General features: G+C 41.1%; 54 protein-coding genes. 27 read left to right on the plus strand and 27 right to left on the minus strand.

Features of this window, described 5'->3' with window-relative positions:
• Window positions 1–270 precede the first annotated feature (270 nt).
• Together selD and IQ230_RS14860 are read right to left on the minus strand one after the other, a co-directional pair.
• The gene (selD, locus tag IQ230_RS14855) at window positions 271–2,565 is read right to left on the minus strand and encodes a selenide, water dikinase SelD (protein WP_193932738.1); all 2,295 of its coding nucleotides are present in this window, start codon (window positions 2,563–2,565) and stop codon (window positions 271–273) included.
• 21 nt (window positions 2,566–2,586) lie between these two features.
• Window positions 2,587–3,564 (minus strand): NAD(P)-dependent oxidoreductase, encoded by a 978-nt coding sequence (locus IQ230_RS14860; protein WP_193932739.1) that lies wholly within the window; start codon window positions 3,562–3,564, stop codon window positions 2,587–2,589.
• A gap of 30 nt (window positions 3,565–3,594) precedes the next feature.
• On the opposite strand from IQ230_RS14860, the gene IQ230_RS14865 reads away from it, so the two are divergent.
• A complete protein-coding gene (locus tag IQ230_RS14865) occupies window positions 3,595–4,197 on the plus strand; it encodes a glutathione binding-like protein (RefSeq protein ID WP_193932740.1) in 603 nt (200 codons plus the stop codon).
• A 142-nt stretch (window positions 4,198–4,339) separates the two neighbouring features.
• Here the strand turns inward: IQ230_RS14865 and IQ230_RS14870 are convergent, their stop codons facing one another.
• Genes IQ230_RS14870 through IQ230_RS14885 form a run of 5 tightly spaced genes read right to left on the minus strand, consistent with a single transcriptional unit; the run spans window position 4,340 to window position 8,934 of the window.
• Window positions 4,340–5,551, minus strand: coding sequence for a M20 metallopeptidase family protein (locus tag IQ230_RS14870; protein ID WP_193932741.1), 1,212 nt, complete (start codon window positions 5,549–5,551; stop codon window positions 4,340–4,342).
• A gap of 48 nt (window positions 5,552–5,599) precedes the next feature.
• Window positions 5,600–5,857, minus strand: coding sequence for a PDDEXK family nuclease (locus IQ230_RS27695; protein WP_322742421.1), 258 nt, complete (start codon window positions 5,855–5,857; stop codon window positions 5,600–5,602).
• Between the two features lie 44 nt (window positions 5,858–5,901).
• On the minus strand, window positions 5,902–6,291 hold the full coding sequence (locus IQ230_RS27700; RefSeq protein ID WP_322742420.1) for a Uma2 family endonuclease: 390 nt from the start codon (window positions 6,289–6,291) through the stop codon (window positions 5,902–5,904).
• A 38-nt stretch (window positions 6,292–6,329) separates the two neighbouring features.
• Window positions 6,330–6,995 (minus strand): dethiobiotin synthase, encoded by a 666-nt coding sequence (gene bioD / locus IQ230_RS14880; protein ID WP_193932742.1) that lies wholly within the window; start codon window positions 6,993–6,995, stop codon window positions 6,330–6,332.
• Window positions 6,996–7,020: 25 nt separating this feature from the next.
• Window positions 7,021–8,934 (minus strand): serine/threonine-protein kinase, encoded by a 1,914-nt coding sequence (locus tag IQ230_RS14885; protein WP_193932743.1) that lies wholly within the window; start codon window positions 8,932–8,934, stop codon window positions 7,021–7,023.
• A 318-nt stretch (window positions 8,935–9,252) separates the two neighbouring features.
• On the opposite strand from IQ230_RS14885, the gene IQ230_RS14890 reads away from it, so the two are divergent.
• The 3 genes from IQ230_RS14890 to IQ230_RS27940 all read left to right on the plus strand — a co-directional run bounded on the left by IQ230_RS14890 (window position 9,253) and on the right by IQ230_RS27940 (window position 10,718).
• Entirely contained in the window at window positions 9,253–10,269 is a 1,017-nt protein-coding gene (locus IQ230_RS14890; protein WP_099700899.1) for a ribose-phosphate pyrophosphokinase, read from the plus strand.
• A 137-nt stretch (window positions 10,270–10,406) separates the two neighbouring features.
• Window positions 10,407–10,526: a DUF6888 family protein gene (locus IQ230_RS27935; protein ID WP_407646663.1), complete on the plus strand. Its 120-nt coding sequence runs from the start codon at window positions 10,407–10,409 to the stop codon at window positions 10,524–10,526.
• 12 nt (window positions 10,527–10,538) lie between these two features.
• Window positions 10,539–10,718, plus strand: coding sequence for a DUF6887 family protein (locus tag IQ230_RS27940; RefSeq protein ID WP_407646664.1), 180 nt, complete (start codon window positions 10,539–10,541; stop codon window positions 10,716–10,718).
• Here IQ230_RS27940 and IQ230_RS14895 read toward each other — a convergent pair.
• The 3 genes from IQ230_RS14895 to IQ230_RS14905 form a co-directional block, all read right to left on the minus strand.
• A complete protein-coding gene (locus tag IQ230_RS14895; protein WP_193932744.1) occupies window positions 10,709–11,137 on the minus strand; it encodes an NUDIX hydrolase in 429 nt (142 codons plus the stop codon). The two genes, IQ230_RS27940 and IQ230_RS14895, sit on opposite strands and share 10 nt — an antisense overlap.
• Window position 11,138: 1 nt before the next feature.
• Window positions 11,139–11,597: a DUF3531 family protein gene (locus IQ230_RS14900; protein WP_193932745.1), complete on the minus strand. Its 459-nt coding sequence runs from the start codon at window positions 11,595–11,597 to the stop codon at window positions 11,139–11,141.
• A gap of 99 nt (window positions 11,598–11,696) precedes the next feature.
• On the minus strand, window positions 11,697–12,617 hold the full coding sequence (locus IQ230_RS14905) for a Sll0314/Alr1548 family TPR repeat-containing protein (RefSeq protein ID WP_193932746.1): 921 nt from the start codon (window positions 12,615–12,617) through the stop codon (window positions 11,697–11,699).
• Between the two features lie 204 nt (window positions 12,618–12,821).
• Between IQ230_RS14905 and IQ230_RS14910 the strand changes: the two genes are divergently transcribed.
• The gene (locus IQ230_RS14910; protein WP_193932747.1) at window positions 12,822–13,541 is read left to right on the plus strand and encodes an ABC transporter ATP-binding protein; all 720 of its coding nucleotides are present in this window, start codon (window positions 12,822–12,824) and stop codon (window positions 13,539–13,541) included.
• Between the two features lie 31 nt (window positions 13,542–13,572).
• A complete protein-coding gene (rsmG, locus tag IQ230_RS14915; protein ID WP_193932748.1) occupies window positions 13,573–14,247 on the plus strand; it encodes a 16S rRNA (guanine(527)-N(7))-methyltransferase RsmG in 675 nt (224 codons plus the stop codon).
• Between the two features lie 33 nt (window positions 14,248–14,280).
• Here the strand turns inward: rsmG and IQ230_RS14920 are convergent, their stop codons facing one another.
• The 7 genes from IQ230_RS14920 to IQ230_RS14950 form a co-directional block, all read right to left on the minus strand.
• The gene (locus tag IQ230_RS14920; protein ID WP_193932749.1) at window positions 14,281–15,030 is read right to left on the minus strand and encodes a superoxide dismutase; all 750 of its coding nucleotides are present in this window, start codon (window positions 15,028–15,030) and stop codon (window positions 14,281–14,283) included.
• A 142-nt stretch (window positions 15,031–15,172) separates the two neighbouring features.
• Window positions 15,173–16,354 carry an aldo/keto reductase gene (locus tag IQ230_RS14925; RefSeq protein WP_193932750.1) on the minus strand — a complete coding sequence of 394 codons (1,182 nt, stop codon included), beginning with the start codon at window positions 16,352–16,354 and terminating at the stop codon, window positions 15,173–15,175.
• Between the two features lie 274 nt (window positions 16,355–16,628).
• Window positions 16,629–16,835, minus strand: coding sequence for a type II toxin-antitoxin system HicB family antitoxin (locus IQ230_RS14930; RefSeq protein ID WP_193932751.1), 207 nt, complete (start codon window positions 16,833–16,835; stop codon window positions 16,629–16,631).
• Between the two features lie 26 nt (window positions 16,836–16,861).
• Window positions 16,862–17,026 carry a type II toxin-antitoxin system HicA family toxin gene (locus tag IQ230_RS14935; protein ID WP_193932752.1) on the minus strand — a complete coding sequence of 55 codons (165 nt, stop codon included), beginning with the start codon at window positions 17,024–17,026 and terminating at the stop codon, window positions 16,862–16,864.
• 104 nt (window positions 17,027–17,130) lie between these two features.
• Entirely contained in the window at window positions 17,131–17,841 is a 711-nt protein-coding gene (rpiA, locus tag IQ230_RS14940) for a ribose-5-phosphate isomerase RpiA (RefSeq protein WP_193932753.1), read from the minus strand.
• 322 nt (window positions 17,842–18,163) lie between these two features.
• On the minus strand, window positions 18,164–18,499 hold the full coding sequence (locus IQ230_RS14945) for a four-helix bundle copper-binding protein (protein ID WP_193932754.1): 336 nt from the start codon (window positions 18,497–18,499) through the stop codon (window positions 18,164–18,166).
• Window positions 18,500–18,619: 120 nt separating this feature from the next.
• A complete protein-coding gene (locus tag IQ230_RS14950; protein WP_193932755.1) occupies window positions 18,620–20,041 on the minus strand; it encodes an NADP-dependent isocitrate dehydrogenase in 1,422 nt (473 codons plus the stop codon).
• 280 nt (window positions 20,042–20,321) lie between these two features.
• Here IQ230_RS14950 and IQ230_RS14955 point away from each other — a divergent pair, with 280 nt between their 5' ends.
• The 3 genes from IQ230_RS14955 to IQ230_RS14965 all read left to right on the plus strand — a co-directional run bounded on the left by IQ230_RS14955 (window position 20,322) and on the right by IQ230_RS14965 (window position 24,408).
• Entirely contained in the window at window positions 20,322–21,041 is a 720-nt protein-coding gene (locus IQ230_RS14955; protein ID WP_193932756.1) for a GUN4 domain-containing protein, read from the plus strand.
• A gap of 168 nt (window positions 21,042–21,209) precedes the next feature.
• The gene (locus tag IQ230_RS14960) at window positions 21,210–22,781 is read left to right on the plus strand and encodes a GAF domain-containing sensor histidine kinase (protein WP_193932757.1); all 1,572 of its coding nucleotides are present in this window, start codon (window positions 21,210–21,212) and stop codon (window positions 22,779–22,781) included.
• A 223-nt stretch (window positions 22,782–23,004) separates the two neighbouring features.
• Window positions 23,005–24,408, plus strand: a complete 1,404-nt coding sequence (locus IQ230_RS14965; RefSeq protein WP_193932758.1) for an IctB family putative bicarbonate transporter — start codon at window positions 23,005–23,007, stop codon at window positions 24,406–24,408.
• 165 nt (window positions 24,409–24,573) lie between these two features.
• On the opposite strand, the gene IQ230_RS14970 is transcribed toward IQ230_RS14965, so the two are convergent.
• Both IQ230_RS14970 and smpB read right to left on the minus strand, forming a co-directional pair.
• Window positions 24,574–24,873, minus strand: a complete 300-nt coding sequence (locus IQ230_RS14970) for a WGxxGxxG family protein (protein ID WP_193932759.1) — start codon at window positions 24,871–24,873, stop codon at window positions 24,574–24,576.
• A 162-nt stretch (window positions 24,874–25,035) separates the two neighbouring features.
• A complete protein-coding gene (smpB, locus tag IQ230_RS14975) occupies window positions 25,036–25,500 on the minus strand; it encodes an SsrA-binding protein SmpB (protein WP_099700913.1) in 465 nt (154 codons plus the stop codon).
• A 655-nt stretch (window positions 25,501–26,155) separates the two neighbouring features.
• Between smpB and IQ230_RS14980 the strand changes: the two genes are divergently transcribed.
• From IQ230_RS14980 to thiL, 4 genes are all read left to right on the plus strand, one after another.
• Entirely contained in the window at window positions 26,156–27,094 is a 939-nt protein-coding gene (locus IQ230_RS14980) for an AGE family epimerase/isomerase (protein ID WP_193932760.1), read from the plus strand.
• Window positions 27,081–27,617 (plus strand): hypothetical protein, encoded by a 537-nt coding sequence (locus tag IQ230_RS14985; protein ID WP_193932761.1) that lies wholly within the window; start codon window positions 27,081–27,083, stop codon window positions 27,615–27,617. Before IQ230_RS14980 ends, IQ230_RS14985 begins: the two co-directional genes overlap by 14 nt.
• 279 nt (window positions 27,618–27,896) lie before the next feature.
• Window positions 27,897–28,592, plus strand: a complete 696-nt coding sequence (ispD, locus tag IQ230_RS14990) for a 2-C-methyl-D-erythritol 4-phosphate cytidylyltransferase (RefSeq protein WP_193932762.1) — start codon at window positions 27,897–27,899, stop codon at window positions 28,590–28,592.
• Window positions 28,579–29,616 carry a thiamine-phosphate kinase gene (thiL, locus tag IQ230_RS14995; protein WP_193932763.1) on the plus strand — a complete coding sequence of 346 codons (1,038 nt, stop codon included), beginning with the start codon at window positions 28,579–28,581 and terminating at the stop codon, window positions 29,614–29,616. The genes ispD and thiL overlap by 14 nt, the downstream gene beginning before the upstream one ends.
• Before the next feature lie 71 nt (window positions 29,617–29,687).
• Here thiL and IQ230_RS15000 read toward each other — a convergent pair whose 3' ends face one another.
• Together IQ230_RS15000 and nadD are read right to left on the minus strand one after the other, a co-directional pair.
• Window positions 29,688–30,701 carry a type I glyceraldehyde-3-phosphate dehydrogenase gene (locus IQ230_RS15000; RefSeq protein WP_193932764.1) on the minus strand — a complete coding sequence of 338 codons (1,014 nt, stop codon included), beginning with the start codon at window positions 30,699–30,701 and terminating at the stop codon, window positions 29,688–29,690.
• Between the two features lie 127 nt (window positions 30,702–30,828).
• Window positions 30,829–31,479 carry a nicotinate (nicotinamide) nucleotide adenylyltransferase gene (gene nadD, locus IQ230_RS15005; RefSeq protein WP_193932765.1) on the minus strand — a complete coding sequence of 217 codons (651 nt, stop codon included), beginning with the start codon at window positions 31,477–31,479 and terminating at the stop codon, window positions 30,829–30,831.
• Between the two features lie 308 nt (window positions 31,480–31,787).
• Here nadD and murC point away from each other — a divergent pair, with 308 nt between their 5' ends.
• The 4 genes from murC to IQ230_RS15025 all read left to right on the plus strand — a co-directional run bounded on the left by murC (window position 31,788) and on the right by IQ230_RS15025 (window position 35,585).
• Window positions 31,788–33,305, plus strand: coding sequence for a UDP-N-acetylmuramate--L-alanine ligase (murC, locus tag IQ230_RS15010; RefSeq protein WP_193932766.1), 1,518 nt, complete (start codon window positions 31,788–31,790; stop codon window positions 33,303–33,305).
• Between the two features lie 88 nt (window positions 33,306–33,393).
• Complete coding sequence (gene murB / locus IQ230_RS15015; protein ID WP_193932767.1) at window positions 33,394–34,407, plus strand: UDP-N-acetylmuramate dehydrogenase; 1,014 nt, start codon at window positions 33,394–33,396, stop codon at window positions 34,405–34,407.
• 152 nt (window positions 34,408–34,559) lie between these two features.
• Complete coding sequence (locus IQ230_RS15020; RefSeq protein ID WP_193932768.1) at window positions 34,560–34,916, plus strand: YbaB/EbfC family nucleoid-associated protein; 357 nt, start codon at window positions 34,560–34,562, stop codon at window positions 34,914–34,916.
• A gap of 198 nt (window positions 34,917–35,114) precedes the next feature.
• Entirely contained in the window at window positions 35,115–35,585 is a 471-nt protein-coding gene (locus IQ230_RS15025) for a low molecular weight protein-tyrosine-phosphatase (protein WP_193932769.1), read from the plus strand.
• Window positions 35,586–35,605: 20 nt separating this feature from the next.
• Here the strand turns inward: IQ230_RS15025 and IQ230_RS15030 are convergent, their stop codons facing one another.
• The 4 genes from IQ230_RS15030 to IQ230_RS15045 all read right to left on the minus strand — a co-directional run bounded on the left by IQ230_RS15030 (window position 35,606) and on the right by IQ230_RS15045 (window position 38,331).
• Window positions 35,606–36,262: a response regulator transcription factor gene (locus tag IQ230_RS15030; protein ID WP_193932770.1), complete on the minus strand. Its 657-nt coding sequence runs from the start codon at window positions 36,260–36,262 to the stop codon at window positions 35,606–35,608.
• A gap of 298 nt (window positions 36,263–36,560) precedes the next feature.
• Window positions 36,561–36,872, minus strand: a complete 312-nt coding sequence (locus IQ230_RS15035) for an urease subunit beta (protein ID WP_193932771.1) — start codon at window positions 36,870–36,872, stop codon at window positions 36,561–36,563.
• A 284-nt stretch (window positions 36,873–37,156) separates the two neighbouring features.
• Complete coding sequence (gene ureA / locus IQ230_RS15040; RefSeq protein WP_105220493.1) at window positions 37,157–37,459, minus strand: urease subunit gamma; 303 nt, start codon at window positions 37,457–37,459, stop codon at window positions 37,157–37,159.
• A gap of 14 nt (window positions 37,460–37,473) precedes the next feature.
• The gene (locus tag IQ230_RS15045; protein ID WP_193932772.1) at window positions 37,474–38,331 is read right to left on the minus strand and encodes an urease accessory protein UreD; all 858 of its coding nucleotides are present in this window, start codon (window positions 38,329–38,331) and stop codon (window positions 37,474–37,476) included.
• 226 nt (window positions 38,332–38,557) lie between these two features.
• Between IQ230_RS15045 and IQ230_RS15050 the strand changes: the two genes are divergently transcribed.
• From IQ230_RS15050 to IQ230_RS15075, 6 genes are all read left to right on the plus strand, one after another.
• Window positions 38,558–39,709, plus strand: a complete 1,152-nt coding sequence (locus tag IQ230_RS15050) for a hypothetical protein (RefSeq protein ID WP_193932773.1) — start codon at window positions 38,558–38,560, stop codon at window positions 39,707–39,709.
• A 95-nt stretch (window positions 39,710–39,804) separates the two neighbouring features.
• Window positions 39,805–41,232: a DUF3131 domain-containing protein gene (locus tag IQ230_RS15055; protein WP_193932774.1), complete on the plus strand. Its 1,428-nt coding sequence runs from the start codon at window positions 39,805–39,807 to the stop codon at window positions 41,230–41,232.
• Window positions 41,233–41,356: 124 nt separating this feature from the next.
• Window positions 41,357–44,122: a DUF3131 domain-containing protein gene (locus IQ230_RS15060; RefSeq protein ID WP_193932775.1), complete on the plus strand. Its 2,766-nt coding sequence runs from the start codon at window positions 41,357–41,359 to the stop codon at window positions 44,120–44,122.
• 254 nt (window positions 44,123–44,376) lie between these two features.
• Entirely contained in the window at window positions 44,377–46,839 is a 2,463-nt protein-coding gene (locus IQ230_RS15065; RefSeq protein ID WP_193932776.1) for a dynamin family protein, read from the plus strand.
• Between the two features lie 65 nt (window positions 46,840–46,904).
• Window positions 46,905–47,762 (plus strand): hypothetical protein, encoded by an 858-nt coding sequence (locus IQ230_RS15070; RefSeq protein WP_193932777.1) that lies wholly within the window; start codon window positions 46,905–46,907, stop codon window positions 47,760–47,762.
• Between the two features lie 15 nt (window positions 47,763–47,777).
• Window positions 47,778–49,034 (plus strand): hypothetical protein, encoded by a 1,257-nt coding sequence (locus IQ230_RS15075; protein ID WP_193932778.1) that lies wholly within the window; start codon window positions 47,778–47,780, stop codon window positions 49,032–49,034.
• Window positions 49,035–49,214: 180 nt separating this feature from the next.
• On the opposite strand, the gene IQ230_RS15080 is transcribed toward IQ230_RS15075, so the two are convergent.
• Entirely contained in the window at window positions 49,215–50,303 is a 1,089-nt protein-coding gene (locus tag IQ230_RS15080; protein ID WP_193932779.1) for a glycoside hydrolase family 26 protein, read from the minus strand.
• Window positions 50,304–50,329: 26 nt separating this feature from the next.
• On the minus strand, window positions 50,330–51,349 hold the full coding sequence (locus IQ230_RS15085; protein WP_193932780.1) for a DUF3466 family protein: 1,020 nt from the start codon (window positions 51,347–51,349) through the stop codon (window positions 50,330–50,332).
• Between the two features lie 638 nt (window positions 51,350–51,987).
• On the opposite strand from IQ230_RS15085, the gene IQ230_RS15090 reads away from it, so the two are divergent.
• From IQ230_RS15090 to IQ230_RS15105, 4 genes are all read left to right on the plus strand, one after another.
• A complete protein-coding gene (locus IQ230_RS15090) occupies window positions 51,988–53,100 on the plus strand; it encodes a glycoside hydrolase family 26 protein (RefSeq protein ID WP_228054967.1) in 1,113 nt (370 codons plus the stop codon).
• Window positions 53,100–54,593 (plus strand): DUF3131 domain-containing protein, encoded by a 1,494-nt coding sequence (locus tag IQ230_RS15095; protein WP_193932781.1) that lies wholly within the window; start codon window positions 53,100–53,102, stop codon window positions 54,591–54,593. Before IQ230_RS15090 ends, IQ230_RS15095 begins: the two co-directional genes overlap by 1 nt.
• Window positions 54,594–54,610: 17 nt before the next feature.
• A complete protein-coding gene (locus IQ230_RS15100) occupies window positions 54,611–56,593 on the plus strand; it encodes a glycosyltransferase family 2 protein (protein ID WP_193932782.1) in 1,983 nt (660 codons plus the stop codon).
• Window positions 56,594–56,864: 271 nt separating this feature from the next.
• Window positions 56,865–57,191 carry an STAS domain-containing protein gene (locus IQ230_RS15105; protein ID WP_322742422.1) on the plus strand — a complete coding sequence of 109 codons (327 nt, stop codon included), beginning with the start codon at window positions 56,865–56,867 and terminating at the stop codon, window positions 57,189–57,191.
• Window positions 57,192–57,481 lie beyond the last annotated feature (290 nt).

A 57,481-nucleotide genomic window follows, 5' to 3' on the forward strand; every position in this document is an offset into this window, starting at 1 on the left:
CAGTAATTCCCATTGTTCATCTGTGAGATCGGTACGATATGATTGACCCATGACTCTCGTTCTCTGTCATTTTTTGCTATTGACAGGTTATTGTAACGAGAGCTTTTTTACTTTTCAGACCTCCTCTAAGTCGGGAATGTTCTTAGAACGCCTGGCGACTGAAGTCGCGGCTCAAAAACTAAGTCCACCTCCGTGGACTAATAAAAAAATCTATCTTTGTAGAAGCCTATGAAGATAGGTTTTGTCTGTGTAGCTGCGGTTTCAACCGAATCAGCTCTTTTCTTTCACTTCACCAATAATCTGACAGTCAGAATAACCTAATTTCCGAAGTGTTGCTAGACAATCATTTGCTTTCTGCTGCGGAAGTGCTGCTAAAAGACCACCTGATGTCTGTGGATCAAATAGTAAAGGATAATAGTGATGATTTTCTACCTTAGTCAGGTTAGAAATATAGCGCGAAACTCTCAAATTTTCTGAATGTAGCGAACTGACAATTCCTTGCTGTGTTGTTTCAATTGCACCATCCAAAACTGGAATCGCTGACATTTGTAATTCAACAGCAACATGGGAGGCTTGTATCATTTCTATTAAATGCCCTAGTAACCCAAAACCAGTAATATCAGTACAAGCAGTTGCTTCATGTTCTAAAAAACAAGTCGCAGCAGCAGCATTGGATAGTAGCATAGACTCCACCGCAGTATCGATCCATTTACCTTTTGCTTTCTGGCGCATCTGTGCGGCAAATAACGTTCCTGTTCCTAATGCTTTAGTAAGAATTAAGACTTGACTTGGTTGCATGCCACTTTTACGTAATAATCTATCAGGATGAACTAAACCGTTACATGATAGACCAAATGCAAGTTCTGCACCCTCGGTTGTGTGTCCGCCTACTAGCGGTGTATTCACATCAGCTAAAACTTTGATCGCACCTGATAAAAGCTGAAACAGCGTCTCTGCGACTTTTGCTTCTAACGCATAGGGTAATGTAGCGATCGCCAACGCACTTTGCGGTACCGCCCCCATTGCAAAAATATCACTCAAGCAGTGATTTGCACTAATTTGCCCAAACAGGTACGGATCGTTAATCAAAGCGCGAAAATAATCAATTGTATGCACCATTGCCAAGTTTGCGGGGACTTGTATCACCGCAGCATCATCCGGCGCATCTAAACCAATCAAAATATCTTGGCGATTTACCCTAGGTTGTTCGTGTTGAATTCGCGCTAAAACACGCGCTAAAACTGTACTTCCTATTTTAGAACCACAACCAGCACAGCGCATTGTAGAGGGGCGAGGAGTTAGGGGGAGCCAGTTGCGTGCGGAGGTGTCCTCCGTTGAGCAAACTGGCGTTGAGGGGTGAGGGGAAGAAATAAGTAGTGAGTTGTTTTGATTCCTGTCTCCTTGTTTTATCTCTGGTAAATTACTGAATCTTTCCATAAAGCGGCGATCAATCCAGTCTTTCCAGTGCCATAGTAGTTGAGAAGGACCAAAGCCGAAAGAACCTCTGGTGGCAATCGCTTTGCCATCACCTGTACCGATTAAACTCAAATATTGTTTTTGTGGCTTGTAAGGTTTTAGAGACTTCTGTTGTAAACTTCGCTGCAAGTTCTCAAAGAGTGGTTTCCCTTGACGAACAGCAAACACTCCCGCTTTCGGGCGGGGATGATGAATCATTGTGGCAATATCTCCAGCAGCGAAGACATCAGGATGCGAAATTGACTGTAAGTAGTCATTCACTTGTATAAATCCATCTGCATCCGTTGCTAGTCCTGATGCACGTAACCATGGGGGGGCGGATGCTTGCGTTACCCAAAAGATGCGATCGCACTCTACTTTTAATCCTGACTCGCAGACGACTTTGTGGAGTTGAACTTCTGAGACAGTTTCTTGTAGATGTAACTGAACTCCTCGCTGTTGCAAAATTTTGTGAAAATGACGCCTGACCCACGCGTTATAGGTGGACATGACTTCTGCATCGCGATGAAACAGATGAATTTCTAAATCCAAGCAATGCTGCTTGAGAATACTTTGTAAATGACTTTGAAGAGAAAGTGTTAATTCCACACCACCCGCGCCCCCACCAACAACACCGATGCGAATGGGTTGCCGAGGATTTTGCTTGACATTTTCAACAAACTGATCCCAGTGTGCGAGTAATTGCGAAATTGGCTTAGCAGGAATTGCGTATTCAGTTGCACCAGGTACAGTAATCGTCGCTGGAGTACTACCAATATCAATTGAGACGACATCAAACGCTACAGGTGGACGATGCGCGCAGATCACCTGCTTGTTTTCTAAGTCTAAACCGATTGCTTGGTCAATATATAGCTGTGCTTGGGAAAATTGCGCTAAGCGACGCAAATCAATATGGCATTCTTCTCGCGAGTAGAAACCGGCAACATGACCAGGTAACATTCCAGAATAAGGCGTATCCGATGCTTCGGTAATGAGTGTGATGCGGACTCCAGGAAGCGGGTTCATCCCAAACATTCTTAGGGCGATCGCATGGCTGTGTCCACCACCAATTAACACCAAGTCTTTGACAATCGGATGCGATGCTTGCATGAAAATCCTGATCTTATAAGATTATTCCCTTACTTCCACGTTAAAACAATTTCTAGGTGGTTGACCTTGCGCTACTCGTAGAATATTTGCCGCGACAGCCTTAGCAATTCCTGTTGTTGCAGTATCCGTGTGTCCTCCTAAATGCGGAGTTAGCATAATATTTAAGTCGGCTTGCAGTAGGGGAGAATCAGGTTGTAAAGGTTCTTGTTGAAAGACATCAAGTCCTGCACCTGCAATGACTTTATTTTGTAAGGCTTTTACTAATGCGATTTCATCTACCCATGTACCGCGAGTAACATTGATGAGATACGCTGTAGATTTCATCTGTTGAAAATCTGCTAATCCAAAAGGTTGCGTGACATTATCAGCCGAAGCCGCAATAACAACAAAATCAGACTGTTGCAGTAAGTGCGATCGCTCAGTTGGAGTCCCCAGCCATTTTAAACCCAATGTTGCAGCAAGATGAGGATTGGGATGCTGTTTAATTCCTAATAGCTGCACTTCAAAACCGCGCAGTCTCCGCGCCAATGCTTGACCAATCCCACCTAAACCATAAATTCCTACCGTTTTGCCCCACAAACTTTGTCCTGCGGGTTGATTCCAATTAAGTTCGCCACCTCGATATCGCGCTAAAGCTAACATATGTAATATCGCGAGTTCTGCCACTGATTCTGCATTACCCGTACCAGAGGAGGGAACATTAGCGACATAGATACCGCGTTGTGTTGCTGCTGGAATATCGACATTTTCTACCCCAACGCCTGAGCGTTGAATAAGTTTAAGTTGCGGTAAGCTATCCATGAGTGCCGCATCTACGAGTTGAATACCTGGAACTAAGGCAAACGTGTCAGGTGCATCGAGAACAATGCGATCGTGCGGTAAAGTGATGACAGTTTCTGGTGGAAATTGCTGCGCTACCTTTTGTGCTAAGTTGCCAGAAGCAGTAATGACGACTCGACCAGGAAGAGTAGGTATTTTAGACTGTTCCCGATTATTCATTGCTCACATTTGCGATCGCTAATTACTATCATGATTGACCTATATACCTTTACGACACCAAACGGACGCAAAGCTTCGATTATGTTAGAGGAAGTCGATCTTCCCTACAATGTCCATGTTATTGATATTACAAAAAACGATCAATTTACACCGGAATATGTAGCGATTAATCCCAATAGTAAAATTCCCGCAATTGTGGATCAAGACACAGGTACAACAGTTTTTGAATCAGGGGCAATCTTAATTTATTTAGCTGAAAAAACAGGGAAATTACTGCCCACAGATCAAAAACAACGCTTTCAAGTTTTAGAATGGCTCATGCTGCAAATGGGTAGTATCGGACCAATGTTTGGTCAACTTAATCATTTCAAAAAGTTCGCCCCAGAAAAAATTCAATATGCAATTGAACGCTACGAAAAAGAAACATTACGACTCTATGGCGTACTCGATAAACAGCTTGCCAATAATGAATTTATTTGTGGTGACTACTCGATTGCAGACATTGCAACATATCCCTGGGTAGCTATCTATGAATTTCAAGGCTTAACTTTAGACAATCATCCCAATCTCAAACGCTGGGTAGAAACAGTAGAACAGCGTCCAGCAGTAAAACATGGGATGTCCATACCCTAATCATGATGAATGAACCACAGTGAGATTTGAGAGTAGGTACTTCAGTACACTACCGAACACTGCTGTAAATTTACCTACCTTTGTGCCCTAGCATAGCCTTCGGCAACCCCTACGGGAAAGCTACGCCTATGTGGTTTATTCTCTAACCAAAATTTTCCACACAACGTACAAAAATTTCTACTCCCATTCCTAACGCGGTTTCATCAAAATCAAAGCGGGGGTGATGGTGGGGATATGCTAAATTTCGACTTAAATTTGCCGAACCTAAAAAGAAGTAGCATCCAGGGACTTCCTGCAAAAAGAATGACATATCTTCGCCACCCATTGTCTGACACTCTGGAACAATTCCTAGCGGTGTTTCAATCACTCTTACAGCCTGTGATCGCACAAATTCTGCCATCTCAGGATTGTTGATGACTGGAGGATAGAGGTGCGAGTAATTCAATTCATACGTCGCGCCATGACTTTGGCAAATTCCCGCAATAATTTGCTCGATGCGTTGAACAAAATAACCCTCCAACTTCGGGTTAAAATACCTCACTGTACCACTCAGGCGTGCAGTATCTGCAATAACGTTCAATGCCGTTCCAGCATGAAGTTCGCCTACAGTTACGACTGCTGATTCAATCGGATCGACGTTTCTCGCTACGATTGTTTGCAACGCATTGACAATTTGGGCAGCTACTACTATCGAATCAACAGTTTGATGCGGCATTGCACCGTGTCCGCCTTTACCCAAAATTGTGCAGCGAAAAGTTTCTACAGCTGCCATCAACGCCCCACTGCGGACGCCTACCGTACCCAAAGGTAGATTGTTCCACAGATGTAAACCAATAATTGCATCAACATCAGGATTTTTGAGTACTCCCGCCTCAATCATTGGCTTAGCACCTCCTGGTCCTTCTTCTGCAGGCTGGAAGATAATTTTTACAGTACCGCTGAATGTACCAGGGTGTTGGGAAAGATAATAAGCCGTACCGAGGGCGATCGCAGTATGCCCATCGTGTCCGCAAGCGTGCATCACTCCATTGTGTTGCGAACGGTAGGGTACATCATTTTCTTCCTGAATTGGTAACGCATCTATATCCGCCCGAATTGCCAACACAGTTTTTTCTTCTCTGTGACCTCTAATAACAGCAACGATTCCCGTCTTCGCAATACCCTTATAATGCTCGATACCCCATTCTTGCAACTTTTGAGCAACAAATTCAGCAGTTAAGTGTTCTTGAAAACCGAGTTCTGGGCGTTGATGTAACTTGCGCCGCCACTCAACTAATTGCGGCTGTAACGCTTGAATATCTGACCGAATGCGAGATAGATCGACATTTAGAGGTTTTGAGGAAGTAGAAACCATTACTTAATTCACTGAATAACAATGTGCAAAGCATATAATCGATGCTGCTTACTCTATCTGTAGCCTAACCCATTCACGGAAGGCACGTCGCATTGCTTTTTTCCCTGCGGCTCGATGTTGCTGAATAAATGGAATAATTTGCTGTACTTGAATCAGAGGAAAAGCAAGACTTATGTCTGTTTCAGCATATGTCTCACCCTGAAGCTGATAGATCTTAATTTGTCCTTTGTCGTAACGCCAAATCTCAAGAACTCCCAATCGGGCATAAATAGGCATTCGATCAAGTGATTTACTTGTAATGTCAATTTCTAAGACTAAATCGGGTGGTGGATCTTGGGTAAGGTCAAAATTTAATTACCGCGAATTTCTAACTCATGCTGAAAGTAAAAACAGTTATCAGGTTCTACTCCTGCTAGCAAATCTGGGCGTTTCCAAGTTGTCGAACCAAGTGTTTCGTAATCAACATCGAGGACATCTGCAAGATCTTTAACTAAATCTCCAACTGCTTGTTTGTAGTATTCATGTTCTGGTAAAGGAGCCATAATTTCTAGAGTTCCTCGGTCGTACGCAAGTCGAGCAGCACGACGATCGCCCAATTGAGTTAGTATTTTTTCAAATGTCTGCCAATCAACATTTTCTAATAAGACACTTTTTCCTACAGGTATGCTTAGTAGAATGTCGGTGTCGGCAGTTACAGTTGCTGTATCTGAAGTGACTAAGTGTTTCAAGGCAAGCTGCATAATAAGATCTCCTTTGAATAGAAGCTAATCGCTAATCGTCACAACTTGAGATTTAAGTCTAAAGCCGCAGCAGCTTGAGATAATTTATCTAAATCGGTAGGGTCAGTAAAATGAGGCAAGCAACCTAGAACAGGGACATTTGTAAGCGATTGAATTAATTCAGGAGGGGCGAAATCTGCAATTTCTTGTGGCGATCGCGCTTGAACGCAATTGAGTATAATTCCTTTAAGTGAAACGCGAGCTTGTCGTGCTAAAGCTACATTTGCTACTGCTTGGGCGATCGCGCCTAAACGTACTGGAACAACTAGTACAGTGGGTAAGCGCCATTCTGCAGCTAAATCAGCAACAGTAAACTCTGCTGTTACAGGCGAACCCAATCCTCCTAAAGCTTCTATTAGTACAAAATCTCGCGACGCCCTTAAATTTTGCAACGTTTGCCATACGAGTGCCAAATCGATATTACGATTTTCCTTAGCTGCAGCGATTGGTGGTGCTAGCGGGGCTTCAAAGTAAAGTGGTGTGATTTCTGTTATCGATTGATTCAGCGATAGCTGCGAGTATAATTCGCGATCGCCTGTTCCCGATTGAATCGGCTTCATAATACCCAAATTGCGAAAATGATTTCGCCAGTAAGCAAGCAATGCTGTCGTTAAAACAGTTTTTCCCGCATCAGTATCAGTTCCCGCAATTAGTAACGCATTCACATCAATTCACTCAGGTATTACTACCCTATTGTAAATTTTCGATACCGATATTTACAGTAAACTCGATGTCCTCGTTTGCTGTCGGAATCATGTCAATTTGATAATCACCGCTACGCGATACTTGCGATTGCCAGTTCAACAAATTGGTAGCGCCTTCAATTAATTGACCATCCGGATCGCGAATATCTAAAGTCACTGCACCTTGGGCTACTGCCACCGATAAAACTTGCCCTTCTTGTACGTTAACTAAGTAGCGTGTTATTTGCTGTGGTCCTGTGATCCCTGATGGTGTGACTACTTCTCCAGGATTGACACTGATTCGTTCGGGGACGACTGTGGGGATAACTGTTGATGGTGGCGTTTCTGTAGGCGTTGGTGTCGGTAAAACTGGATTTTCAAGTAAAACGTCAAGCTGATAGTTGCTTTCCTCAATTCCTTGCACAGGGCTTAATTGAATCGTATATTCTCCAGTAAATGGCAATGTGCCTTGATAGCGCGTAACTCTTCGAGCTAATTCTTCAATGGGTGCTTGATTTGGTCCTAACACAGTCAACAGAACGCCTTCTTGTGCAAGAGCCGTACTAAGTTGTTGTCCTTGTTCGCCATTAAAGGTGTAGTTAGCTGTTCCGTTAGCTTGTAGTGTACCGGAAACACTTGCTGTTGCACCAGGTACAAGATCCAATTGTTGACTAAAAGTTGTCGGTTCAGGAGAAGGTGTTTCAGTCACCGTTGGAGTTGGTGTCGGGCTTTCAGGAACTATAGGAGAGGGAAATGATTGTGGTTCTGGAGTACGGTTGCTCAAAAAGTAACTGACTAAAAACAATGACCCAAAGCCAGCCACTATAGCGACACAAAGCCCAATTCCAATCACAGCCCAAGGATTTTCCCAAATTTCGCGTTTTCGCGTTACAGGAATTACTGGATCGGACTGTCTGGATTGATGAGAACTTGAACCAATTAAATTAGGACGACGATTTACAGCAATTGTTTGAATTTGCGATACTTCTGGCGTAACAGGTTCGGAAGGACTTGATGATTCTTCAGTATTGGCGATCGCCTTGCGGTGCAGATTGGGGAGTTGCGGATTTGTCGCGTTGAGACGATCAACTGAAGATAAAGCTTTTGCAACTTCTACCACTGATTGGTAGCGATCGCCTGGTCGTACACTCAACATCCGATTCAAAACTGCTGCAAATTCGGGAGTGATAGTCACCCATTGTTGCCAGTTCCACGTCAGTTCGGTATCGTCAAATAACTCTTGAGGCTCTTTTCCTGTCAGTAAGACAATAGCAGTTACAGCTAAAGCATAAAGATCGCTATTAGGGTAAGCTTTTCCTGTTTGCAGTTGTTCGCTTGGTGCATAACCTAATTTACCTACAGTTGTAGGTTGTGGTGAATTATTGGCTGATTGAAATTGCGTTGCTAATTCTTTGACAACACCAAAATCAATCAATACTGGTTTATTATCACTTTCGCGCAAAATAATATTGTCTGGTGAAATATCGCGGTGAATAATGCCACGAGTGTGTAAATGTGCTAGTACAGGCAATAATTGTCGAATTAACTGTAATACAGCCACCTCTGAAAAAGTTTGTCCCTGGGCTTTGCGTTCTTCCAACAACTCGTGGTAGGTTTTTCCTTCAACATAATCCTGCACCAGAAACAAACGTTGATCCTCTTCAAAATTGGCACGAAATTGTGGTACTTGAGGATGCTGTATCTGGTACAAAGTCGCTGCTTCGCGTTGAAATAGCTCTTTTGATTTTTCAAGATGAAAATCGTCGTTTTGATTAGGTATTAATTCTTTTAATGCACATAGTTCATTGAAGCGTCCTTGATCTTGCGCTAAATAAGTACGACCAAATCCTCCCTGACCCAAAACTTGAATTATTCGGTAGCGGTTTTGTAGTACACTTTCCAGTGGAATAGGTGGTTGCATCGTTTTTGCTAAATCTTAAGCTATTCTGTAAAAGTTCAACGGTTCACTAACAATTAAGACCAAGTAATTTTACCTAAAAGTTTCTCGGTCAACTGACAACTTCGCGATTAGATTCTTTGTTACTCGCTGAATTCAAGGAGTGGCAATTATTCAACATAGTTCCTACCACAGTTTGTGCTCCAAATCTGCCGACAAGTCAATCAAATAAAATCCAAAAAAATAGTTTAACTTGCTATTACTAAAAACTTTATACAAGCTTATAATTAAAATTCCCCGTTATTTCCAAGAAGTCACTAAAGCAGTGATGATAAGATTTTCATGAAGGTGCTCCGAGGGTCTGCCGTGCTCAGTTCTGCAACTTTGACACTTCAGTCAGCTCCTACTGCGGTTGCTGATAATAACCGTCTGCGTCTATTTTCTGGCTCTGCTAATGTACCGTTCTCCCAAGAAGTTGCTCGCTATTTGGGCATGGAACTGGGACCGATGATTAGAAAGCGCTTCGCAGATGGTGAACTTTACATTCAAATTCAAGAATCAATTCGCGGTTGCGATGTTTATCTTATTCAGCCGACTTGCCATCCCGTTAATGATAATCTGATGGAATTGCTGATTATGATCGATGCCTGTCGTCGGGCTTCGGCGCGGCAGATTACAGCAGTGATTCCCTACTATGGTTACGCGAGGGCTGATCGCAAAACGGCAGGGCGCGAGTCGATTACAGCTAAGTTGGTGGCTAACTTGATTACTCAAGCAGGCGCTAATCGCATTGTAGCGATGGATTTGCACTCCGCGCAAATTCAAGGTTACTTTGATATTCCCTTTGACCATGTTTATGGTTCTCCAGTTCTGATTAATTACTTAGCTAGTAAGCAACTTGCTGACTTGGTGGTCGTTTCGCCTGATGTCGGAGGTGTTGCTAGAGCAAGAGCATTTGCGAAAAAGCTAGATGATGCACCACTCGCAATTATCGATAAACGGCGTCAAGCACACAATGTTGCAGAAGTCCTCAATGTAATTGGTGACGTTGAAGGTAAAACTGCTGTGCTGGTAGACGATATGATTGATACTGGCGGTACGATTACAGAAGGCGCCAAGTTATTACGCGAACAGGGAGCACGTCAGGTTTATGCTTGTGCGACGCATGCCGTGTTTTCACCACCAGCAGTGGAACGTTTATCGAGTGGGATATTTGAGGAAGTGATTGTCACTAATACAATTCCTGTCCCTGAAGATTATCGTTTTGCACAATTAACAGTACTCTCAGTGGCAAATCTCATCGGTGAAACCATCTGGCGCGTTCACGAAGATAGTTCAGTTAGTAGTATGTTTCGCTAATTAAAAAAGTATCTAAGGGGCAACAAATGCCCCTTTGCTTACATTTGTGTCACAATTGAGGAACCAAAGATTTTTCCTACAAACGAACAGGCTCAAGTTTGTTTGCGAGCTTGTCAGATTCCAACTTTTATTAAGACATTCGCTTATTCCAGTTCGATGATAAAACTGGAGATGTTTATCTTTTAGCAGGCGATGACTTGCAAATCATAGTTCCTCCTAACAAACCTTGGAGGTTTTTGGATGAAACAGAATTTTGAAGAAATGAGTGTATTAGAGCATATGTTTTAAAGCATCGAGACGATCTTGAGGCTATTCTCACTCTTTTTCATCATCCTCATCTGAAGGAAAATATTAAAGTAGCAGAAGCAACTCTGAAGCAAAGAATAGAGCATGAAAACTTATATAAAGAATTTACTCAACTATTGTCTACTGCTCTCATTTACAAATAATTTAAAAACTGCTCTGGTACTAGTTTGAGTTCTCCAGTTTTAAAACGATCGCACTCTACCCAAAGTGCAGTCTTTTTCCGTTTACCTTCTTTAAAATCAAGCGTATCTATTTGATAAAATTTGGGGTCTACAAAATCGCATTCATAGACAAAAAGAATTTCGTGACCTGGTTTATCGTTGTAAGTAAACAAACTTTCGTTACAGTCAAGGTAGCGAATATTGGTAATTTCCGCTTGAATTTCTTCGTAGAACTCCCGTTGTAAGGCTTCACGGCTAGTTTCTCCAAAATCAACACCGCCGCCCATGGCGCGATAAAAAGTTTGTTGCTTTCCAGGATCGTAGCCTTGAGAAAGAAAAACGCGTTCGCCATTTTTAACTATTCCCAAGGCTAATACCCGAATTTCACCAGGTTTGTGCATTTTAGTTGTTACTACCGTCGTAGATAAAACCAGAACGATCGCTATCTTCTACTGTCCAATCCTCGTTTTCACCACCAATAAATAACGTAGCAATACTGACATATTCCTTGCTCAGCTGCTTTAAGGCATTGATCAGAATATCAAGAGCGATCGCATCACTCGTCCCTATGTCAAACCAGCAACGTCCCCATGTTCCTTCATATTCAAATTCTCCCATGTTGTGCATGAGTGCCATCAAACTGTTATCAGCCGTCTGCTCGTCGTAATGCATATAGCTGAGATCGAGTCCTTGTTCTTGCACTTGCAGATTTTCTGCGTTGAATGCTCCAAGTTTACCTAAATAGAACCAAGAGTTAAACACTTCTTCGACATATCGTTTCTCCATTTCTGAAGGAACGGTAGCAAACTCTAACCAAATCCATACATCAAAAGGATCGAACTCACGGAACTGTACCTGCATTGTGTTTTGAGGTTAATGATTAACGGACATGGACAATACACCAATCTTAATTCAATTATCAGATGCAGTTGTTTTTAGTAATCGGCGATTAGCTTTTAATTAACTAGCACTACTGACACGCTGAAAAGTTCTACTTCGTTCGCGTTCAATTTGTTTGACCAAGCTAGATGGCAGTTGGTCTTTTTTGGCAAGCGATCGATCAAAATTCTCCACTGCGGCTTTTAATGCGGAGGGATTATTTTGCTTGTTGCCCTGTTCGGCAAGAATTTGAGCTTTGAGATAGTACAATTCAGGGTTATCAGGAGTTGCTTGTAAAGCCCGCTCTACATAAGTTAAAGCTTGCGCGTACTGATCCAAATCGCGATAGCCAATTGCCAAACCGCGATCTGCTAAATACCTTGGACCAGCAAATTTTACTAATCGATCAATGGCGTCCTGTGGGCTAGAAAATGGCAGATTAACTGCTAGCATCAAATCCATATAGCCGCGCAGAAGATTCAGTTCTGGATCGTTAGGCGCAACGGCTTCTGCTTGATCTAAATAGGAGTAGACTTGTCTTAGCTCTGATAACGCTCGTGGCGTACCGCGAACAGTTCCCTCTCGAACTAAAGCGGCTGCACCTTGTAAAAAATGACCGACAGCAGCATATAAATTACCTCGCAGAGGATCTTGATTGATTAACTGTCTGCCAGTATCTAAGGTTCGCCTGCCATAGTTACTAAATGCGTTAATATCATCGTTCAATGTATATGCTAGTGAAGCTCTCATCGCATAAGCTAGAGGTTCATTGGGTTCGCTAGCCTCAGCTTGATTAAGATAATTTGCAGCTGCTTGATAATTACCCTGCTCGAATATGGCTCTAAATGCTGCTTCTGTGTTGTCGCCAATTTGACGTGGGTTAGTAGCACGGAACGGATCTTGAGCTAGAGTTGGATTAAACCCTAAGCTAAGTGTGACTAATGTTGTGCTAGCCAAAGCAGCAAACGTGTGTTGTACAGCAGAAAACCATTTTTTACGCATAATCAACCTCTCGATTGTTCTCTGACTAATGCCTCAGCCTCAAATCGAGGACAGCAATGCCAAAATAAAAGCATCATGACAAATTACGTTTGCCAAAATTACAGTACAAGAACTCATGAACTTTAAACCATTAGTAGTGTTCCCTATAAAAAGTTGAAAGCTCATATTTAGAAATTGGTCTGAATTCTTTGGTACTCTTAACGGATGCTCTACCTCAAAAATCTTATCTATCATCCTCCAGCAAGTCCAACTGCTATTCTCAAGTCAATTAATCTACAGTTAGCGCCCCAAACCTTAGGATTGATTATTGGGCGGAGTGGTTCGGGTAAAAGTACGCTATTAGAAATTTTATCTGGACTTGTTGAAGCAACGACAGGTCAAATCTCTTGGCGAGATCAAGAACTTACTGCCGATTACCTACAACAACTAGCGGGCTTGGTTTTTCAATTTCCCGAACGTCATTTTTGTGGTGGTACGATTTTGGAGGAATTGCGCTTAGGACATCCTGAAATAGGCTCAGAACGAGTACGACAAGCTTTACAAGAAGTTGGATTAGAGCATTTATCTTTACACGCTGCACCTCATGCTTTAAGTGGCGGACAGCAACGTCGTTTAGCATTGGCTGTACAACTGATTCGTCAACCACACTTACTTTTATTAGATGAGCCAACCGCTGGTTTAGACTGGTCAATGCGGCGACAGCTAGTTAATTTGTTAGCAAAACTGAAACAACACTGGACGTTGTTAGTCGTGACTCACGATGCTAGCGATCTATTAAGCATCTCTGATAGTTGTTGGACGCTGAATCATGGAGTTTTGGAATCTATCCCCGATCCTGCTTTACTTAAAGCAAAAGCGCAAGGTGCGATCGCAATCAATAAAATCTCAGTTGACAAAATTGAGGAAGCTTCAGAAGCAGGGTAGAGTTAGTAATGAATGACGAGCTAATTGAGGTATGGTAACAACACCCCTGCTGCCGCAAATGTTGGACGTATGGCAGCAAATGAATTGGCAACCGACAGCAGCACAACAAAAGAAGTTTCAACGCCTTTACGAATTGATTTTGGCAGGTAATCGTCAACTGAATTTAACGCGAATTACAGAACCAATCGAGTTTTGGGAAAAGCATTTGTGGGATTCACTGCGCGGAATTGTCCCCTTACTATCTACTCAAGACACTGATATTAAGGTCATTGATATTGGTACAGGTGCAGGTTTTCCAGGAATTCCTGTGGCGATCGCCCTTCCCAATCACGTTACCCTCCTCGACTCAACACGCAAGAAAATAACTTTTCTCGATAACCTCTTAGCAGAACTGAGCATTCAAAATGCGACTACTTTAGTGGGTAGAGCAGAAACTATTAATAAACTGCCTCAACATCACCAAAGCTACGATGTTGCGCTCATTCGGGCTGTGGGTTCGCCATTGCTTTGCGCTGGGTATACCTTGCCATTCTTAAAACCAAATGGTTTAGCAATTCTCTATCGCGGACAGTGGACAGGTGATGAAACTGAAGCTTTGCAAACTAAGGTTAAGCAGTTGAGTGGTGTAGTTGAAAACATTGAAAAATTTACCACACCTCTAAGTCATAGTGTCCGCCATTGCGTATATCTACGTAAAATTTCATAGAGGTTTAGCAACGCCAAACCCCCAATAACATCCTTATGTTGTCTTTGTAACTTGTGCTAATCGCTGATTAATTTCATTCCAATTAACCACATTCCACCAAGCATTGAGATAATCTGCACGGCGATTTTGATACTTAAGGTAATAAGCGTGTTCCCACACATCATTACCCATAACCGGATAGTTGCCTTCCATAAAAGGACTATCTTGGTTTGCAGTACTGGTAATTTGGTAGTTGCCATCACGAGTACGGATTAACCAAGCCCAACCACTACCAAAACGCCCCTCACCAGCGGAATTGAATTGTTTTTTAAATTCTGCAAAGCTACCAAAATTTTGATTAATGACTGTAGCAATTTGTCCTGTTGGTTCACCACCACCATCTGGACTCATAATTTGCCAAAACATTGTATGGTTGACGTGACCACCGCCATTATTGCGGATGGAAGTGCGAATATCTTCTGGAACGCGATCGAGATTGAATAAGAGTTGTTCTACAGTTCTACCTTTAAGTTCAGGATGCTTTTCTAGTGCGGCATTTAAGTTTTTGACATAAGTTGCATGGTGGCGATCGTGATGAAATCGCATTGTTGCAGCATCAATATGTGGTTCGAGTGCATTGTAGTCATAAGGTAAAGGTGGTAACTCGAAACTTCCACTGCTACTAGGAGGAGTTTCCGCAGCTAAAGCAGTCTTGAGTAAACTGTGCGGACGCAATGTATCAATTGCAACTGCACCAGCACTTGCTCCTAGTATAAATAGGAAATTTCGCCGATTAAGAGTCATAAGTTATAGATGCTACTCAACTAATCAGATATCTTCTCAGTTCATACGAATAATACATCTATCGTTTACATGATTCTTTAAATTATGAAAGAGAGGTCGGAGGTTAGAGTGAGAGGAAAGACTAAACTCAAATAAAGATCAACTACTCTTGTGACAGTCGCTTGATAGCAGCACCACTTAATAATTGGTGTGCTTCTTGCAGAATAGTAGGAATATCTGCTGCATGGGGACTATTATTGAGACAATTTTGTAAATTGAGTTGATTGATTTTGGCAGCATTCGCACCTGGAAACCAGCTACCACCATTGCCTAAGAGGTTGTAGCGCATTTTTGCATATTCAATCATATCGTAGGCGATCGCTAAATTTCGCAACCATAAAATCACAGGAATATTCACATCGCCTGGTGTTTCACTGTGTTTAGGTAAACCAACGTGCCAGGTTTTTGCCCAGCTTTCTCCTAATGATGCGATCGCAGCTTGTTCTAATCGTGCCAAAATGGGTGGTAACGTTTCATCAGCACTACCTAGTAGAGCGAAAGTTTTCAAGTGTTCGTCAAAATCTTGCGGACGTGCTGCACCCACACTCAGCGTATGTACTTGGGAATGACTCAGACAGAATAGATTATTAAAAACAATAGGACTTAAAGGGGCGCATAAATCTACGAGTTTTTGTGGTGGTTTATAAAGCATTCCGCCTTTATCTGACGGACTAATAATAAACACGCCCATGTCGTGACGATTCGCTGCTTCAATTGCCACCCAGTTGTTTTGATTAATGTAGTACCAGTGTAGGTTAACGTAGTCAAATAAATTAGTTGCGATCGCATCCACAATAATATCTGTAGGTCCATGTGTAGAAAAACCAAGAAACCTTACTTTCCCTTGGGCTTGTAGCTTTTGTAAGACTTCCACACAACCACCAAAGCGGACACTTTGCTGCAATGATTCAGGATCGTTGATGCCGTGAATTGCGAGTAAATCTACATAGTCTAACCGTAGATTTTTAAGTGACTGCTCAAATTTTTGCTGAAATTCTCTGGTGTTGTCAGTCGGATTAATCTTAGTTTGAACAATGATTTGTTCGCGGGGAAGGGTCGGCAAAATTTTTCCTAGCTGATACTCTGAAGTACCATAACCACGAGCAGTTTCGATGTGATTAATGCCAACTTCTACTGCTTTACGAATCGTTGCTTCCAGATTCTTTTGATTATTCCTGGGAATTTGCCATGCTGGGACATCTTGCCATTTAAATTGATAGCGCATTCCACCACAGGAAAACACCGGCATTTGGATATTTGTGCGCCCAAATCGTCTGTATTGCATTACCAAATTTTGGATTTTTAGATTGAACTCCTATCTAGAATCTAAAAGTTATAAATTCTGCTGACAACTAAACCGAATATTTTGGAATTTACAAACATTTTAGAGTCTTAATCCTGACATTTGAGTGGCAACAGTTCGGAGTCAATTTGTTTAGTTCCAAAGTACCAACTATGAGCCATGTTTCTGAGTTAAGATTGCTAGTTACTTCTCGGCATCTACCACACGGTGCAAATAAGCAATATTCGCTCCCATTTGGTTGAAGCTCAACGTTAGTTTAAGCTTCTTTTGTCATTAACTCGTTTGGCATTGGTGCAGGGATTGAGTTTTCTTCTTGCAGCATCTCTAAGTGAAACTGAATGGCTTCTTTGATCAGGAATTCAACTTCCTCTCTGGTTTCAGCAACTGCTACACAGCCTGGTAGATCTGGAACGTATGCTCCGTAGCTAGTTTCTCCTTTTTCGATAACAACTTTATAACTCATTGCTCCTCTTCAAGTTGAGCCTGTCGCTAGATAATTTTTAGTGTACCAATAGGTACGTCAATACTCGGCCTACCTGCAACAGTGACAATGCCAGGTTTGCTTGGATGTTTGAAATGGCGGTGGCTACCATTAATGCGAGCGAGATACCAGCCGTCTTGCTGTAGTCGCTTAATGACTTCACGCACTTTCATAGATAGATGCCCCTTGTGAAGTACCTGATGCTAAATCTCTTCAAGATTACAGGGTAAACTTCCTGTTTCATCTGCCACTGTGTTAGGTACTTTTAAGGTTTCTACTACATTTCCTTCACGACTGGCTTACCATCTTGAACTTCACCGATAAGAACTAAGTCTGTCACGCCGACAAAAATTCCGTTTTCTAAAACACCAGGGATGTTGTTGAGCGATTTTTCGAGATTTGCTGGATCGTCAATACTATCGAATTTTACATCTACCACCATGTTGCCTTGATCGGTGATCACAGGTCCAGCTTTTTTGACACCCATACGCAATTCTGGTTTACCACCAAGTTTCTCAATCGCCCGCATGACTGGAGAAATTGCCATCGGAATAACTTCGACGGGAACTGCAAAGCTCGAACCCAAGCGATCTACAATTTTGGAGCTATCGACAACAACGATAAACTGATCGGCGAGGTAATCAACAATTTTTTCGCGAGTATGCGCCGCACCACCACCTTTAATCAAGTTCTTTTGCGGATCGACTTCATCAGCGCCATCGATTGCAATATCAATATGATCCACTGCGTCTAGAGTCGTTAAAGGAATGCCATACTGTTTAGCGAGTACTTCTGCTTGAAAAGAGGTAGGAATACCAACAATATCTTTGAGTTCGCCAGACTTGAGGCGATCGCCTAAAAATTGAATTGTGTACGCTGTGGTTGACCCCGTCCCTAGCCCAACGATCGTACCAGATTGTACGCGATCGGCAGCAGCTTTACCGACTTCTTGCTTCATCAATTTTACGGGATCTACGCCTGCGGTCATTCGCAAAACTCCTCAAGGTAAAAATTAGCTATAGTTCATCTTACCGTCGAGCGCGAACAGGCAATATACATAAACCACATTTAATATTGAGTGGAGCAACCTAATTGAAGAGATTATTTAATTGTTCTGTGTGGCAAAGACACGCCACATGACAAAAACTGTAAATCCTATATAAGACAGTACTGTTAGCCAGTCTTGCCAACTACTATAGTTATCCATTTGTACTTTTTAAGTAGAAATACGCTAGTTTGCTGTCGATAAAATTGCTGTTGATAAACAGAGTGTAAGTTGTATGGAACTTACACTAATTCGTGGCACAAAATTATGCTGCCATCTCGCGACAAAGTTGAGCGCAGCGACGACAAGACTCAGCACAGCGTTGACAGTGATCGTCATCATGCTTACCACATTCATTGGCACAGCGATCGCACGCTTCGGCGCACACACCACACATTTGCTTGTGCAGTTCCGATCTACGCGACATCAAACGGGCGCAAAGGGCACAAGTATCAGCACAATCACGACATCGTTTAATACATTCAGCCATCATCTGCACCATATCTTCACTTAAGCAAGCATTGGCACAGTATTCACAATCGCGTAGGCAGTCTAGACAAGCTTGAATACAAGCATCAAGTTTAGATTCTGCAGTAGTCATAATTTAACCTCCGATATGTTGCACTACCCTTTTAACTCAGATTGACACAAACGAATGAAATCAGGATGAAATCGTTCTATTTGATAACTTCACCCTGAGAAACTACGCAGGTAGATGAGGTTACTGAAAATGCTTGATAATCGCCTCAGCAAACTCAGAACACTTCAGTGGTTCGACGGGGGGTTCCATTAACCGTGCTAAATCATAAGTGACTTGACGGTTTGCGATCGCATCACTAATTCCCTGTTTGATCAAATCTGCAGCTTCTTGCCAACCCAGATATTCCAACATCATCACGCCCGAAAGAATCACTGAACCAGGATTGATACGGTCTAATCCGGCGTGTTTTGGTGCTGTACCGTGAGTCGCTTCAAAAATTGCACACTCATCGCCAATATTAGCTCCTGGTGCCATACCGAGTCCGCCAACTACAGCAGCCGCAGCATCAGAAACGTAGTCACCATTGAGGTTCATCGTTGCTAGCACTGAGTATTCATCTGGTCGTGTTTGAATTTGCTGAAAAACGCTATCGGCAATTCTATCGTTTACCATCACCTTGTCTTTCCATTGATCGCTACCGTGCGTAGACCAAATAGAATCAAGAACTTTTTCAATTTCTTGACAAATGACAGCTTGTTTCTCTGCCGTCAGAGCATTGAATCCTGGTTCAATCATCTGAGCATTTTCTGCAATGGAAATATCAGGATTAACTTCTTTATTGCTCAAAATCCAAGACTCGCGTTCGGTAACGCATTCATTGCGAAACTCAGTTGTTGCCAGTTCGTAGCCCCAATCGCGGAAGGCACCTTCGGTATATTTCATAATATTTCCTTTATGTACCAAAGTGACCATTTGCTTATTTTTCGGTAATCGGAGCGCGTGTCGAATTGCTCGACGAATCAGGCGTTGAGAACCTGTTTTACTAATTGGTTTAATGCCAATACCAGAATCGAGACGAATCTGTTTCTTACCATGTTCAGGGCTAGCAGGAATCAATTCATTATTGAGTAAACTAATAATCCGTTCTGCCATTTCCGTACCCTGACGCCACTCAATTCCTAGATAAATATCCTCGGTATTTTCGCGATAGATAATGACATCAAGTTTTTCAGGATATTTGTGTGGTGAAGGTGTCCCTTCGTAATAACGACAAGGACGCACACAGGCATACAAATCGTTAATTTGTCGCAATGCTACATTGAGCGAACGAATTCCACCGCCGACAGGCGTAGTCAACGGTCCTTTAATGGCAACGCCATATTCTTTGATTGCTTGTAACGTGTCTTCAGGTAGATATTGATACGTGCCATAGATATCACACGCTTCATCTCCAGCGTAGACTTTAAACCAGCTAATTTGCCGCTTTCCTTGATAGGCAGTTTGCACAGCTGTGTCAATCACCATTTGACTTGCGGGCCAAATATCAACACCAGTACCATCGCCACGAATAAACGGAATAATTGGATTGTCTGGTACTACTGGTTCACCATTCTTGAACGTGATGCGCGAACCGATATCTGGTGGGGTAATTTTCTCGTACATGACTCAAACTCCTAGAGGGTGGCTGCTGTGATAGGTGCTGGATAATTAACACCGTTACAAAAAAATCCTTCTTTGGAAGGCTACCAGATTTCATCTTTGATGTAGTAACTTTTTTCACAAAGTTCTGACAAGCTGCGTCAGGCTTGTAAAGTCAAAATTTAGAATAAATAATTGATCTGGTAAGCGTTTAGAGCGATCGCATTCAGCTAATACTACGCTTTGATACGCGCTGTCAGGTTAAATTAATGATCGAGCTGTAACCGCAATCCTCAAATAAGGCATGACTGATCCCACTACCGTTGACACTAATTTTGACTCTGCTTTAGCTTTGCAGTTAACCACAGGGTCAGAAAAAGTACAAGCGCAAACCATTGAAAAACTCGCTACGCTTGGTACTGCGGGCGAAGAGCTACTCATGAAGTTTTTACTGCAACGCCAGTCTAACCCACCTACCTGGATTGATGGCAAAGCTTACCAAGTTCTCTACAGTGCTGATTCGCTGGAGACTAAGAATTTTCTCCAAACTAATTTCCCGACTGGCATTGTCCAACTCAACTCACAGCAAGGTATTGACTACACTTCATTGCAAACACTACTTGCAAAGCAAGATTTTCAAGCTGCTGATCGTCTTACTCTTCAAAAACTTTGTGAATTAGCAGGATCTGCTGCAATGCAAAGAAAATGGTTATATTTTACCGAAGTAGAAAATTTTACCAACACTGACCTACAAACAGTCAATCAACTATGGTTAATTCACTCAGAGGGGAAATTTGGTTTTTCAGTTCAACGAGAAATCTGGCTTGCTGTCGGTAAAAACTGGGAAAAACTATGGTCAAAAATTGGTTGGAAATCAGGCAACAATTGGACTCGCTATCCTGACGAGTTTACGTGGAATCTCAACGCTCCTAGAGGTCACTTACCATTATCCAATCAGCTACGCGGCGTGCGAGTGATAGCATCTTTGCTGTCGCATCCTGCATGGGAACGCCGAGGTTGTTAGTAAAACGCCTTGAAAATGCCACTTTTTAGACTCCAAACCCTTGTCCGAACGTTCTCTCAAAGATTGTTCATCTCGATTGTAGATGGGGAATCTTAAAGGAAGTAGAAACCCTAATACCAGGGTTAGATCAAACACATTTCGTTCAACATTGAGCCAGGGGTAGTAACAGTGGAGCCTGAGAGAAAAACAGCACAAGAACTAGAGCAGCAGCTAAAAGTCTTCTCAGATATAGGGATCTTAGAAGCTCAAACAATTCCTGTTTTTGACGCAGCTACGCAAACATCTGCCGATTTTTTAGAAGTACCAATTTGTATCTTCGGCTTTTTGAATCAAAATAGTTTTTGGTTTAAATCAGCTGTAGGTTTAGCGCGACTCGGATTGAGAAGTAAAATCGCCCAAGAACGGCAATTATCAAGGCAAGAAGCTTTTATAGCGCATGTGGTAGAAAATCATAAGATTTTAGCAATTGATGACACTCTTAAAGATCCGATATTTGTTAACAGTGACTTAGTGCAGCAGTATGGTATCCGCGCTTTTATGGGAGCACCACTGATGAATACATCAGGGCAATGCTTAGGAGCGATCGCCGTCATGGAACTGAAACCACGTAATTTTACACTCAGAGACATGAAGTTTATAGAACTCATGGCTTGCTGGAGTATGAGTGAACTTGAGCGCCATCAACTGCTCACAGGTATCAATCCTAATAGTACTTATTTGACTTCTCCTCTAGTACAAACAGATTCTGTTTTAAGCGGACATTCTGGCATCGTACCAAACAATAGTCATCCAAATCCTGTTACTGCTGTTACCGATAACAATGACAAAATCACACATACAATTGCTACAGCAAGCGAATATCTTTCTACCAACCAAGTCAAAGTCGAACTTCTCTCTCAGCTCACTCAAGAATTACGAACGCCTTTAACTTCGGTTTTGGGTATGGCGAGTGTTGTCAGCCGCGAAATTTATGGTCCTCTCACAAATAAGCAAAAAGAATACCTAGAAATTATTGAAAATAGCGGACGTCACTTGTTAACACTCGTCAACGAAATTTCTGAGCTAGGAACATTAGATAGTAGCTTTGCAGCACTTAATCTCACTGCTGTGGAAATTGAAATGTTGTGTCAGCAAGTGATTAGTGCTCTATCCGAGACAACTAAACGGCGAGATCAACAAATTAATTTGTCTTTAGAACCAGGATTTAACCGACTTTGGGTTTTAGACAAAGATAAAGTTAAACAGTTACTCTATCAGCTCATTTTTTACATTACTCAAATTGCTGCAAATGGAAGCGTGATTCATATTCATGTTTCACATAAAAGTGATGGGCTACACTTTGCCATCTGGGCTTCTCACCCTTGGCTAGAACAAGGCTTAACCCTAGCAGAACCATTACTGTGCCAGCTATTACCTTTTGCTGCTGATAGTGGAACTCCACTCGATGGTCTTTGTGCTGAATTATCAAATTCAACTGCTTTACCTGTCTTAGCCACTCAAGTGTTAGATGTTGCTAATACCAATCCAGAAGTGACACAGCAAGATGCCAACCATCCACTACACAAGCACAATCCTTTAGAAGGTATCTACCACTCTAGCAATAGTCTACGTTTGCTATTAAGCTGCGATCTGGCAAAATTACATGGAGGAAGAATAAATCTGCAAGGATCGCCAGAATCAGGCTATCGTTATGTAGTTGTTTTACCTGAACTTGCGGCTCCTGCGGAGGAAACTGTCTAGCATTTGGTTGGGGGTGTTGTGTGTAAATAATAAACTAGCTATAACAAGAAGATTTGTTCGTAAGCAAGACATTTACTATTGGTAATTTGGAATATCTTATTCAGCGGGCACGACTACACTGTAAGCTGTTGCTCAACTGCAACAAGCTACTAACAAATAACATACGGGTCAACTTGCTGGAGCATAAGTACACAGGAACCCTAACACCCTAAATGATTTCATCATGAATGCATGGCAACAATTTACGCTCACTCATGTGGCGTTGCAAGATTGGCGCAGTGGAAGTTACTTACACCGTTCAATAGTAGGCATACTACGTTCTTGGCGACAAAGTAGCTTGCTGATTCAGTGGGCAGATCAAATCGCAGCAGTGCTTCTCAGTTTGATATTTGTTTTAGCACCTTTTGTCTCAAGTATACTCGTAGGCTTACTTTTAGTGGCTTGTGGTGGATTTTGGCTATTGGTCACTCTAACAGATATCCGCGATCAAGCGAAACTGACTTCTGTTCATCTACTCGTGTTGCTCTATTGGGGAATTGCTACTGTAGCGACAGCAGCGTCACCTGTAAAATCAGCAGCTTTTGTGGGATGGACAAAATTAACGTTGTATTTGTTGATGTTCGCCCTCGCTGCTAGAGTTTTACGCTCTCCTCGAATTCGTGCATGGATGATTGCCATCTATTTGCACGTAGCACTCCTTGTTAGTGTCTATGGGCTACGACAATGGTTTTTTGGAGCAACTGCGCTAGCAACTTGGGTAGATCCCGAATCGCCTCTATCGAAAACAACTCGTGTTTATAGTTACTTGGGTAATCCTAATTTACTTGCAGGATATCTTCTGCCAGCAATCGCATTCAGTGCAATGGCAATTTTTGCGTGGCGTGGCTGGATTCCCAAAGCTTTAGCACTAACGATGCTTTTAGTCAATATGGCGTGCTTAATCTTAACTTTTAGTCGTGGTGGCTGGATTGGTTTACTGGCGTTGGTTGTCACGCTGTTGGTATTACTAGTTTATTGGTTGAGTATACAACTACCACCGTTTTGGCGGATGTGGTCGTTGCCAATTTTGCTGGTAGGCATGTTGAGTGTTTTAATTTTGGCAATATTATTTGTTGAACCAGTACGCGATCGCGTGTTAAGTATTTTTGCAGGACGAGGTGACAGCAGTAATAACTTCCGCATCAATGTTTGGCTAGCTGTCATTGACATGATTCGCGATCGCCCAATTTTAGGTATTGGTCCTGGTAATACTGCCTTTAACAGAATTTATCCACTCTATCAGCAACCTAAGTATACTGCTTTGAGCGCTTACTCGGTTCTCTTAGAAATTGCTGTAGAAACAGGCTTAATTGGTTTGTTCTGTTTCGTTTGGTTGGTAATCGTGATGCTAAGCCAAGGATTGACACAATTACAGAGGTTACGCCAGCACAATCACCGAGAAGGATTTTGGTTAATGGCAGCGATCGCAATAGTAGTAGGTATGCTAGCTCACGGCACAGTAGATACTGTTTGGTATCGACCTGAAGTTAGTACGTTATGGTGGCTGACTGTTGCGTTAATTGCCGGTTATCTCAACGCTTCTGTCTCAGAACCAAATCCAGGTAATTCCACAGTAGCGACGCAATAAGTATTAAGTCATTTTGTTCTCAGTAGGTATAAAACAAAGCCTTAAGCTAAAACACTTAAGGCTTTTAATTTTGCGATAATTTGGTAGACACCAATGCTTATTACCAACGCTTCTATGCAAGTAGATTTTATTTAAATGCACCCAGATGAAAGGAGAGTAAACAATCTACGGTTCTCGATATGTAGAGGAGGAAGTTGTTCCTGTTGTTCCTACAGTATCAGGTTCGCGGTAACGGGTAGGTTCCGATTTACGACCAGCTAAACCAGCTAGACCAATTAAACCAAGTAATCCTAACCAACCCCAGTCAAAACCATCGTCTGTTTGAGTTGTCGTGATTGTTGGTGCAGTAGTCGCTGTTCCAGGTGCTGTAGTAGTTGCTGACGCAGGAAGCACAGAAGGTAATGCTGCTAGGCTTAAACTTAATACACTAGTGCTAAACACTTTGGATAATTGAGAATGTTTCATAGCCACAAGCTCCTTGTCTCATCTCTTCATCCTTACCTTAACGATTGAGTACTTGAGTAAAATCACCCTTGAGCTAGAAACCTCCACTCTCCCAAAGTCCTACTGAAGAAATACTTGCATAATATTAAGCTACATTAATTTCTATCTCAAGAAGAGATGTCCTTAATAGTTTTTCATAGCTCTTTGCATATCTCGCTGATCTTGACGGCGCTTTAAACTTTCTCGCTTATCGTGCAGCTTCTTCCCTTTACCAAGCGCAATACTAACTTTAACTAAGCCTCTTTTTAGATACATTTTCAAAGGTACTAAAGTCAATCCCTGCTGTTCTACTTTTCCTATCAGCTTGCGAATTTCTTCTTTGTGCAACAACAGCTTGCGTGTCCGGCGAGGTTCGTGATTAAAATACTGTCCGCTACCCGTGTAAGGAGATATATTTACATTTATTAACCACGCTTCGCCATTACGAATCAAAGCGTAGCCATCTTGCAAGTTGACTTTGCCTTCTCGAATAGACTTTACTTCTGTTCCGGTTAGTTGAATACCCGCCTCGTACGTTTCTAGAATTTCGTAGAGAAAACGTGCCTGTCGATTCTCGCTAATAACTTTATAACCGTCGTTGTCACTCATTGAACACTTATCTCACTGCCAATGGTAGATAATCCTACCTTTAACTGAAGTTAACATTTTTCTGCCCGTATTGGGCGTATTGCAGTAGGTTAAAGCCACAAAGTGCATTGCTAGTGCCACTCTTTATACTGTAAGCCAATACAACTTAATAATTAAAAACTTCTCAACTTTACTTATAAAAGTTTGAATAACATATTAATTCGTAAGAGTATGAAAGTTTTTTTACATACAAAAATAAATTTTTATTACAAGTCAAAACAGTAGTATTTCTTGCCTCTATATTTGGTGATGTAAAAGCTCTTTTACCAAGTTTCAATTTCTTTAGTTTGAGAGTAATATCATTCAACAATCAACTAAAATTTAGTTTCACTTTTAAGTTTATCTTAAATGAATTTTTAATTTGCATATTTGCAAGTTTAATAGATTACTATTCAGACGGTTTTAGAGGAAAACTCTGTCTCTTGTATTGCTATCACTTTATTTCTTTCTTACCTAGAAAATTTAACGTCGAATCGCTGCTTTATTTTCAGTTGAATAAATCAAAGAAATTAATGTCTGTAACTTAATTCCTATTATTTAAATTCTTCGAGAAATAACTATGCTACGTAATTTATTACTAAAATCTTCAACTTTTAGCCTTTGCTGCTTATTTACTGTGTCAAACAGCGTTAGCGCTACACATATTATCTCTAATCCAGCAGCACAAACTACTAAGAATACAGTAAAAAATCTGGAAGTATTCAATCCAGGAATTACCAATAACTTACCATCTGGTCAGAGATGGCTACGACATATAAACCAAGAGATTATGCCATTTTGGACAATGCAATCAGTTCTTGGTAATCCTGTTGGTAATTTTCCTACTTTCCGCTGTAATAATGGTTTGCGTTGGAATCCTAGTAATCCTTGTCCGGAAATTTTAAATGCATCATCGTGGGTAAAAAACGATCTCAATAAAGAATATGTAGTAGCTAAGTCTCGGCAAACATACGTATATGGTGTTGCTTATCATCTGACTGGTAATGAAAGAATGCTTCAACTAGCTAGAAATGGAGTAAATTACATCAGAAAAAATGCTTTTGAAAGTAATGGTAGTGTAGTGACTTATTGGGAAAACGGTATTTCTGAAGCTGCGCAAGCTCAAAGAAATACCCAGCACCTAGCATATGCTGGTTTAGGTTTGTCAATGTACTATTATTTAACAAGAGATGAAGCAGTTTTACAAGATATTATTAAGTTAAAAAATCACATTTTTAATAACTATTATGATGCTGAGCTTGGAATGCTTAAATGGAGCAAAACATCTAATATCAAAAATCTAACAGCACAACTTGATCAGTTAAATACTTACATGGTTTTGACAATTCCTTTATTGCCAGAACCCCTACAGTCACAATGGAAAGCAGATGCCCTACGCATTGTGCAAATTATGAATGATAAGTTTTATAGTTCACAATATAACTTGTACTGGCGAGAAGGCAATGTAGGAGAAAGTTTTCAACAAGTTGATTTGGGGCACACTTGTAAAGCTTTTTGGTTTATCTACTTAGTAGGAAAACTAACTAACAATACAGGGGTTAATGTCTTTTGCTGAAATTCAAGGTCCAAAAGTTTTAGAAAAAGCTTATGTGAGCAATACAGGTTCCTGGGCAACACTGCTAAATTCAAATGGTTCTGTAAGTACGAATGGTAATAAAATCTCGTGGATGTACAACGAGATGAATCAAATGACAGCGACATTCAGTTTAAGAAATCCAGCTTTAGCTCAGTATTTAGTCAAAACATATCCATATTGGCTAAAGCATATGGTGGATTATCAATATTATGAAACTTATCCTGAAGTTAATGCTGCTGGTGTTAGAGTTCAGTGGCGTCCTAAAATAGATGCATGGAATCACGGATATCATGCAACAGAACAAGCCTTAGTTGCTTATATTACAACCCAAGCACTGCAAAACAAGCCAGTGGTGCTTCATTATGCATATAAAGGACAGCCATCTACGGCAACTATTCGCCCTTACTTTTATTCAGGAAGAATTCAAAGTCGGCAAATCAGTAATTTGAATACTTTTCCAAATCATAAAAAGCATAAAATTACTTTTGCTAATGTTCAGTAATTTTTTCGGAGTAACTTAAGGGCTGTTGTTGATCAATAGTCAACGATCAGTGGAGTAACAATTAATTATTGGGTAACATAAAGCGTGCGAACAATAATTACGCTCACATACTTAAGGATCTTATTTGTAACATTCATTTTTATTCAAGATGAATACTAAACTTGATGGCAATAAAGAATAGGCTCATGAAGCCGCTTATTAAAAGAAATGCTAATTGTTCAGGGAAAGTGCAAAAATAATTATGTTTGAGCCAATTTAAGCTAAGACAAGAGGGACATTGTGCATTTATTGATTCCAGCTGCTGGAATAGGACGTCGGATGGGTAGCGATCGCAATAAACTGCTGTTATCCTTGCAATCGCAATCTTTGATTAGCTGGACGCTACTTGCTGCAGAAGCAAGTCACCAAATTAGCTGGGTAGGTATTATTGCACAGCCTTCAGATTGGTTAGATATTAAAGAAGATTTAGCAAGTTTATCACTCACGAAACCGATACAACTGATTGTCGGGGGAACTACCCGTCAAGAATCTGTTTACAATGGCTTGCAGGCTCTTCCAAACGCCGCAAAACAAGTTCTGATTCATGATGGTGCGCGCTGTCTTGCTACGCCAAAATTGCTAGATCGTTGTGCAGAGGAAATTCGTCATTGTTCGGGTTTAATTGCGGCTGTACCTGTGAAGGACACAATCAAGGTTGTTGATACTGCTGGAATGATTCAAAGTACACCTGACAGGCGTAACCTTTGGGCGGCACAAACTCCCCAAGCCTTTGATGTTGAACAACTCAAACAATGTCATGAAGTCGCACGTCGCCAAGGATGGGAAGTTACTGATGACGCTGCTTTGTTTGAAAGATGCGGTCTTACAGTCAAAATTGTCGAAGGAGAAGAAACAAATTTAAAGCTGACAACTCCGGTAGATTTAGCGATCGCAGAATTTATTCTGCAACAAAGGCTACAGAATGTCACAACCTGAATCGACAACCTTAGTCAAAGATATCGGAGAAAAAGGGCTATTAGAGCGCTTACAGCAATTTTGTCCGCCAGAAATCGTCGGCGATGATGCAGCGGTAGTTACAACTCAACCAGGGAAGTCTTTAGTTGTAACAACAGATATGTTAGTTGATGAAGTTCATTTTGGCGATCGCACGACTACTCCTGAAGCTGCTGGCTGGCGTGCTGCTGCGGCGAATTTATCTGACTTAGCCGCTATGGGTGCTTCTCCTTTAGGTATCACCATTGCCCTAGGGGTTCCTAACGATACTCCAGTTAACTGGATTGAGCAACTGTATCAAGGAATAACACAATGCCTGCAAAAGTTTGATACTTTCGTCATTGGAGGCGATGTCTGCCGTTCTTCGGTGAAAACTATAGCAATTACTGCATTTGGAGAAGTTCATCCTGAACGAATTATCCGTCGTTCTACTGCTCAAGTAGGAGATGCCATAGTTGCAACTGGAGTTCACGGTGCTTCTCGCGCTGGATTAGAGTTGTTACTACAGCTAGAAACAAGACAAAGCTTCAGCAACAGTACTCAGCAAAAGTTGATCCAAGCTCATCAACATCCGCAACCGCGATTGGACGTGCTACCAATTTTGTGGGAAATAATATCTCAATTTCAACATCAAACTGAAAATGCTAACACTTGCATTCATGTTGCAGGAATGGATAGTAGTGATGGTTTAGCAGATGCTGTGTTGCAAATATGTCAGATGAGTCAAGTAGGTGCAAGAGTTGAACGCAGTTTGATCCCCCTTCCTGATGAGCTTAAAAACTGGTCATCCCAGCAAGCATTAGAATGGGCACTGTACGGTGGTGAAGATTTCGAGTTAGTCTTATGTTTGCCTCCCGATCCAGCGCAAGCGTTAGTACAGCGCTTAGGTAAAGGTGCTGCTATTGTTGGTGAGATTACAAATGATTCTGAAGTTTATCTCGTTGACCAAACAGGAAAAACCCCCGATGAAGTTCTTAGCCTCAAACGGGGATTTCAACATTTTTAGGTTTCTCAGCCAAGATCGACACGGTTCTTTCTGACCTTTGACCCCCGACCACTGACCTCTCTAAAATTCACCTATTTCCACTTTTCAGCGACAAGTTCAGCTAAATCTAATACACGCTGGCTATAACCCCATTCGTTGTCATACCAAGCCATGACTTTCACCATGTCACCACCCATAACCAAAGTCAAACTTGCATCAACGATAGAGGAAGCGTCGTGTCCTTGATAGTCAGAGGAAACGAGTGGCAAATCGCTGTATGCCAAGATACCTTTGAGTGAATTTTCTGAAGCATCTAGGAGTGCTTGGTTAACTTCTTCAGCAAAGGTTGCTTTGTCTACCTGAATGACAAAATCTACCATTGATACGTTGGGAGTAGGAACGCGTAACGCTACTCCATTGAGCTTACCTTTAAGATCTGGCAAGACAAGCGCAACTGCTTTAGCTGCCCCAGTTGAAGTGGGGACAATATTCATTGCTGCGGCTCTAGCACGCCGCACATCACGGTGACTCGCATCAAGTAAACGCTGGTCTCCAGTGTAGCTGTGCGTAGTGGTCATTGTTCCCTTAATAATGCCGAATCTCTCATTGAGAACTTTAGCAATGGGAGCAAGACAGTTGGTAGTACAACTCGCGTTACTGATAATAGTGTGTTTATTGTGGTCGTAGTCGTGATGATTGACACCAAACACAAATGTCCCGTCATCGTTTTTGCCAGGAGCAGTAATCAAGACTTTTTTAGCGCCAGCATTTAGATGCTTCGTTGCCCCTTCTCTGCTGGTAAAAACACCTGTTGATTCAATAACCAGGTCAATTTCCCATTCTTTCCAGGGCAAGTTTTCTGGATTGCGATCTGATGTACATTTAACGGTCTTACCATTAACGATGATCGAATTATCATCAGCACTGATATCAGCATTTTTCAACGTCCCCAGCATGGTGTCATACTTGAGTAGGTGAGCGTTGGTTCGTGGGTCGGAAGTATCGTTGATAGCGACCAGATCGATGTTGCTATTTTCTCGACCTACCCAGCAGCGCATAAAATTGCGCCCGATGCGTCCAAAACCGTTGATCGCGACTCTAATCACAGCGTCTTGCCCTCTAGTATGTACTAAACAATGATTACCTATTCTTGAAGCAGATCATATCGCAAAGGGCGTTACATTATAACCTGCCTACGACAAGACTATGAAAAACCTCAGATTTTATCAAAAATCAGTGTGAATAGAGCCGATGTTTCTCAATGTACAGCCGCACGGCGTCTGGCACTAAATATCGAATCGATAGGCGATCGCGGCACAAAGCACGAATTAAACTTGATGAAATTCCCATATAAGGTAGATGCAAAATTTGCCAGTTGATAGATAAGCCTTGCGATGCTAATTTTTGGACAATTTGTTCGCAACGTAACTGACTATGAGTTGCGATCGCTGTAGACTGCTCTATCTTGAGCGTTGCCGGAAGTCGGGGTGCAACTAACCATTGGCACTCAGTCGCTAGTTCCTGGCGGCGATACCATTGAGGCAAAGTCTCGAAGGCATCTAAACCCACAATCCAACACCATTGAGTATTGGGATAAAGTGTTTTGAGGTCAGTCAGCGTCTGAACTGCATAAGATTTTTCTGTACAGTTCACCGTTGCTGGAGCAATTTTGAAGGCCGGATTATCGGCGATCGCCATTTGCGCCATTTGCCAACGATGCTCAAATGCGGTGGCATTTTTGTAATGCGGGTGGCGCGTGGGTACCCAAATCACTTGTTTAAGATTAGCTTGACTGATGGCTGCTTCAGCAATCAGCAGATGTCCCCAATGTACAGGGTCAAAAGTACCTCCCAAAATTCCTACTTTATGCCTTGAGTACTGCATTTCATCGCGGCTAGGGTCAAAGTTTAACGGTCAATATCGCTGATTTTCCCTATTTTAATTTTTACCTTTAGTGATTTTAGTAAATTGCCAATAATTTAATCAGAGTTCAATCACAGTTATTTACATACAAGAAAAACATTTCCCTGTTTTCTATGAATTGTACTGAAGTGGACAAAGTAGCAATAAAGATATTCCTTACGTAAAGCAAGAAATCTCAAGAAAGAGAGTTCCCGAAAAAAAGAAATTCTTGATATGATATCGCCTAACATTTGTGCAGTATGCTGTGGTGTGGTGTGGAAGGAGCAAAAATGCTACTGAATTCTGTTGATTTTAGCGGTAAGCCTTTTCATTTTATTGGTATTGGTGGTATTGGAATGTCTGCCCTTGCCTACATTCTTGCCAAGCGTAAACTCCCTGTGTCAGGTTCAGATATTCGTTCTAGTCATATTACTCAACGCTTGCAAGCATTAGGAGTTAATATATTTGACAAGCAAGAAGCAACAAACTTGACATTTTTTCAGCCACAAAATACATCTGATTCTCAAGAACTGCTAACTCCAAAAAAACGGCTTAATAGTACATCAGTACTATTAACTGAACCTTATAACCCTGTAGAAAGTTTAATTACGAATACACCAGTTTTACCTCAAGTTATTTGTTCAACTGCCATCAATACAGGTAACTTAGAGTATCGTGCTGCCCTAGATTTAGGCTGTCCGATTTTTCATCGTTCGGATCTGTTAGCAGCATTAATTCAAGATTATCAAAGTATTGCTGTTGCAGGAACTCACGGCAAAACAACGACAAGTAGCATGATTGGCTATATGCTACTGCAAGCAAAGCTCGATCCCACAATTGTTGTTGGTGGTGAAGTCAACGCTTGGGAAGGTAATGCCAGGTTAGGACAAAGTCCGTATCTTGTTGCTGAAGCAGATGAATCTGATGGATCGCTCGTCAAACTATCTGCCGCAATTGGTGTAGTTACTAATATTGAACTGGATCATCCCGATCATTACGGAACGTTAGAAGAAGTTGTGCAAACGTTCCAAATTTTTGCCGATCGCTGTCAAACTTTAGTCGGGTGTATTGATTGTGAAACAGTCCGCGATCGCCTCCACCCCTCGATCAGCTACAGCCTTCGTTCCGATGCTAATGCAGATTACACAGTTACTGATGTCGATTACAGTGCAGATGGTACAATTGCCCGTGTTTGGGAAAAAGGCGAAGTACTTGGTGTCCTCAACTTACGTCTTTTAGGTCAGCATAATCTCAGCAATGCTCTTGCTGCTGTCGCTGTGGGTAGATTACTGGGTTTAGACTTTACAACGATTGCTGAAGCAATTGCGTCCTTTACGGGTGCCCGCCGCCGATTTGAACTGCGCGGAGAAACAAACGGTATCTTGTTTATTGATGATTACGCACATCACCCAAGTGAAATTCGTGCTACCCTCGCTGCAGCTCGTCTACAAGCAAAAGACCTCAGAATTGTTGCGGTGTTTCAACCACATCGCTACAGTCGTACCCTAGCCTTTCTACCAGAGTTTGCGCAATCTTTCACTCATGCTGATATCGCCGTTATTAGTGAGATATACAGTGCTGGTGAACCTAACCTAGGACAAATTAGTGGCAAAAAACTTGCTGAGATGATTGGCGAACATCACCCACAAGTCACTTTTCAGCCTACCTTAACTGCCATATGTGAATATCTAACCCAAACGTTACGCCCAGGGGATCTTGCCTTATTTCTTGGCGCTGGAAACTTAAATCAAGTGATTCCAGAAGTGATGAACTCGATTCGCCAATCTAGGGGAGCCGAGGAGAAGTAATGAGCAGGGAACCTTAACTTGTTATTGTCTGCTGTTCGCAGCTTGAATTCATTCTCCTCATACCTCCACCTTTATTTATTGTGCTGTTATGAATATTTCGCAAGCAAATCTGAGTATTGATAGTCAGGCTTCTCCCTTACTGGTGACTAAAGCGCTGAACAATAGCGTTAGTGGAGCTAAAACAATATTACCTAATACTAATTGTGTCATTAAGTCTCAAATTCCCTTGGCAACGCTTACTTCATTTCGGGTAGGTGGTCCAGCAGAATGGTATGTAGCACCGCGCAATTTAGCAGAACTACAAGCAAGTTTATTATGGGCAAACACTGAGGGTTTAGCAGTAACGCTGTTGGGGGCGGGTTCCAACTTACTCGTGAGCGATCGCGGCATTCCAGGACTAGTAATTAGCACGCGTCACTTGCGCCATACTGAATTCAACTTTATAACAGGTGAAGTGACAGTCGCCGCCGGAGAGCCTTTACCGCGTCTAGCATGGCAAGCAGCTGAACGTGGTTGGCAAGGTTTAGAATGGGCTGTGGGTATTCCTGGTAGCGTTGGTGGTGCTGTTGTGATGAATGCTGGCGCGCATAGAAGCTGTATAGCTGATATTTTGGTGAGTGCGCAAGTTTTGTCTGTTGACGGTGAAGTAGAAACTCTCACACCTGAACAATTAGATTATCGTTATCGCACCTCTGTGCTGCAAGGACATATTGCTGCTAGCTTGGGTAAACCACTGCGCTTTGTGACTCAAGCAACCTTTCGATTGCAACCTGGTGCTGATCCTGAACAAGTACTAGCAACAACTAGCCAACACTTGGAACAACGTCGTGCTACTCAGCCATATCATCTACCAAGTTGCGGTAGTGTATTTCGCAATCCTAGACCGTACACTGCCGGATGGCTAATTGAGCAAACAGGTCTCAAAGGCTACAAAGTTGGCGGGGCACAAATTGCCGAACGGCACGCAAATTTTATCCTTAACTGTGGCGGTGCTAAAGCTAGTGATATCCTACAAATTATTAATTACGTGCAAGATCAAGTACAGCAGCACTGGTCAATTCTATTAGAGCCAGAAGTCAAAATTTTGGGTGAATTTGAATAAAAAACAAGAATCAGAGTTATTTTCTGACTTTGCTATCACCCTGACCTCAGACCTCTAACCTCTGACCTCCTCATAAATCCTCTCAACTCGATGCAGGGCATCTATAATTTAATGGAACTTCGTATCCAATTTGCAACGCGATCAATTTTTATATGACACAAGGACAAGGAAAAGGTTTTGGCTTCGGTATAGGCAAAATGAAAGAACTAGCCGATGCTTTCAAAAAGGCACAGCAAGTCCAAGAAGGTGCCAAAAGGCTCCAAGAAGAACTAGAGCAAATGCAGATTGCTGGAGAAGCAGGTGGTGGTCTAGTTAAAGTTGTCCTAAGTGGCAACCAAGAGCCTCAAAGTGTTGAAATTGCGCCAGAAGCTCTAAGTGAAGGGGCAGAAGTCCTTTCGGATCTAGTGACAATAGCAATGAAGGACGCATATAACAAATCTACAGCAACGATGCGCGAACGCATGGAAGAATTAACAAGTGGTTTAGAACTACCAGGAATGGGAATGTAAACCAGGGGCTAGGGGTGAGGGATTAGTTTTGAATTTTGAATGCGTGAGTTTTGAATTCAAAGAATTGTCTCAACTTTCCTAAATTCATAACTTAACACTCAACACTGAGAACTCATAACTTCCTTAAACTCAACATTCATTACTCATAATTCTCCGTCTCCCCTAACCTCTAAACTCTAACCCCTGACCTCTCAAAATATGCCTTACAAATTGCTATTTGTTTGTCTTGGAAACATCTGTCGTTCCCCAGCGGCAGAGAATATCATGAATTATCTACTAGACAAAGAGAACCTAAAAGGACAAATTATTTGCGACTCAGCAGGTACAGGAGGCTATCACGTTGGTAGTCCACCAGATCAGCGTATGGCGATCGCCGCAGCTAGTAAATTAGGCATCAAATTGCGTGGTAGTGCGCGTCAATTACAAAAAACTGATTTGGCAGAATTTGATCTTATTCTGGCAATGGATCGCGAAAATTACCAAGATATTTTAGCGCTCGATGGTCATGGTAAGTATCACGAGAAAGTACAACTGATGTGTGACTATTGCTCGCAGCATACTGTGGAAGAAGTTCCAGATCCATACTATGGAGGAACACAAGGTTTTAATTATGTCATTGATATTCTCCTTGATGCTTGCACTGGCTTACTACAAGAAGTCAAAAACTAAAGATTTCCTAGGCAACTTTTTTATTGCAACAATCGATATTTCATCACAAAACCAACTAATTCTGCACGATTACTGGTTGAAGTTTTCCGAAATAAGCTGCTAACATACTTCTCGACCGTCCGAGGACTCAGATGTAACCGGCTTCCTATTTCTGCGTTGGATAGACCGTGAGTTAATAAAACTGCGACTTGTTGCTCTCTTTGAGTTAACTTAATGTGGACTTCTGTATCTCCTTCGTACCCAAGAGTATGAGAATTAGCCCGCAAACCTTCTTCGTAAGATAAACGAGTTTCTGATTGAATGATTTGCGATCGCTCTAGTAAATTGCGAATAGCGGCGCCCAGTTCATTCAACTCAAATGGCTTAGGTAAATATAAGTCAGCACCTGATTGATATCCAGCAATCCTTTCTTCTGTTTTGTTTCTTGCCGTTAAAAATATCACTGGTAGTAAGCGAAACTTGGGATGTTGACGAACATGACGCACTAATTCATAACCATTCATTCGTGGCATAACAATGTCTGTCACCATCAAATGAGGATGATATGTTTGTACCATAGCTAATGCTTCTTGACCATCAGCTGCCGTTAGCACTGAATAGCCAGACATTTCCAAATAATCGCTGATTGACAAACGAGTTCCGAGATCGTCATCAACGACGAGAAGTGTCAAAGGCATGGATAATAAGTCGTTAACATCTCTAAGCAAGGAATATATAGTCGCTGCATTCTACTACCGTAAGTAGATATAAAGTGTGTTCATACATTGTATTAACAATCCTAAACTAAAGCTAATGATTTATCTTCTAGCAAAAGTTAGGTATAACAACTACATAAAAACCATTCCTGACACTAATTGTCTCCACTCATGGTAATGAGGGATACTCTAATAAAAAACTACCACTCGATAAAAATCAATAGAAAAATCGAGTGGAAAACTGATTGATGCTATTGTGCCAAATTATAGAATACGCAGCTTAGCTATCTAATTGCCCGTTGACTCTACCATTGAAACCGTAGATTTGACGACTGCCAACAACTGGTACTAAAACAACTTCTTTTTCATCTCCAGGCTCAAAACGTACTGCTGTACCAGCAGGAATATCGAGACGCATCCCTCGCGAGCGATCGCGTTCAAAGTCCAATGCTGAGTTGACTTCATAAAAATGAAAGTGCGAACCTACTTGAATAGGGCGATCTCCACTATTAGCAACCTTAATGCGTATAGTTGGACGCCCTGTATTGAGTTCTATATCACCTTGTTGTACTAATAACTCTCCTGGAATCATTTTTTTGAATTGATAGTTAATTCTTTGAATTCTACTATTGTGTCAATGTTGGCGCAAATCTCTATATATCAATAAACTCATAGTATTTTTATCAACATACGTGATTCAAAAACACACTATATCAGTTTAATATTGTGCGTTGCTATAATGATTTTGATATTGGTAATCACTAGTTTACTTTGTCGCTTCAATTAGTAAAACAAATATCATGAAATACAAAAAAAATCCTCTGTCTTCTCATCAATGACAATATTTTAAATCTTTACTATCTGACAAAATCTCAATCAGTGAATCGGATTATGAACTGTAACTAGTTTCGTTCCATCAGGAAAAGTTGCTTCAACTTGAACTTCAGGTATCATCTCAGCTACGCCATCCATTACATCTGCGCGCGTCAATAAATTTGTGCCATAACTCATTAATTCTGCAACTGTACGCCCGTCTCGTGCGCCTTCTAAAATTGCCGCAGAAATGTAAGCAATAGCTTCGGGATAGTTTAATTTCAATCCTCTTTGTTTGCGTCGTTCGGCGAGTAAAGCAGCAGTAAAAACGAGTAATTTATCTTTTTCCTGTGGTGTCAGTTGCATAGCAGTTCAGTCCTTTAGATTTGCCAAACACGCGATCGATAGGCTGGTTTTCCCAGAGAGGAAGATCGTAGCAGATGCCAGACCTCAGTGAACCAGTTTCGCACCTCAGTTGTAGAATTACCACGATAGCGACATAGTAAACCTGCATTTAAGCGCGTAACGCCGATTTCGCCTTGTTCTACGGTAGAGTTGAGGGTTCTTATTTTTTCTACCACGTCAGTTGAAATAGATTGCCCAATCCAGACAAAACTACCCACAATAGAGTTTCCGGCTAAACCGTGGGGGCTATTAATAATTTGCTCGTCTCCATGTAACCATTGGCGATCTATCCATAAAGGGTGTTGTTGTTGCCAAACCTCAGTATGCGATCGCCAGTTACCTTGTAAAAACTTTTCTCCTCTAGCACTGCGACCAAAGCGGGTAATTTCCCAGCCTAACCAGGTAGCCCCAGGTGCCAATTCTACTCGTAAATCCTGTCGATAAATTGCGCCATTAAACACAATTGTTTCTTGAGGAAACCATTCTAAACAAGCATCAGTATCGACTTGTAGCAAAATATTCTGTCTAGCTTCTAAACCATTACTACGATAAATCTTACTTGCGGCGGCAGTTGTAATGAGTGTATGGGCTTTCGGTTGCAGATGAAAATTGAGTGATAGTTTGTCACCGCCAACAATACCTCCAGCAGTGTGTAAAATCACACTATGACAAACTGCTCCTTCTGGATAAAAAGGTCTTTGAACTTTTAGCGGTGCTTGCATTTGCTGGTGTGTCACTGCAGTTGCACCATCTACTAACGCATAGACAATATTTAAACTACCGTGCCAAGAATTAAGCTTTTGAGAATTGTTGAGTTCTAGCAAGCGCAACATTTTGGATGAGATTAATTTTGTTATTGTGACACGTTATGCATAAATGTTTTGAATCTTATAGAGTAAATTTGCTTAATTATAATCATTAACATAGTAGGCTTTCTCAGTAATATTGCGGTTGGACGCCTCGTCAAATTAGCGTTAATTTGCTTGTCATAGTGAATGATCTATAAATTTGCACTCGTGCGATCAGTAAATATGAAACACATTAATCCATTAACAGACTATGTGTGTTAGTCTCCAACAATGGAGCATAATTGGCAGCTTGAGTATATGGGTATTAACGACAACCCCAGCAAATGCTGTAACAGGGAAGTTTGCACAACAAAATGAATCGAATTTCCAATCAACGTTAATTGAACAAAATCCAATATTAATTGCTGCACCTGAAAACTTCAATCCTAGTTTGCGATCGCCACCACCGCCACCGCCAAAACCTCCACAAGATTTAATTTCACCACCTACAACTACAGAATCGACTACATCACCTGTATTAGAAAATATTCAATTTGATTTTCGCGATCGCACAGATAATTTTGGCGGACGTAATTTATTTGTTGAGCCTACAGTTCAGTTTCGTTTATCTGATGATGAAATACTGACATTCAAGACAGGTTTTAATTATTTTGATCAGCCAAATATTGATGCAATTACAACTATTCCAATTCAAGTAGGGTGGACAGGAAAGATTGGTGAAGCCACACTACAAGGCACAGTAGGAGTTGATATGTTTGATCGTCTATCCCCTACTCTCAATTTTAGTGCAAAACTTGATGCCCCAATCACTATAAACATTTTACCTTCAGGTCAACTACTATCAGGCTTAGTCCTTTCAGGTGCTTTAGAATATGGATTGTATAAATTTAATGCGCAAACATTAGAAAATCAAATTACAGCTTGGCGACTAGGATCCAGTGTATATTGGCAGATTGAGCGTAAGACTAGCTTTTTCTCGACATTACGCTGGGGTAGTTATAACGATGGTAATTCTGAGTGGCAATCGTTTAGTAGATTAGAACGTCAATTTGGTCAATTTAGAGTTGCAGCTAATTTATTTACTTGGAATTATACCAGTGACTTTGAGCGCACCAGTGGCTATTTTTCTCCACAAGATTTTTTAGTTTATAACGCTGAGTTAGCCTGGGAAGGAGACGTTTTTGATTTTCTACGTTGCCGATTTGCAGCTAATCTAGGACAGCAACGCTTGCAAGGAGAAATGGATAACGCAAATGGTTATCAAGCGCAATGCACAGCAAAGATTTCTAGTGATATTGAAGCAGATTTGAGCTATAGCTTTAGTAATGTCCGCAATCAAGATACTGGGAGAAGTGCTTATGGTGGTAGTTCGCTAACAGGTCAGGTGCGGGTGAGCTTTTAGTATCAGTGTTAATTCTATTTAATAACTGGGAAAAATGAAGTCGTAAGGCGGTCAAGGTGTTCAAAACTTGACAAAATTAACAAGGCTTCACTTTCATGAATTCTGATTTTGAACCACCACCTAAAACGCTGTCAATTCTTGCTTCCGTGGGAGGAGTTATCACAGCTATTATTGCGATCGCAGGGCTGAATTCTTGGTCGAGACATCTTTATCAAACTGCTAAACTACCACAATCCGATCGCGCAGCTACGGCAAGTGTCAATACACTTGATATTGCAGTATTGGATGCCAAATCAGTTGTTTTACCAGGGAAACCAATTAACCTAAGCCAGCTAGAGAAAGCAACACCATACATTGCACCACACGTAGGCAGATTAACTGCTGATGAACTCACGATCACACGTCAAGCTTGGTCGTATTTTCAGCGTAACTGGAATCCAAAAACAGGTTTAGTCAATTCCGTTGATGGCTTTACATCAGTAACGATGTGGGATCAAGCCGCAGCGATCGCCGCTTTGGTGAGTGCAAAAGAGTTAAATATCGTCTCTGCAACAGAATTTGATACTAAGATGCGCCAGATGTTAACAACACTAGCATCAATGCCGTTGTATCAAAAAGAATTGCCTAATAAAGTTTATAACGCAACAACGTTACTTCCGGTTAACTACGGTCAATTGGATAAACGCGAAGAAATTGGCTGGTCAGCGATTGATCTGGGGCGCATGGCAATATGGCTTAAAATTGTGGGGTCAAAGTATCCTGCATTGCGATCGCACGCTGAAAAAGTTTGGCAACACTGGCAAGTAGATCGCTTAACCAAAAATGGGCAAATGTACGGTACTGCGGTAGTTAATGGTAAAGAGCAATACAACCAAGAAGGACGCTTGGGTTACGAAAATTATGCGGCTTTTGGTTTAAAACTGTGGGGCTTAGATGTTGAACGTGCTTTAGATCATCAATCGCAAACTGCGTTTGTGAATCTTTACGGACAAGGAGTTCCCTACGATCGCCGCGATTATGCATCTTCAGGGGCAAATAACTATGTCCTCAGCGAGCCTTTTATTTTAGATGGCATTGAGACAGGATTTCAAGCGCTACCCAAAGCTTATGCAGATCGCATCTTAGCCGCACAAGAAGCCCGCTACCGCGCGACAAAACAGTTAACTGCTGTAACCGAAGATAATCTCGATCGCCCGCCATACTTTGTTTACAGTGGCTTATTTGTCAACGGACAACCTTGGGCAACAATTACCGACACGCGACAACAATACAACAATTTGCGGTTTTTGAGTGCTAAGGCAGCGATTGGTTGGCATATGTTGTATAACACTCCATATACGCGCCAATTATACGATTTTGTGCAAGCAAATCTGAAATCCGATCGTGGCTGGTACAACGGCTTTTATGAATCACTGCATCAGCCTAATCGCGCACTCACAGCAAATAATAACGGCGTGATTCTAGAAAGTTTACTCTACAAGCAAGTTGGTAAGCCACTAGTTGTTTGGGCAAATGTTAAGTAAGTTGACTTACTTAAATGTGGAATAGCCGTCTCGGCTGTCCATCTTTTGCTGTCGGGCATAAGCAGGCAAGATGCCTACCTCACATTAACTATTAATTTAATTTTTGAAAACCCAACTTTTAATTATGATCTGGAAGCGCCATCAACGCAAGTGGTTGCGATTAATCGCATTTTTTCTCATTGGAATCGTCGCCCAGTTTTCGTTTTATATTCCAACACAATCTTTAGCACAAAGTCCGAACAATGCTGATAGTTGTAGCAGTATTACAGCACCTTTAACAAAGGAAGAGCAAACTTATGCGCGTAGTGCTTGGCAGTATTTTGTCAAAAACTATCAACCCGCAACCGGATTTACAAATTCAACTGGTGGTTATCCCTCTGGTACGCTTTGGGATATGGGCAATTATCTTACAGCGTTGAATACAGCGCGATCGCTTAATTTAATTGACCAAGCTGATTTCGATTCCCGTCTCAATAAGTTTTTAGCAACACTCAGCGAATTAAGACTGTTTGAAGATGGCTTACCAAGTAAAGTTTACAATACAGCTAACGGACAAATGGTGGATTATGGCAATAATCCGGTAGAGCGAGGTATTGGTTGGTCAGCATTAGATATTGGGCGGATACTTGCAGCTTTTCATATTATCCGCACCTGTCATCCGCAGTATAATGATTGGCTCACAGGAATTGTCTCAAAATGGCAACTAGGGCGATCGCTTCAAGATGGACAGATGTTTGGTGCTACTGTGCTTCCTGATGGTGAAACATTATTAGTTCAAGAAGGACGCTTGGGTTATGAGGAATATGCTGCTAGAGGTTATGAACTCTGGGGTTTTTCTGTACCTAAAGCCGTTTCCTTTGAACCATTTAAGTTTGTAGAAATCAATGGCGTACAAATTCCTGTTGATACTCGCGATTATCAAACGACGAACGCCAATAATTATGTTGTCAGTGAGTCTTACATCTTGGATGGTATTGAATTTGGTTTACAAGGTGACTTAGCAGATTATGCAGCAAGAGTTTTAGAAGTGCAAAAGCGACGCTACGAAGCTACTGGACAACTCACCGCAGTTACCGAAGACAATATCGATCGAGAGCCTTATTTTCTTTACAATACGGTTTATGCTAATGGCAACGCTTGGGCAACAATTACAGACACCAATCAGCCTTATCCACAGTTACGCAGTTTGAGTACAAAAGCAGCTTTTGGCTGGCGCTACCTTTATCCAGAAAATGACTATACGCAAAAACTGTTTGAGGCAGTCAAAGATCTCCGCAGTCCTGATGAAGGTTTCTACGCTGGAATTTACGAAGAAACTAAGCAAACAAACAATGCTTTAACAGGAAATACAAATGGCTTAATTTTAGAGATTCTCCATTACAAAGCTAGAGGGAATCGCCCCTTAATCACAACATCGGTGAGTGCTTCGACAGGAAAACCAAGCAATGATGTAGAAACAGCTAATTCAACTCCTCTACCTGCGACGACAACGCCTGCACAAACACCTAGCGTTGAATCGACAACACCTGAAGTTACAGAAATTGTAGTTGAACCAATTCCACCAGTGAGTCAACCATTTTCTGCTCATCCTAATAAGCTAAATAGACCTCTGACAGTTAGCGAACGTCGTTACGCGCAAGCCGCATGGCGGTACTTTCAAGCAAATTATCATCGCAGTGGGCTAGTTGACGATCGCAGTGATTTTAAAGGTGCAACACTTTGGGGTTTAGGCGATTATCTCGCTGCACTTCAAGCGGCGCGATCGCTTGATATCATCTCAGCAAAAGAGTTTGACTTGCGCACGCGACATCTTTTAGGAGCCTTGACAAAATTACCATTATTTGCTGGAGAGTTGCCCAATCGTGGTTATGATACGCGATCGCTGCAATCGGTTGATTATGGTGGAAATTCAGTTCCCGAAGGCACGGGTTGGTCAGCGTTAGATATCGGCAGAATTCTAGCGTCACTTTACAATTTAAAAACTTCTTATCCGCAATACACTCAAGCTGTAGAGCAAATCGTACTTGATTGGTCGTATTTGCGTGTCGTGCAGGATGGGATGCTCTCTAGTGCTACAGTTACAAAAGATGCTGGACGATCGCTCACAAGGGTAAACCCTGAAACTCGCTTAGGTTACGAAGAATATGCCGCCCGTGCTTTTCAGTTGTGGGGATTTGATGTGGCAAATTCAGCAGTTGGTGGTAAGTATCAAACTGCTACGGTAGAAGGAGTTGCAGTGCCGATTCAGCGCCTTCGTCGCGAGACAAACACCAAGGTGAATCAATATACAGTCAGCAATCCGTTTTTACTGTACGGACTCGAATTTGGTTTTGATCCGCAAATGCGATCGCTAGTACAACCTATATTAACCGCGCAAGCACAACGCTACCGTCGTACAGGCAAGCACACCGCCTCAGCCACAACTTTAATTGATCGCAAACCTTACACTGTCCACAGTTCTATTATCGGTCAAGGAGAGCCTTGGGTAGCTTTAGCCGATGACGGTCAAGCTGTAGTAGATGGACGTTTGGTAAGTACCGCAGTAGCCTTTGCTTATCACGCCTTGCTACCAGAAGATCGCTACGCGCAAGAGTTAGTTAATGCAACCACTGACTTATACAATCCTTTACTCGGCTTTTACGAGGGCTTTTACGAAAAAACTGGTAAAACTGCCATTGGCTTTACCAGCAGTACCAACAGCATGATTCTCCAATCTTTGCTGTATATGGCAACAAAGCAACCACTAATTCAACCAAACAACACAACGAATTCAAGATGGTGGGAGGAGATTAAAGCGGGTAATTCTGGTCGTGGTTTACCAACAACGGCAACACAAAAAGTCCAGCTAGTGACTGACTCTTCTGGCACTTACTGGGTGTCTGCGAAGTAAAGGGGTCAAAGCAAGAATCTCAAATGCCCTGCAACTCCCTTCGGGGCTACGCAGAGTAAGTCCACGCAGGTGAACTTTGTTTATTTAGCTGCGAATTCATTCGCACTCGCATTCTTCCATCCACAGGAAATAACAATTCAAATACCGAAAGTGCGGACGACATCATCAAACATTATTTCAGTATTCACACTGGTGGTAGTTGCAAGTATTTCAGGCTTTATTAGAGTTGACCAAAAAATATATTCTAGAGAAAAATGTCGCTCAGTATAGAGTCTAAGTTAAACACCACTCGTAATCTTTTAAAACAATTAGGTAACTCAGTCTCTAGCTTAGTCAATTTATCTCCTGAGATTTTTGGCGATCCAAGTATTGAATCTTGCCTAAAAGAATTTGTCAACGTTTATCAAGAAGCAGTCCAAAGACTTGAACATCCTAGTTTTCGGATCGCCACTATTGGGACAACTTCTTCTGGAAAATCTACTATTGTTAATGCACTGATTGGTCGAAGAATTGCACCTATTGAAGCCGGAGAAATGAGTGGAGGTGTGTTAACTCTTAAGCATTCTTCAGAACATCGATTAGCGATCGCACCAACAGAAGATGCAGTTTGGGATACAGGTGAATGGACAAAATTAAATGATGAGGATTTATACCACCGAATTCGCACGGTGATGCACTCCTATCACGATGCACGTAAAAAACGGGAGTATGTAGCGCCACAAGTAACGGCTTATATTCCTCTATTACCTGCTTGCGATCCTTCCTTGCTAGGTTTACCTGAAGGAATAGGAGTGGAATTAATCGATCTACCAGGCTTGAAGTCAGTTCAAGATCGAACTAACTTAGCAACGATTCAAAAGCAAGTTAATAAAGCTTTTAGTCTAGTATCTTTAGACTATATGCAAGTAGATGACGATCATAGAAAACGCTTGCTGGAAGAATTAAAAAAAGTTGTCGAATACCTACAAGGACGTACAGATTCGATGATTTTTATCTTAAATCGAGTCGATCAGCGAGGTGTTGATGATTTACCCATATCTTTGCGTATTAATAAGTTAAAAGCAGAAATTAAAGAAGTACTATTACTTCAAGAACTTCCTGATATTCTTCCTTTTAATGCTCGTTTTCTATATTATGCCCAGTGTGCCTGGGGTGTAGAAGCTTTGCACAAACCATCTACAGTTAATCAACAAACTCGCTTAAACTTTCTTAAAGCAATGTTTCAAGATTGTGCAGGAGTAATTCGTTTAAATACTAGAGAAAACCGATATTTAAAAAACTGGTTTCGTGATATCGAAGATCGAGTAGAAGACAATGAATTTATTGATGACGAAACTATGAGTAAAATTCTCTACTATTCTTTAGAATGGAGTGGTGGGAGAGAACTGTGGCAACGCTTCCGCCTGCGGGTTCAAGAGTCTTTTACAGAATTAGTGATACTCCCAGCATTGGTAGAAGTTTTTGATCACTACTCTGTTTTATCAGAACGGCTTGACATCTTGGTTCAAACACGAAAACTTAATAATCAAGAACAAGTCGAACAAGAAAGAGAGAAAATCGCTAATATTCGGCAAAACTTACATAAAAGTATCAATAAAATAGGTAGAGAATTTAAAGCTGAAATTGAACATTTAATAGCAGGACTCAAAACTGATAAGCCTGAAGATAGACTTAAAATTAAACAAGATGCTGAAAAAAAAGGCAGAAAAGGATTTTCTCTAATCTTTGATGCTATTAGTGAAGTAGAAGGTGACTTAACTAAAGTTTTAATAGTTCCTGCACGTGATGCTTTAAAAAATAACTTGGGTACATTTGAATTACAAGACAAGTTACGAGAAGTAGTATCGCCTTTTTTAGCTGAAGATATTGCTAGAACATACGATAACGCTAGCCGAAGATTAAGCCAATTTTCCTGTGAATCAGAATATCTTATCAAGCGCGTACGTAGTGATGATGACAGTAAAAAAGAACTTGAACATGACGAACGTTATGTACGTCTTTTGTATCACACTATGAAAAAAGGCATAACAGCAAGAGCAGAATTCATTCTTCAAGGAAAAGCAAAACTATTTGAGCAAGCTTTAGAATCATTAGTTGACGAACAAATCAAGAGATTAAAGATTTGTTTATCTGAAGAAAACCTCAAATCTTCAGTTGAACTACAAAAAGCAGCATTTGTTAAGCTGCACAAACAATTAGCTCAAAATTTACCAACGTTACCAAATAACTTTTTTGAAATCTCAGACACAATCAAGCAAGGAAATTCTCGAAAAACAGAAATTGTCGATACAAAAACAGAACACGAACAATATACAGAATTTTACGAAGAAGGTTCGTGTTTTAAAAGTACAAAAACAAGAGTTCAAACCAGACCTGTAAATCACAACATTACCGCAGAAGTTGAATATGTAGAACTTTTTCTTCCGTCCCCAGATTTAATGGCAAAACAATGGTTGGGTGGAATTGAGAAAGGCAAAGAAAGATTATGGGATGTTTTACTTGAGTGGATTTTCAAACGCTTAGATGATGTTAGCAATATTTTTGAAGAATCAGTTAATGACATTACTGGTTTAGCCGAACGTGCTTTGCAACAGCAGTTAAATGTCATTGAGGATGGTTTTGAACAAGAGAAACAACTTTGGCAACGTTTTGAATTTCAAAAAGTTGAAATCACAACAATTTATCAAAATTTAAAGAAAGAACTGAATCAAAATTGAACTGTATTGTGATTTACAATATACTGCTTACAAATCTTTTTTTATATAGCAGTTTTTAATTTACTATGTTTATCCAAAATCTAATTCAAGTAACTAACCAACTACGTAGGGCACAATTAAATAATTGTATTCAAGAATATATATTATGCGGAATTGAAATTTGGTGCAAGCAACTTTTTATAGATCAGAACGTAGCTGATTATATTGTAAAAAACTATAAGGAATGGGGTGAGATACAAGACATAACAGCTTTCTCTTGGAGTGAATGGCAACCCAAAAAAAGAGAAGTCAAAAATATATTTGGACAGATAACAGAAGAAATGCCAATAACAAGTAGACTCAATTATTTAATTACAAGAGTTTTAAAACGAATAAACATAAATAGTGGAAATATGGTATTCATCGCTCTTATTACTTTTGCAGTTACAGCAGTTGGATATCTACTTTATAAAAGTAACCAACCAGAGCAAAAAAACAATTTTACAGAAACAACAAAAAACGATAATAATAATTATTCAAATCCTCCAATTCAAAAAATAGATCAACATTTTTTAGTTTTAGCAGTTGATGCTAAAAAAGCAAGCTTGATTCAATCACTAAAGAATAAAGAATATATATCTCTAAGAGATGGAGAAGAAATTTATGATGCAACTCAATATTTATGGTTGGGTTCTGAAAGTACCTTTAATCAAAAAAAATCTAATATGAAAAAATACCGAGTACTGTCAGGTGAAGAGTCAGAATATGATATCTACTTACTTTATCTTAAATTAAGTCAAAGTGATGAAGGTTTTGAGCCAAATCTAAATCAGCTAGCTAGATATGATGCTTTTCGTAAATTGGCTGATTTAACGATTGATTTTGAGATATCACCTAGATTACAAATGGAAGCTTGCACAAACTTTGAATTATATAGTCGCTAAACAGTAAAAATTAAAATGCTGGTTGATACTACTCTTTTATTTAAAGATAGAGAAATTATTAAAGGTTTAGCTGATGGCTCAATGCAACGCTATGGTAGCGTTATTCGATGCGCTGCTGGTAGACCAAATGGCGGTCAAATTATACGTCACTTAGTGGAAGCCCCTGGACTTACAAATAAATTAGTGGGTATTCCTTTTTCACCTATTTTAGGTAGTATTGATGTTATTGATCATGGCTTTACTTACCACAAACTACTTGGAGTCGAGCAACAATTATTTGGTATTGAAAGAACTTTAGCATCTGTAATGGGTTTAACTCAAATTGCTGCGGGTGCAAGTGTATTGAATCTTGGTGTTAGTATTGCTGGCTTTGCATATATGGGATACAAGTTACACCAGATCCAAAACTCTTTAAGCAATCTTCAACAGTTTGTACAGGAAGGTTTTAATCGCGTTGAGGATCGCTTAGATGCTATTTCTGGACAACTAGCATATTTATACTTATTAGTAGAAAATAGTCGAGAACAACAACAAAAACTTGCGAAGGCTATTTCTTATATACACCAAGCAATGCTCATTAAAGAGATTGCTGCTTTAAATGCTGAACTTGACGATCGCAAACGTTTTCCAAATGAATCGCCTAGAGAAGCGCTAAAAGTTGCCTCCAGAGTACGCTTGTTTTTGGCTAACCAGGCTTTGCAAGCAAATCCAGAATTAAATGCTGAATTAATGCTTAATGCTGATGTTTCTATTCAAGGTTGGGCAGTCGCTACAGCAACCGAAGCAAATCTGCTTTTAGAAATAGGTCAACATCAAGCAGCTAAAGAATTACTTACCGAAGAAGTCCCTAAATTTAAACAAGTAGCAGAAAAATGGGGCGGTGAATTAATTAGCGATCGCAATTCTTACTTGTCTACAGCTTATCGCTTTACTAATGCTCGGTTTGAAAACCACATTACTCCAGAACGAATAGAACGTATTGTTCAAATCTCTCCAAGCGATCGCACGTTATCTCCTGAGCAAATTCGGTGTCAGAAGACTAATATTGACGTAGAGTTTTCCATGTCTCATAGCGCACAACTCGATCAATCATGGACGCATCGTCAGATTGCTGTTGCTGAATACCTAGATACTTTGAGCGAACTGTCAGCAAGATTAGATAGTTTACAATCTTTTGCAGCATTATGCGATCAAAATGCAAAGAGTAGTAGAGATCTGCTACCCGATGCTGAGGCTGAACCTGGTTTGTATCTTTTATCACCAGTTGAGTAGAAATATTCTCTTTTGGTTGCTATAGGAATCTACAACGTCTTGTTGAACTTTGAATATTAGAAAATTTACAGAGGATATGGGTTTTGAAGCACAAATCTGTTACTAGAATGCGCGAAAATTGGTATAAGTCCACGCAGGTGGACTTTATTTACGTAGCAGCAAATTCATTCGCTAAAATTCCTATTGCCCAGTAAATTGGGCATCTGTTAGTAAACGCGGATTACTGTGATTCGATGGGATAAATTGACTGTCTGCAACTGATGAACTGTAGGCAGAGTTGGTGATATAAGTTTGAGAACCATACATAAATGTGCCATCACCTCGACTTCCACCGAATACTGCCCAGTCAGTTTCTTTGTCTTCATTAAACCAAAGCAGCATCTTGATGTTTTGTGCTGTGGCATAGTTGAAAACGTCAGTAATCCACTGTTCTTTTGCTGTGACGCTGTTACCAGCACTTGTTGATGTACTAGTAGCAAACTCGGTAATTGTCAGCGGTCGATTTGAAATAGCGCGTAAACGATTAATCATCGGTCCGAAAACTTGCTGTGGTGTTTGCCAATTTGACCATGATTGACTTGTACCCCAGTTGTAGCCATCGATCGCTATCCAATCAACATAAGCATCACCAGGGTAATATGACTCGGCGCTATAACCACCAACATCATCGTTATTGACTGTCCAAACCCACTGTACATGGTTCACACCCAGTCCTTTGCTATCTAAAATTCCCTTGACGCGCTTCCACATATTCACGTAGTCGCTGGGTGAATTATTTCCCATTGCTGCACCCCAAGGATACCAAGAACCATTCATTTCATGACCCAAGCGGATATAAACGCGGCGATCGTCACTGGTATTGTAAACGCCATCAGGACCACTGAGGAAGGTTCTCAATCGGGTAGCCCAGTTGTTGATGTAGTTATCGTATTTACCTTGTGCTATTTGGACTTCAATATTGTTGGGAGTTGATGAAGCTGAACACAGATAAGGTTCCCAAGTAATCATTGGTACATTTTGATTGTTCCAAATGTAGGGAAGTTGGTAGTTAAACAAGTTATCTTGAGTTGAGGTTTGGTTACACCAATTTGTGAAGAGGTTAGTTATCGCATTTTTCTTGACTTGCCAGGTTTCTAATGCCTGGACATTACTCATTTCCCAACCTTGATTACCGTAGTAAGCACCGAGAAGCGTATCAGCAGATGCAGGTTGAGTAAAAGGAAGTGCACAAGCAAACAAACTGCTAATAATCTTGCACAAGCGTTTCATATTGTTGCTCCGAGGCAGTTGTAAATTTAAGGATGGGATGTAGTAGGATTCATTAAAAAGGCACGATTTTGACCGTTGATGATGCCAACACCTGCGATCTGCCCGCGATTGTTAATATCACGCGCCTCAGTCAGCAACCAGCCAGAGTTTTTTGGTAGCAAGCTATTTAAGTCGATCATCTTCCCGTTGTTGTAAAGAAAGGCGACGCTTGGTCCTCGACTGTTTCCTGAACTGCCGACAACTTGACCTGAATCATTAATTCCATAGGCAACACTGTTGACGTTGTTATCAAGAGTGCCAAGATCGATCATCCGACCTTCTTTATAAAGAAAGGCGCGATTTCCCTCTGCTGTACTGGAATAACCTACAATGTGACCAGAGTTATTAATGCCGTTTGCTTCACTGCGATCGCCACCTGCAAGCGTACCTATGTCAACCATCTGACCATCGCGATAAACAAAGGCATGATAGTTACCACTTGCCGTTTCGGCATAGCCTACAATGTCACCAAAGTCATTAATTGCTTGTGCATAACTATCTACGCCACCTGGCAATGTACCCAAATTGCTCATCTGACCATTGCTGTAGACAAACGCAAGTTTTCCGTTAGTAGTTGTTACATAGCCTGCGATCGCACCAGTATTATTAATGCTTTGGGCGTATGTGTCTTTGCCCAGATTGGTGATTTTTTGATTGCTGTAAAGGAAAGCACGCGAGTTCTCGCTGGGAGTCGTCCAATAGCCAACAATGTCACCTGAATCGTTAATACTTTGCGCGTAGCTATAGATACTTTTTCCAGGGATACCAAGGTCAGTAATTTGTCCGTCATCGTAAATAAAGGCACGATTATTGTAATAACGTTGCGTAGAAGTTGCAGTACCTACAATTTGACCTAGATTGTTGATATCACTAGCTCGACCGTAGCCACTTTGAGTTAGACTACCAACGTCAACTATCGAGTAGCTTTGGCTACCAGCACGGGTAGGCTGAGTAGCAATCAGGATGGCAAGGCTTGCTAAAGCAAGGCTAACCTTGGAAAATTTCATAATAACTAAAATTGAATAGGGAAGTGTATTAAAAAGCAATTCAGCTACTATTTACACTTTGCTTACTTGCTATTTGTCAATAGATTTTGGCACTATTAACTAACAACTGAAAAGGTTTTTCTAGAGATTTCATAAAAAACATAAGAACTAGATAAATCATCCAAGAATTTACTGACAATATGTCAATCTCAGTTTTTATACGGAGTTCAACCAGTTACAACATTAACAAATATAAGATTAAGTAAGTATTTCAATTAATTTTGAAAGTTGATAAATAATATTAAATCCAGTTGATTAGTGATAACAAAAATGGTCAGTAAAGGTGGTTAGTTACTAGTGACTAGTCACTAACCACTAATAACAGCGTAACGATACCGATATTCTGGTTATTTAACCGGAGATGATATAAAAACAACTATTTTGATAAAACTCAACCAACTTTCTAGCTAAAAACGCGTGTTAATTGTATATGAATTAGTTTGCCTCAAATACACACTTCTATCGCCAGATACATGACAACGAACTGAGATAGATACGCAACTTGTTAGTTCTGCATTTAATTTGGGCATCCTGAATGATGAGAAAGCCGATAACAATGCCAGGTGATGTTGCGACTAATGAATTTGAGAGTAAGGAATATGAATGACCCTGCTGGCGATCGCTTCAGACGCTGCACCACGCGCGATTCCATCTTTAGTCAGTGGCAATGGCAACTAGTACTTATACTGATGCTAGGAAGTTTGTTTGGTGTTAAACATTTACCCTCTTTTGCCAAGACTTACCAAAACCAAACCTCTGATCAAGCAACACAAAAAAATTCCCATACCCCAGTATTATTAGGGCTTTACACTCCAAACTATCTAGGTTCGCAACGTACTATCGATCGAGAGTTGCGTCAGTTGGACGATTGGGCAGGTAAGCGTCATTCGCTGGCTGGGTTTTTTATGGATATTGAAGACTCGAATCCTGCATACAATATCACGAACCGCTTAGAACTGTTGCGTAGCAATGGTTACACTGCTTTTATTAATTTAGATTCGACGCGCTCAGCAGCACAAATTGCTAGAGGAGATGTCGATCGCTCACTCCGAAAACTAGCCCAAGCTTACGCTGTCTGGGCAAAGCAAGGATCGGAACGGATGGCATTTATTGCGCCATTCCAAGAGATGAATATTCCTGGAGAGACTTACAGTAAAGATCCTCAAAACTTTAAGCTGGCGTACCAACGTATCCAAGAAATCTTTGCAGAAGCTGGCGTTTCTCCTAACACAGTGCGATGGGTGTTTGCGCCGAATGGTTGGAGCGAGAATGCACAACACCGATTTGAAAATTACTATCCAGGTTCAGATCGAGTCGATGTTGTTGCGTTTAGTGCTTACAACTGGGGACATTGTAGCAACGCAAGTTGGAAACAGTGGAATGAACCACAGGAAGTCTTTGAGTCTTATATTCAGCGGATGCGAGTGATGGCTCCTGGTAAGCCAATTTTTATCGCGCAAACTGGTACTACAAGTCATACGCAAAGTGGTGCCAAAAGTAGTGCAAAAGATCAATGGTTGCGCAACTCTTACACACAGCTAGTTGCAATGGGAGTGCGAGGTATTCTTTATTTCAATATTGATAAAGAATGTGATTGGGCATTTTACAACGATCGCAATCATAATTCGGCTGGCTATCGCGATGCTATTGCCAATTATGCATTTGGTTACGTAGCACCTGCAGATTTAGCACGCATGGAGCTTGCGCGGTAATGGTTGGGAGATGGGTAGCAATAACTGGAGTAAGCGTTATTTTATCGTCGCTCACAACACAGCATTTAGTTTGTTCTCGCACCAGTACAGAATGCTTGCATAGCATTTCTCATTCTTTGCGATCGCGCTTTTCTCAGCACCAGGGGCGATCGCCATCATTTTTGCTTGCTGCTCCTGATAATTTTAATCCTGATTTGCAACCACAACCTTCCGCACCAGCACCAACAGAAACTCCTGTTGAGAAGCCACAAATTCCTAGCGTTCCTCCACCAGCGCCTAGTCCTAAGCCAACGGTTTCAGTACCTGTACCAAAACCAACTCCTACAACCAATACTCCACCTCGATTAACACAGGAAGCAGATCGTATTGCTGCTCAACGTGCTTGGAAGTATTTTGAGCGCAACTGGAATACAAAAACAGGTTTAGTGAATGCTGTAGACAACTTACCGTGGACAACATTATGGGATCAAGGTAGTGCAATACTCGGAATTCATGCAGCACGACAGTTGGGGTTATTGCCTGCAGGTGTCTTTCAAAAGCGGATCGATACTTTGTTACAAACATTAGAAACATTACCGCTACCAGCAACAGGCTTACCTAATAAAGCCTATAGTACGCACACTGCTCAGATGCGGCAACTTGATAATACTCCCGATCCTCAGGGTAAGAGTGGTTGGTCAGCACTAGATATGGCGCGTTTTTTGGTAGGGCTACACGTTTTACGCGAACACTATCCCGAATATAGCGATCGCATTCATCGCATTACCACACGCTGGAAGTTAGCGAATCTTGTCAAAAATGGTTGGTTGAATGGTGGTATTTCAAGTGCTAACGGAAAAATTCTCCAAGTCCAAGAAGGACGCTTAGGTTATGAGCAATACGCCGCACACAGCTTGAAACTTTGGAATCTTGAAGCAGATAAGGCGCTATCTCAACCACCTGTTAAAACAGTCTCAGTCGATGGAATTGTGTTGGAAGTCGATCAACGTAACTTCAAAAACTCTGGGGCTACTAACTATCTCACCAACGATCCTTATCTGCTGTGGGGCTTGGAATTGGGATGGTCAGATGCTGTCAAACCACAAGTTAACAAACTTTTGCAACTGCAAGCTCAACGCTTTCAACGTACTGGTAATTTAACTGCGGTGAATGAAGATTCACTCGATCGCCCACCTTATTTTCTCTATTACAGTGTTTATGCGGACGATCAACCTTGGCACGTTACGGATACTAGAGGACGTGCTTATCCCCAATTACGGTTTCTTAGCACTAAAGCAGCGTTCGCTTGGTTTGCACTAGTGCCGAATGATCCTTATGCCAAGAAGTTACGTAACTTTGTCCAAAACCTTGCCGATCAAAATCGCGGTTATCTTTCAGGGCGATACGAACAACGCCAACTTGGTGTAAATCGCTCAATTGATATTAATACCAATGCAATTGTTTTAGAAAGTTTGCTTTACCAAGCTAGAGGTCAACGTCCACTTGTGTTGTAATTATCATCGGTATCATTATGAATTCAGTGACTCAGACAAAAAATCTATCAAATGCCGGTGGTAATACTCGTTCTCGCCTCAGAGAGGGCACTTTACTTTTTCGCTACCTCGCAGAAATCAATCTGATTTTTGGTGCTTGGTACTTATCTTGGCGAATAACGCATTCAATTAACTTTGATGCACTGTGGCTTGCGATTCCTTTACTGTTAGCAGAGATTTACAGCTATTTCGGTGGCGTGATGTTTGTTGTGGGGTTATGGCGTCCAATTGTGCGACAAGTTAAATCGTTGGACAAGTTGACACCACCAATGTCGCGTGCCGATTTGCCTACAGTTGATGTTTTTATCACATGTTACAACGAACCACCCGAAATGGTTGAACAAACAGCCAAGGCTGCCTTGGCGATTGACTATCCACCAACGAAGTTGCGGGTTTATGTGCTAGATGATGGAAACTCACCAGCTATACGCGCTATGTCGGAGAAATTGAGTATCGCAGATTTACAGAAACCTTTACTTCAGCAGGAAGCGGCGCAAATTGATGCTGAACGTTCTTCGTTGGTAAAACGCCTTCAAGAACTGGAAGAATTAGCACCGGATACACAAGAGGCTGAGGAATGGCTACAAGCGATCTCTCCTACGCAAGATACTCGCCTTGAAACTAAATTTTTGCAGCGTTTGCAGCAATTAATTCTGTTGTTGCATCCAACACACCCTAGTATCAGCGATCGCCTTTCAACTGAACGTCAATTTTTAGAAGACGCAATTTATCAAAAAGAAATTGAACTTGTCGAACTCAACCGATTGCGCTACATTGCGCGCCCCAAACCTCCTGGTATTCCGCATCATGCCAAAGCTGGAAATATTAATTATGCACTGTTTTATGGAGATACTGCGGGTGATTTTATTTTGACACTCGATGCAGATCATATCCCTAAACCACAATTTCTCAAGCGCGTTCTACCATATTTCTTTACCTACAATGTTTTCATAGGAAAATACGAACGTAATCGAGTTGCGTTTGTGCAAACTCCTCAAGATTTCTATAACTTACCTGCTGACGATCCGTTTGGACATCAAGCACATTTATTTTATGGACCACTCCAGCAAGGTAAAGATGGCATGAATGCTGCTTTCTACACTGGAACAAATGCAGTGATTCGACGCGATGCATTGATTGGTGTCGGACTTCAGTATTTTTCGGATGAATTTGCCAAAAATGAAAAACGACTTGATGAGTTTGAGTTAGTTGGTGGTGTTTCAAGTAACAGCATTACTGAAGATATGAATACCGCAATGCGGTTACACGCTGCTGGCTGGAAATCGGTCTATCATAACGAACTTTTGGCAGAAGGTTTAGCACCTGACGATCTCAGTTCTACACTCAAGCAAAGACTACGTTGGGCGCAAGGCACTATTCAAGTTTTCATCCGCGAAAATCCTTTAACAAAACCAGGATTGACTTTTTGGCAACGACTGCATTATTTCAAGACGATGTATAGCTATTTCTCTGGGTTTGCCACAGTTGTTTTTATTGCGTGTCCTATTATCTATTTCTTTACTGGTGTTATTCCTGTAAAAACTTATGGTCCTGATTTTGCCTTGCACTTTTTTCCGGCGTTTATTCTGAACCGCCTCACTCTCATGGCAGCTACGTGGGGTATTCCTGCAAGAGAAATTTGGCGTTCTGAACAATATGCGATCGCTTTATTTCCTTTATTAATTCAAGCTGTATGGAGTGTATTTACAGGACAACCAATCAAATTCCAAGTGACACCCAAACAAAGACAATCAGGAGTTTATCTACGTTTAATTATGCCACAAATAGTTATTTTTACACTTACTATTCTTGGTATTCTTTGGAGTCTTTATCGCTTTGCTACTGGCACTCTTAATTATCCTTTAGTTCATTTACTCAATAGTGCATGGGCAGTTTATAACTTATCGCTACTTTGGATCGTTATCCGCGCAGCTACCTGGCAACCACGTTTAAGCAAATAAACAATATCAATCTAAATTTGGCTCGCAGTTTAAAAATTAATTACTACTATATTCGTATTTAAAATTAGAGGTGCTGAGCTAAATTAAATATGAGATGTGGAATAGACATCTTGCCTGTCAATATTAAACTATTTTTAAGTATTATTTTGGTGTATTGATGTCTTATTTTTGTCAAAAAAGTTAAGTGAAAACATTTACTTGTATATCTTGTCAATAGTTAAAATCAATGCCAGAATAGCAGAGTAAAAACAATAATTGAAACAAAAAATAAATTATGAATTCTGTTAAATTTGTACAACCTTCAGGAATGTTAGACGGTATTAAAGGTAATCAATTCCGACGCGAAGTTAGTGATATTGTTGCTGCTGGTGCTGATATTGTATTAATTGATCTTCAAAATGTCAGTTTTATTGATAGCTCTGGTTTAGGAGCCTTAGTCTCAGCAATGAAGACAGTACGTAGTGCGGGCGGAAAGTTATTTATTTGTTCAGTCAACGATCAAGTTAAAATGCTATTTGAACTAACTAAGATGGATCGCGTTTTTGAAATCTTTGCCAATCAGGACGAATTTAGTCAAAAAGTTTTAGCTGCGAAATAGCTAGAGAAACATCTACAACTTTTATTTTATTCAACATAATCAAAACGACACAATTAAAAATGAGTTTTGTCAAAATTATTCAACCATCAGACTTTCTCAATGGAGTTCAAGTTAAGCAACTCCGGCATCAAATCAGCGACCTTGTAGCATCTGGAGTTGATATTACAGCCTATTGCAAGTTTATGAGGTACAGTAAGAGGAGTACACAAATGAAGTCTAATGAAACCGTACTCGCTCGACTTGCGAGAAAAAATAGTTAAGGCATACACACAAGGTGACACCTCAATCAG

The sequence above is a fragment of the Gloeocapsopsis crepidinum LEGE 06123 genome (assembly GCF_015207655.1).
GTDB classification, from domain to species: domain Bacteria; phylum Cyanobacteriota; class Cyanobacteriia; order Cyanobacteriales; family Chroococcidiopsidaceae; genus Gloeocapsopsis; species Gloeocapsopsis crepidinum.

Bases quoted from the DNA above. Each gene is read 5' to 3' on its own strand.
- selD (WP_193932738.1), bottom strand. From the start codon at position 2,565: ATGCAAGCATCGCATCCGATTGTCAAAGACTTGGTGTTAATTGGTGGT.
- IQ230_RS14860 (WP_193932739.1), bottom strand. From the start codon at position 3,564: ATGAATAATCGGGAACAGTCTAAAATACCTACTCTTCCTGGTCGAGTC.
- IQ230_RS14865 (WP_193932740.1), top strand. From the start codon at position 3,595: ATGATTGACCTATATACCTTTACGACACCAAACGGACGCAAAGCTTCG.
- IQ230_RS14870 (WP_193932741.1), bottom strand. From the start codon at position 5,551: ATGGTTTCTACTTCCTCAAAACCTCTAAATGTCGATCTATCTCGCATT.
- IQ230_RS27700 (WP_322742420.1), bottom strand. From the start codon at position 6,291: ATGCAGCTTGCCTTGAAACACTTAGTCACTTCAGATACAGCAACTGTA.
- IQ230_RS14885 (WP_193932743.1), bottom strand. From the start codon at position 8,934: ATGCAACCACCTATTCCACTGGAAAGTGTACTACAAAACCGCTACCGA.
- IQ230_RS14890 (WP_099700899.1), top strand. From the start codon at position 9,253: ATGAAGGTGCTCCGAGGGTCTGCCGTGCTCAGTTCTGCAACTTTGACA.
- IQ230_RS14895 (WP_193932744.1), bottom strand. From the start codon at position 11,137: ATGCACAAACCTGGTGAAATTCGGGTATTAGCCTTGGGAATAGTTAAA.
- IQ230_RS14900 (WP_193932745.1), bottom strand. From the start codon at position 11,597: ATGCAGGTACAGTTCCGTGAGTTCGATCCTTTTGATGTATGGATTTGG.
- IQ230_RS14905 (WP_193932746.1), bottom strand. From the start codon at position 12,617: ATGCGTAAAAAATGGTTTTCTGCTGTACAACACACGTTTGCTGCTTTG.
- IQ230_RS14910 (WP_193932747.1), top strand. From the start codon at position 12,822: ATGCTCTACCTCAAAAATCTTATCTATCATCCTCCAGCAAGTCCAACT.
- rsmG (WP_193932748.1), top strand. From the start codon at position 13,573: ATGGTAACAACACCCCTGCTGCCGCAAATGTTGGACGTATGGCAGCAA.
- IQ230_RS14920 (WP_193932749.1), bottom strand. From the start codon at position 15,030: ATGACTCTTAATCGGCGAAATTTCCTATTTATACTAGGAGCAAGTGCT.
- IQ230_RS14925 (WP_193932750.1), bottom strand. From the start codon at position 16,354: ATGCAATACAGACGATTTGGGCGCACAAATATCCAAATGCCGGTGTTT.
- IQ230_RS14930 (WP_193932751.1), bottom strand. From the start codon at position 16,835: ATGAGTTATAAAGTTGTTATCGAAAAAGGAGAAACTAGCTACGGAGCA.
- IQ230_RS14935 (WP_193932752.1), bottom strand. From the start codon at position 17,026: ATGAAAGTGCGTGAAGTCATTAAGCGACTACAGCAAGACGGCTGGTAT.
- rpiA (WP_193932753.1), bottom strand. From the start codon at position 17,841: ATGACCGCAGGCGTAGATCCCGTAAAATTGATGAAGCAAGAAGTCGGT.
- IQ230_RS14945 (WP_193932754.1), bottom strand. From the start codon at position 18,499: ATGACTACTGCAGAATCTAAACTTGATGCTTGTATTCAAGCTTGTCTA.
- IQ230_RS14950 (WP_193932755.1), bottom strand. From the start codon at position 20,041: ATGTACGAGAAAATTACCCCACCAGATATCGGTTCGCGCATCACGTTC.
- IQ230_RS14955 (WP_193932756.1), top strand. From the start codon at position 20,322: ATGACTGATCCCACTACCGTTGACACTAATTTTGACTCTGCTTTAGCT.
- IQ230_RS14965 (WP_193932758.1), top strand. From the start codon at position 23,005: ATGAATGCATGGCAACAATTTACGCTCACTCATGTGGCGTTGCAAGAT.
- IQ230_RS14970 (WP_193932759.1), bottom strand. From the start codon at position 24,873: ATGAAACATTCTCAATTATCCAAAGTGTTTAGCACTAGTGTATTAAGT.
- smpB (WP_099700913.1), bottom strand. From the start codon at position 25,500: ATGAGTGACAACGACGGTTATAAAGTTATTAGCGAGAATCGACAGGCA.
- IQ230_RS14985 (WP_193932761.1), top strand. From the start codon at position 27,081: ATGTCTTTTGCTGAAATTCAAGGTCCAAAAGTTTTAGAAAAAGCTTAT.
- thiL (WP_193932763.1), top strand. From the start codon at position 28,579: ATGTCACAACCTGAATCGACAACCTTAGTCAAAGATATCGGAGAAAAA.
- nadD (WP_193932765.1), bottom strand. From the start codon at position 31,479: ATGCAGTACTCAAGGCATAAAGTAGGAATTTTGGGAGGTACTTTTGAC.
- murC (WP_193932766.1), top strand. From the start codon at position 31,788: ATGCTACTGAATTCTGTTGATTTTAGCGGTAAGCCTTTTCATTTTATT.
- murB (WP_193932767.1), top strand. From the start codon at position 33,394: ATGAATATTTCGCAAGCAAATCTGAGTATTGATAGTCAGGCTTCTCCC.
- IQ230_RS15020 (WP_193932768.1), top strand. From the start codon at position 34,560: ATGACACAAGGACAAGGAAAAGGTTTTGGCTTCGGTATAGGCAAAATG.
- IQ230_RS15025 (WP_193932769.1), top strand. From the start codon at position 35,115: ATGCCTTACAAATTGCTATTTGTTTGTCTTGGAAACATCTGTCGTTCC.
- IQ230_RS15030 (WP_193932770.1), bottom strand. From the start codon at position 36,262: ATGCCTTTGACACTTCTCGTCGTTGATGACGATCTCGGAACTCGTTTG.
- IQ230_RS15035 (WP_193932771.1), bottom strand. From the start codon at position 36,872: ATGATTCCAGGAGAGTTATTAGTACAACAAGGTGATATAGAACTCAAT.
- ureA (WP_105220493.1), bottom strand. From the start codon at position 37,459: ATGCAACTGACACCACAGGAAAAAGATAAATTACTCGTTTTTACTGCT.
- IQ230_RS15045 (WP_193932772.1), bottom strand. From the start codon at position 38,331: ATGTTGCGCTTGCTAGAACTCAACAATTCTCAAAAGCTTAATTCTTGG.
- IQ230_RS15050 (WP_193932773.1), top strand. From the start codon at position 38,558: ATGTGTGTTAGTCTCCAACAATGGAGCATAATTGGCAGCTTGAGTATA.
- IQ230_RS15055 (WP_193932774.1), top strand. From the start codon at position 39,805: ATGAATTCTGATTTTGAACCACCACCTAAAACGCTGTCAATTCTTGCT.
- IQ230_RS15060 (WP_193932775.1), top strand. From the start codon at position 41,357: ATGATCTGGAAGCGCCATCAACGCAAGTGGTTGCGATTAATCGCATTT.
- IQ230_RS15065 (WP_193932776.1), top strand. From the start codon at position 44,377: ATGTCGCTCAGTATAGAGTCTAAGTTAAACACCACTCGTAATCTTTTA.
- IQ230_RS15070 (WP_193932777.1), top strand. From the start codon at position 46,905: ATGTTTATCCAAAATCTAATTCAAGTAACTAACCAACTACGTAGGGCA.
- IQ230_RS15075 (WP_193932778.1), top strand. From the start codon at position 47,778: ATGCTGGTTGATACTACTCTTTTATTTAAAGATAGAGAAATTATTAAA.
- IQ230_RS15080 (WP_193932779.1), bottom strand. From the start codon at position 50,303: ATGAAACGCTTGTGCAAGATTATTAGCAGTTTGTTTGCTTGTGCACTT.
- IQ230_RS15085 (WP_193932780.1), bottom strand. From the start codon at position 51,349: ATGAAATTTTCCAAGGTTAGCCTTGCTTTAGCAAGCCTTGCCATCCTG.
- IQ230_RS15090 (WP_228054967.1), top strand. From the start codon at position 51,988: ATGAATGACCCTGCTGGCGATCGCTTCAGACGCTGCACCACGCGCGAT.
- IQ230_RS15095 (WP_193932781.1), top strand. From the start codon at position 53,100: ATGGTTGGGAGATGGGTAGCAATAACTGGAGTAAGCGTTATTTTATCG.
- IQ230_RS15100 (WP_193932782.1), top strand. From the start codon at position 54,611: ATGAATTCAGTGACTCAGACAAAAAATCTATCAAATGCCGGTGGTAAT.